The organism is Pannonibacter anstelovis (genome assembly GCF_036881715.1).
In the GTDB taxonomy this organism is placed as follows: domain Bacteria; phylum Pseudomonadota; class Alphaproteobacteria; order Rhizobiales; family Stappiaceae; genus Pannonibacter; species Pannonibacter anstelovis.
This window is the reverse complement of the sequence record NZ_JBAKBF010000012.1, coordinates 1-57,671: the sequence shown is the minus strand read 5'-3', so window position 1 is coordinate 57,671 and position 57,671 is coordinate 1. Positions and strand designations below refer to the sequence as shown.

The window sequence follows — 57,671 nt, the reverse complement described above, 5'->3', positions numbered from 1 at the left end:
CGCGGCGCTTCAGGCCTGCGCCGGACAGAAATGATCTTCAGGTCCGCGTGGCGGACCTTTTGTGTGACAGGAACCGGATCACATCCATGCTGAAGAAGTCTGACGTTTTCGACCGCCTCCACGCTGCCGCTGCCAAGCGCATTCTTGTGCTGGATGGCGCCATGGGTACGGAGATCCAGACGCTGAAGCTGGATGAGGCGGCTTTCCGGGGCAGCCGATTTGCCGACTGGCCGCAGGACCTCAAGGGCAACAATGATCTTCTGAGCCTGACGCGCCCGGACGATATCCGCGCCATTCATGTGGCCTATCTGGAGGCCGGGGCGGACATCGTCGAAACCAACACCTTCTCCTCCACCACCATTGCCCAGGCCGATTACGGCATGGAGGCGCTGGCCTATGAGCTGAATTTCGAAAGCGCCCGCCTTGCCCGCGAGGCCTGCGCGCTGGTGACTGCGAAAGACCCGTCGCGCCCGCGCTTCGTCGCTGGCGCCATCGGCCCGACCAACCGCACCGCTTCCATTTCGCCGGATGTGAACAATCCCGGCTACCGTGCCGTTAGCTTCGATGACCTGCGCAAGGCCTATGCGGAGGCCGCACGCGGCCTGATCGAGGGCGGCGCCGACATCATGCTGGTCGAGACCATCTTCGACACTCTTAATGCCAAGGCCGCGCTCTTTGCCATCGACGAGGTGTTCGAGGAAAAGGGCGTCCGCCTGCCGGTGATGATTTCCGGCACGATCACTGACCTTTCCGGCCGTACCCTGTCGGGCCAGACGGCGGAAGCCTTCTGGTATTCCGTCCGGCATTCACAGCCCTTCTCCATCGGCCTCAACTGCGCGCTGGGAGCCAAGGAGATGCGCGCCCATGTGGCTGATCTTGCGCGTATTTCCGATACGCTGGTCTGCGCCTATCCGAACGCGGGCCTGCCCAATGAATTTGGCGAGTATGACGAGAGCCCGGAGCATATGGCGGGGCTGGTGGGCGAATTTGCCGCTTCCGGCCTCGTCAATATCGTCGGCGGCTGTTGCGGCACCACGCCGGCCCATATCCGCGCCATTGCAGAGGCCGTGGCTGACAAGGCGCCGCGTGTGCTGCCCGATGTGCCGCGCCTGATGCGCCTGTCCGGCCTTGAGCCCTTCGTGCTGACGCCGGAGATCAACTTCGTCAACGTCGGCGAGCGCACCAACGTCACCGGTTCTGCCCGCTTCCGCAAGCTGGTGAAGGAAGGCAACTATTCGGCTGCGCTGGATGTGGCACGCCAGCAGGTGGAAAGCGGTGCGCAGATCATCGACGTGAACATGGACGAGGGGCTTCTGGACTCGGAAGCCGCCATGGTCACCTTCCTGAACCTCATCGCCGCCGAGCCGGATATCGCCCGTGTTCCTGTCATGATCGACAGCTCCAAGTGGACGGTCATCGAGGCGGGCCTCAAGTGCGTGCAGGGCAAGCCCATCGTCAACTCCATCTCGCTGAAGGAAGGCGAGGAGGCGTTTCTGGCGCAGGCCAAGCTCGTCCGCCGCTATGGCGCGGCCGTCGTGGTGATGGCCTTTGACGAGAAGGGGCAGGCTGACACCTTCGAGCGCAAGACGGAAATCTGCGCCCGCTCCTACAAGGTGCTGACGGAGAAGGCGGGATTTGCGCCGGAAGATATCATCTTCGATCCGAACATCTTTGCGGTGGCCACCGGCATCGAGGAGCATAATAACTACGGCGTCGATTTCATCGAGGCGACCGGCTGGATCCGCGAGAACCTGCCCCATGCCCATGTGTCGGGCGGCGTGTCGAACCTCTCCTTCTCCTTCCGCGGCAACGAGGGCGTGCGTGAGGCGATGCACTCGGTGTTCCTCTACCACGCCATCAAGCGCGGCATGGACATGGGCATCGTCAACGCCGGTCAGCTCGCCATCTATGACGACCTCGACAAGGAACTGCGCGACCTGTGCGAGGACGTGGTGCTCAACCGCTCGCCGGACGCGACCGACCGGATGCTGGAGGCGGCCGAGCGCTGGAAAGGCGAGGGCGGCAAGAAGAAGGAAGCCGACCTCAGCTGGCGCGAATGGCCCGTCGCCAAGCGGTTGGAGCATGCGCTCGTCAACGGCATCGACGATTACGTGGTTGAGGATACGGAAGCCGCCCGCCAGACCGTGGAGCGTCCGCTGCACGTGATCGAGGGGCCGCTGATGGACGGCATGAACGTGGTTGGCGACCTCTTCGGTGCGGGCAAGATGTTCCTGCCGCAGGTCGTGAAGTCTGCCCGCGTGATGAAGAAGGCCGTGGCCTATCTGATGCCCTTCATGGAAGAGGAAAAGCGCCTCTCCGGCCTTGAGGGCTCGTCCTCTGCGGGCAAGATCCTGATGGCGACGGTGAAGGGCGATGTGCATGACATCGGCAAGAACATCGTCGGCGTTGTGCTCCAGTGCAACAATTTCGAGGTGATTGACCTCGGCGTCATGGTGCCTGCGGCGAAGATCCTGGAGACGGCCAAGGCGGAGAAGGTGGATATCATCGGCCTGTCCGGCCTCATCACCCCGTCTCTGGACGAAATGTGCCACGTTGCCGCCGAGCTGGAGCGCGAGGGGCTGGATGTGCCGCTGCTGATCGGCGGAGCAACCACCAGCCGCATCCATACGGCGGTGAAGATCCACCCGAACTATGCCCGTGGCCAGGCCATCTACGTGACCGATGCGGGCCGCGCCGTGGGCGTTGCCTCGCGCCTCATGAGCGAAGGCCAGCGCGATCCCTATTACGCCGAGATCCGAACCGAGTATGCGGAGATTGCGGAAGCGCATGCCAATGCCCGCGGATCTGGTGCGCGCGTGTCCATTGTTGATGCCCGTGCCAATGCCTTCACCTGCGATTTCACCCGCAAGCCGCAGGCACCGCGCAAGCCCGGTATCACCCGCTTCGACAACTTCCCGCTGGAAGAACTGGTGCCGGTGATCGACTGGACGCCCTTCTTCTCCACCTGGGAGATCAAGGGCCGCTATCCGGCCGTGCTGACGGACAACCGCTATGGCCCGGCGGCCAAGGCGCTTTATGACGATGCCCGGCGTATGCTGGACGAGATCGTCGAAAAGAAGCTGCTGACGGCAAGGGGCGTTGCCGGCCTGTGGCCTGCACAGGCGCGGGGCGACGACATCCTGCTCTTTGGAGGCGAGGACCGCAGCAGCCCGATTGCCACCTTCTACACCCTGCGCCAGCAGATGGCCCGCACCGCAGGCGGACGGTCGAATGTGGCCCTGTCCGACTTCGTGGCGCCGGAAGGCTCCGGCATTGCCGACTGGGTGGGCGGCTTTGCCGTCACCACCGGTCACGGCGAGGATGATCTTGCCGCCCGCTATGCCAAGGCGGGGGATGACTACAACAAGATCCTCAGCCAAGCCCTGGCCGACCGGCTTGCGGAAGCCTTTGCCGAAAAGCTGCACCAGATCGTCCGCAAGGATCTGTGGGGCTATGCGGCGGATGAGACCCTCAGCAATGAAGAGCTGATCGAGGAGAAGTATCAGGGCATCCGCCCGGCGCCGGGCTATCCGGCCCAGCCGGACCACACCGAAAAGCGCACCCTGTTCGATCTGCTCGGCGCGGAAGAGGCGACCGGTATCAGCCTGACGGAAAGCTACGCCATGTGGCCGGGCTCGTCGGTTTCCGGCCTCTACTTCAGCCACCCGGACAGCCATTATTTCGGCGTCGGCAAGATCGAGCATGATCAGGTGGAAGACTACGCGCAGCGCAAGGGCTGGGACCTAGCCTATGCCGAGCGCTGGCTCGCTCCGATCCTCAACTATGATCCGCGCCGCCGCGCAGCGGCGGAGTGAGGCGTTGGATTTGAGGAGCAGGCTGCACCGCTCAGCTGCCTGCTCCTCGTGCGGTCTCAGCGGCCGCTGGACGACTCGCCCACAGCGATGAACGAAAAGCTGCGATTGCCGGCAGCGCCGTTGGAGGCGCCGGTGATGGCAGTTGCACTGGCTGCCGACAGGAACGGGAAGACCACGTTGTCGAGCGAGCTCTCGCTCATGCTGCCATACATGACCTGTGAGCCTGTGATGGCCGGCACGCCTGCGAAGTTGCCGTTGAACGAGATCTGGTAGACCCCCGGTCCTTCATTGATGACTGCGAATTCGTAATCCCCGGCGCCGCCGCTGCCGGATGCGATGGTGCCGTCGGCGTTCACGACGCCCCAGATGATGTTCATGACATGACTCCTTGTCAGAGGGTGACTGGCAAAGACTGGGACGCAACGGGGCAGCTTGTGTGAATACACGTGCTCAACGGGCAGGGGCGAAGCTGTCCCGGCAGGCCGAAGGTATCCGGCCCCTTTGATCCACGCGTGCGAGCGGTAAAGCACCTTCAGGCAACGTGTTTTCCCGAAGGCACGAACACACTGTTCACTTGCGGTGGCCTAGTTCTCCAGGAGATGCAGGTTTATCTCTAGCGCCACGAACAACCGGCACTTCACCTCCAAGGAGAGCTCTCATGTCCAAGACAATTCTCAAGATTGATGCCTCTGCCCGCAAGGCAGGATCCGCGACCCGTGATCTCACTGAAAAGCTGGTCAACGGCCTTGCTGCCAAGATCGCTGGCGCCAAGACCGTGACCCGCGACGTTGCCGCCGGCTTCCCGCTGGTTGATGAAGAGTGGATCGGCGCCAACTTCACTGACCCGGCAGCCCGCACCGATGCGCAGAAGGCGAAGCTTGCCCTCTCCGACAGCCTCGTTGCCGAGCTGAAGGCTGCTGACGTTATCGTCATCGCCGCTCCGGTTTACAACTTCGGCATTCCGGCTGCGCTCAAGTCCTGGATCGATCTGGTGGCCCGCGCCCGCGAAACCTTCCAGTACACCGAAGCCGGCCCGGAAGGCCTGCTGAAGGGCAAGAAGGCTTACATCGTTGCAGCTTCCGGCGGCACCCCGGTCGGCTCGTCCTATGACTATGCCACCACCTACCTGCGTCACGTCTTCGGCTTCCTCGGCATCTCCGATGTGGAAGTCGTGGCTGCCGACAAGCTGGCCATGGACGCAGAGGGCAGCATCAAGGCCGCGAACGAGGCCATCGACGCTCTCGTCGCCAAGGCTGCCTGAGTTCAGCGACAACTCCGCCTCAGGCAAGATTTCACAGCCGCCCGAACGGGCGGCTGTGTTGTTTCAGGGCTACGCTTGGGATCCGCACGACCGGTCTGCCGTCCGGCCGGTGGCCCGGATATAAAACGCCCGCCGGATCATCATCCTGCGGGCGCTCCAACTGGATCCCTGATAATTTCTGATCACGCTTTTACCGCGCGGCTGCCGGCTGTTCCGGCCTGCCAGATTTCCATCTGATGCCTGTTTTCCACCCAGCCAGCATCAGATCCGCAGTCCTCCAGGTCTCCTACAGCGCACCAATCACAATGGCGCCCAGAAAGACGAAAGCTGCACAGACTGCGATCACGTCAAGATTGCGGACAATCGACATTGTTTTGCCTCCCGATGTCCTTTCCTGCACGTTCATCAATGTAGGCAAGGCTGCGGTCCGCGCAAAGCAGAAAATGTGCTGCACTGCGAAGGCCATTGCGTAAGCTTCCCGTTGCAAAGGAGTAAGGTGTTGATTATGCGCGTGAATGCCAGTCCTTGTCAGACAACTGCGGCCTGCTGCCGCCGTATTTCTGCATATAGGTTGCATCGGCCGCCTGCAGCGCTTGCGCTGTGTTTGGAAATGATGCCGGACGGATTTATCGAAACGCAGGCGCGGCAAGATAAATATTTGAGGTTGAGAATCTATTTGTAAGATTTATCATCGCCTTAATAGAAAAATAATACATTCTGCAAAATGTAGCTTCTTGATCTGACGTGTGCTTCGGGCGGGCAAAAATGCAAAATCTCGGCAGGCTGGCGGAACTTGCGAGGGATAACACCCCGGCAGGCCGGCGTGCGCTCGTCGATGCGGTGACAGACATGTTCATGACCGCTGCACCCGATCAGGTTGATCACATAAGCCTGCTGTTCGGCGATATCGTCCTCAAGGTGATTGGCAAGCTCGAGGAAGAAGCCCGCATGGCGCTCGCTGTCCGCATCAGCGCCGCGGATGCCGCCCCGCATGATCTGATCATGTCGCTTGCTGCGGATCGAATCAATGTGGCAGCTCCCGTTCTTGCCGGATCTCCCGTTTTGACGACCGATGATCTCGTGTCCCTTGCCGAGGCCGGCAGTATGGATCATCTGAGTGTCATCGCAGACCGCCGGCCGCTGAATGAGGCTGTGACGAGTGTCATCGTCAACCGGGGAAACACCGAGGTGCTGGCGACTGTTGCCAGCAACGAACAGGCCCGGTTCACGGACAATGCCTTTGACATGCTTCTTGAAAAGGCCCGTCATCATCCGATGATCCAGGAGGCGCTGATCGGCCGCGAGGATCTTCCCGCCGAGGGGGCCCGCAATCTCGTGCCGTACCTCTCCGAGGAGCTGAAGAAGCGTATCCTTGATCTGGGTGGCGATGGAACGCTGGTGCAGATCCTGGCGGAGCGCGCTGCGCAAGAGGTGCAGGCTCAGGTGCGTGATCTGGGAAGTGCGCAGTCCCGTGCGAAAATGCTGATCGATGACGTCAAAGCCCGCCGCCGTCCGATCGACGATGCTGTGAACCAGTTCTCCAAGACGGACCGCCCGGTCGACCTCGCCCATCTGCTGGCAGAGGTAAGCGAACTGCCCACCGCAATGGTGGCCCGGGTTTTCTTCAACGCTGATGATGCGCCGCTGATCATTCTGTGCCGCGCCAATGGTGTGACGGACAACGCCTACAAGAACATCGTCAAGCTGCGGGCACAGCGGCTGAAAATGAATGGCCAGGACATCAACGAGGCATTTTTGCGCTATGGCCGTATGCAGAGGGCTGAGGCTATGCGCGCGCTCGCCGTCATTCGCGAGCGCGCAAAGAAGGCGTCCTGAAGAAGGCTTGGCCGCAGATCAGGCTGCAGCCCGGCGCAGCGCAGCCGTCATGGCCGCAGCGCCAATCAGCAAAGACCCGCCAAGCCGGTTGAGAGCCTTCATCAGCGAGGGCTTGCGGATCTGCCGCCGCAGAGCGGATGCAGCCAGCGCGTAGACGCCAGCGTTCAATGCTCCCAGCACCACGAAGGTCACGCCCATCAGCACCAGTTGCGGTGCCACAGGGGCGGCAGGTGCAATGAAATGGGGCAGGAAGGCAATGAAGAAAGCGATGCCCTTCGGGTTGAGGCTTGTCACCACATAGGTGTTCCAGAAGATCTTGCGCGCCTCCATCGCAGGGGCTGCCGCGTCGAGCTGGTCAGGCGCAGGAACGAACGGCGGCTGCCGCCACATCTTGATGCCAAGCCACAGCAGATAGAGCGCACCAGCCCACTTCAGTGCCGTGAATGCGGTGGCGGAGGCGGCCAGCACAGCGCCGAGACCCAGCAGAGAGGCGGTGGCTGCCGTTGCATCCCCCAGGGCCACGCCCAGGACACAGGCACCAGCCGATTTGCGGCCGTGCGACAGTGCGTAGCTGATCACCAGCAGGATGGTTGGCCCGGGAATGGCGAGCACAACGAGAGTGGCCGCCACATAGGCGATGTAGAGTTCCAGTGTCATTCCCTATCCCCTTGAAACGTGCCCGGCGTCGGCCAGAGCGAGAAGCCAGCCATGGCGCAGGATGCTTTGCAAGCGGGATTGTGGGGTTGACGGCGTCTGACAGAAAGAAAAAGGGAGCCCGCAATGCGGGCTCCCTCTGGTGATTGGACTGGCAGTCCATGTTACTGGCAGAAGCGCTGTTCGCCGCCATAAGTGGTGAATGTGCCCGTGCGGGAATTGAAGCTGCGGTAGCGCGAGCTGCAGTACTCGTACCAGGCCGGGCTCCATGGCAGATAGCCGGGTGACACATCTGGTGCGCCATAGACCGGGCCGGGAGCCGGAATGGGGGCCGGAGCCGGCGGGTAATAGGCCGGGGGAGGCGTGGAGGCGCTGGCGCCACCGCTCATGGTGCCCAGAAGGATGGCACCGGCAGCAAGGCCGATCACACCGGCTGCGAGGGCGGCATCCGAGTTGTTGCGCTTGCGGTTACGCTCATGGTGCCTGTCCCGGCGCCGTTCGATCCGGCTGCGGTCTTCCCAGCCGCTGTCGTAGCCCCGGTCATAGCCGCGCTCGAAGCCGCGGCCATGACCCCAGCCGCCATGCCGGTCACCCCAGCCGCCCGCTTGCGCGCCGGTTGCCAGCGGCGCCAGCAGACTTGCCGAAAGGGCGGCAGTCAGAATGCGCTTGGTCAGGGTGTTCATCTTCCGTCTCCTTTGAGTGAGAGGGCCCGATCCGTGCGGCCCGTTCCTCTGTGTTCCGATGGTGCCAATTTGCCATGGGGGGACTGAATGCACTCTGAGATGCCCGTTCATCTGCCGTTCATGTTGGCAACTGCCGCAGCTGGGCCTTCGCGGACCGGCCGGGGCTGTCTTTTAGCGACGGCACGGATAGAATGGCGGCGAGGGAGATTGCTGTTCGGAGAACTCTGGTGACTGAAGCCGGAAAGGAAAAAGCTCTTCTTCAAGAGGTGGATGGTGAGGTACGCCGTCAGGCCCGGTCGCTGCTGCGCCTCGCGCGTCACGCCGCACTCGGTGTCCTGGAGGTGGAGACCGGCCATCCGCTGGTCTCGCGGGTGACCCCCGTTTCAGCCATGGACGGAACGCCCGTCGTGCTGGCTTCAAGTCTTGCGGCGCACAAGCCGGCCATGCTGGCAGACGGCCGCTGCTCGCTGCTTGTGGGAGAGCCTGGCAAGGGCGACCCGCTGGCCCATCCGCGCATGACTGTGATGGCCGTGGCACGGGAGATTGAAGGCGGCTCGCCGGATCATGAAGAGGCCCGCCGCCGCCATCTGGCCCGCCATCCCAAGGCCGAGCTTTATGTAGACTTTCCGGACATGAGCTTCTTCCGGCTTGAGGTGGTGCGTGCCAGCCTCAATGGCGGTTTCGGCAAGGCCTATGCACTAAGTGCTGCAGATCTCGTGCTGCCGGTTGATCTCTGCGCGCCGCTGTCCGGCTGGGAGGCTGGCGCTGTTGCCCACATGAATGAAGACCACGCGGACGCGCTCGCCCTTTATGCGCAGGTCCTGTGCGGCCAGCCCAAGGCGAAATGGCGTCTGACAGGTCTTGATCCCGAGGGGCTGGATCTTGCCGCCGGCGATCTTGCCTGCCGGTTGTGGTTCGACACTCCGCTGACGGAGCCAAAGGCCCTGCGCGAGAAACTGGTGGAGCTTGCCAAGGCGGCAAGAGCGAGAGAGCAGGCCTGACAGACTGCCGGGGCACTGCGGTGTTCTGAAGCCTGAGACTTTTGTTGCGTGAGTGTTGCAATTCCCGTCTAAATTGCTTTCCGTAAGGGCAAGGGAGGGGGTTATGACAGACACCATGATCCAGAGTTTCAAGGTGACGTGCTGGAATATCGAGCATGCAGACAAGCTGCTTGATGATCTGGACACGGCCGCCAACGATGTCCGGGAAAAGGCGGAGGCCCGTCTTGCCGCAATCCGCGACGAGATTTCCGCCCTTGGGGCAGATGTGCTGATGATCAGCGAGGGTCCGAATGGAGAGGGCCGGGCGAAACGCTTTTTCGAGAGCGCGGCGCCCGGTTACAGGCTTGTGACGCGTGGCTCGGATGACCGCAGGGCCTATGGCATGCAGGGTACGGATGCGGTGACTGGCCGTCAGTGGATCTGGTTCCTGTTACGGGACATTCCTGCCCTCTCCGGCTCGCTGCTGCATCTGGACCAGTGGAAGCGTCTGACGGAGGCCAGTTCCGGAGGCGAACACAAGGCTGGCACCTGGGATGTGGCCTTCCCGGAATTCCGGGACGGCCAGCTCCTGTTCCGCATCACCCGCAACCACAGCCATTGGCGCCACCCGCAGGTGTTGCTGGCCAATGTGGATGGGGTGAGCATCGAGTTCATCGGCTGTCATCTCAAGAGCAAGATCACCCGCACCTCCGGCAAGGGGGACGTGTCGGATGCCGCCTTCTTCGACAACAATCCGGGGCTTGTGGCTGACCTGATCAACTCCCGCGTCAAGATCACGACCGAGTGCAATGATATCCGGCACTATATCGACGCACGCTTTGCTGCCGATGCAAGTGCGCCGCTGATCGTGCTGGGGGATCTGAATGATGGGCCGGGAAAGGAACGGATCGAGCGGCGGTTCCTCTATCACGACCTGATCAGTACGCTGCAGGGCGAAATCTTCTTTGCCCGGCGCTTCCTCAACCACGCCCTGTTTGATGCGCCGGAGGAGGAACGCTGGTCGGTCTTTTTCCGCGATAAGCTTGATCCTGGCCGCAGCCCCCGGATCTTGCTGGATCACATCCTGTTCAGCCAAACCTTTACCGGCAACCGGCAGGTGACGGGGAACAGCTTCCGTGCGCGGCAAGGGGGAGGTCTGGTGGAACACGAGGTCCATCACGCCATTACTGGAACGCGGCCGGCCTTCGCCATGACGAGCGACCACAAGCCTGTCTCGATGCATTTTGACAGGCGCGTGCAGGCCTGAAAACTGCCGGGGCAGCTATCAGACTGCCCCGATGTCAAATAGGCTCCGCAGCGGTTCGTCAGGCCGCCCGGATGTTGCGCAGGAACGTGTTGAGCTCGTTCTGCAGGGCACTCGACTGTTCGGACAGAATGCCGACGGTGGAGAGCACCTGACGGGCACCGGAGCTTGAATCCATGGCGCTTTCCCGGACGGTGGAAATGCTGCGGGTGATTTCGTCGCTGCCCTGTGCCACTTCGTGGACATTGCGGGCAATTTCGGACGTCACTGCATTCTGTTCCTCGATGGCCGATGCGATGGCCGAAATCTGGCCGTTGATCTGGCTGATAGCGGCCACCACAGCCTCGATGGCTGAGGAGGTGAGGGAGGCGCCGGATTGCATTTCGCCAATCTGACGGCTGATGTCTTCAGTTGCCTTTCCGGTCTGGTTGGCGAGTGCCTTCACTTCACCGGCAACCACGGCAAAGCCCTTTCCTGCCTCTCCGGCCCGGGCAGCCTCGATGGTGGCGTTGAGAGCGAGCAGGTTGGTCTGTGCTGCGATATCGTTGATCAGCTTCACCACGTCATCGATCTTGCGGGCTGAGGCAGCCAGCACGCCAACCGTTTCGCTTGAGCTGCGCGCGTTCTCGGTGGTGGTGCCGGCAGCGCCCAGAGCGGCGGTGACCTGGCGGCTGATCTCTCCGATCGAGGCTGAAAGCTCTTCGGCTGCGGAAGCGACCGTCTGAACGCCACGGCTCGATTCTTCTGCTGCCGCTGCCACCGTGTTGGCCGTAGAGGATGTGTCGTTGGCGTTCCTGGCCATCATCTGTGCAGTCGCTTCCAGCTCCTTTACGGCAGTGGCGATGCTGTCCGAGACGCCCTTGACCGTGGATTCGAGGCTGTCTGCGAGGCGAAGTGTTGCGTCTCGCTTTTCCTTCTCGATGCGCTCTTCCTCCTCCTTTGCCTGAGCCTGGAGGCGTTTGATCTCGATGGTCTTTTCGCGGAAAGCTTCGAAGGCAACGGCCAGCGCGCCGATTTCGTCGCGGCTGCGCACGTTGAGTTGCACGCTTGTATCATCCTGCGCCAGACGGTTGAGGGCATGGACGACAGTGCGCAGCGGGCGGCTGATACCGAAAATGGAGAGCAAAAGCGCGATAGCGACGCCCGCTCCTATGGCGAGGAAGGAGACAATTGCCATAACTGTCTGTCCGTGTTCCTCATGTTCTTTCGCCTGAATGGCCGCCTCCTCTGTGAATCTGTTCAGATCTGCTGTCAGAGAGGCCAATTCGGCATTCAGTGCTTCCTGTTCTTTTTCCAGTTTTGATGCGGCATCGGTCGCTTTTGCGGTTTCTCCCGCGTCAATCAGTGAGATAACCTCCTGGATGTGTTCGTCATAGGTCTGGTGCTCGGCTTCAATTCGTTTCAGCTGGGCCAGCACGGTTTCGTACTTGAGACGGCTTTCAGGTGTGGTTGCGAGCCTGATGCCGTGCGCGGCCAGATCTTCGGCCTGAAGAATTTCCTTCTGAACGGTTCCGGCGAGTTTCAACAAAGCGGCCGAGAGGCCTCCAACGGTGCCGGTCGCCTCGGTGGCTTTCAATTCACCGGCCCGCAGAAGCCGTTCCAGCAGCAGGGCTTGCTCAAGCTGGTGCAGTGTCACATTCGTAATATTGGCAGTGAGTGGAATGGTTTCATCGGCAATCTCCGTCAGCTCTCCTCCGATTTTCTGCATTTGAAGAAGGCCTGCAACAGCAATGACCAGCATCATCGCGCTGAGAAAGCCGACGAGTCCCAGAATCTTGGCGGCAATCGAGCGGAGACGGCTTACATTTGAGCGCGAAGTGTACATCTTGCATAATCCTGCACTGAAAAATGTTGCGGTACATCAATCGGCCCGGTTGTGCTTCGGACGCTGGGGTAGTTTCTAGTGCAGTGTGATAATTTGTTCCTCGAATTAATAAACATATAAAGTGAACGCAGAGGAATGGGGTGAATGTGCGAAATAAATCAGCCTTGATTGGAATCGCATTGTGAAAAATAACGTGGAATAATTACTTGTGCGGAGGCCTTGAGCCGCCTGCCGTATCTACTCTCATGCGATTTTGGCCGTAGCAGCGGCAGTGACCGGCTTGCTGCAGGACACAAAAGAAAACCGCCCCACAAGGGGCGGCTCCGTCTGTCTGTTCTGTTCGTCGAAGGTTACTCGGTGCCCTGGATGCCTGCCAGCACCCATTCCCCGCCTTTCTGGCGGCGGAAGGTCCACAGTTCGGTGCTCTCCTGTGGCTCCTCCAGGCTGCCCGACAGAACCCGGCCTGAATTGCGGTCAAGGATCGCGTCGAGGGCGGAGAAGCGCATGGCGACCGTTGCATAGTCATCGTTGCCTTCGCTCCAGGCTTCCGAGAGATCGCCCTGCAGCAGCTTCACATCCGACACGGCATTGCGCTTGCCCGAGGAGGCAAGTTCACCCAGTTCCTCGGCGAGGAAGGACATGGCTTCCGGGGTCGCCAGACGGCGCAGGGTGGCATAGTCCTCGCGGCCATAGGCTTCCTGCACTTCGGCCAGCATCTGTTCGAAGCGGTCGAAATCGGCGGCTTCCAGCTCAAGCGGCGTGTCCACGACAGGGGCCTGCACCGGTGCGGAGGCTGCCGGGCTGGCGTTGCCGCCGCCATTGCCGCCGAAGCTGAAGGGGTTGCCTGCATTCCCGCCGGTGGCGGTGCGCAAGTCAGGGCGTGCCCCACCAGCTGCTGCGGGCTGCTGTCGGCGTGCAGCCAGGAAGCGCATTACCAGCATTGCAATGCCGGCGATCAGGGCCACCTGCAGGATCAGGCCGAGGAAGCCGGCAAAGCCGCCCAGGCCACCGCCCATCAGCATGCCGAACAGGCCACCCATGAGCAGGCCGCCCAACAGGGCGCCGCCCATGCCGCCGAAGAGCCCGCGCGAGGGCTGGGCCGCCTGCTGTGCGGCTGCACCCGGTGCTGCCTGCTGGCCCTGTGCGGGCTGAGGCGTCATGGTGCGCTGCATCGGTGCGGCGGTGCCGGGGGCTGTGTTGGTCGGGGCAGGGGCAGAATAGGTGCGGTTGCCCCGGCTGCCGAAGCCGCTGCTGCCGGCCCGGCGGGCTTCGGCAAATTCAACGGCGGCAAAAAGCGTCGCGATTCCAAGGGCAAGGGCGGCTGTCGTCTTGCGCATCCGGCGGGCGGCAGCAGGCATCAAAGGGTCCTCCAATAGAGCCCGTTTCGGGCATAACGGAGCTCATATGGGATGGCGCCTTCTCCGTTACCAGAGTAAAGCAGGTATCGCTTACGTGTTTTTCCGCATGAAGAAGGGGCGGAACCGTAGCTCCACCCCCTGTCTGTCCAGATGCCGTGCTTCAGTCCGGGCGGCCCCAGCCGCCAGCAGTCGGCGTGATCATGGTGACGGCTTCTCCCGGCTCCAGAACAGTCTGGTCGCAGCCCTTCAGGACTTCGATCCGGCCATCCAGACGGCGCACTTCCGTGCGGCCAAGCTGTCCATCTTCGCCGCCTTCCATGCCCTTGGGGGCGATGGTGCGGTGGGAGCCGAGGATGGCGAGATCCATCTTCTCCAGGAAACGCAGGGTGCGGCGGGTGCCGCCGCCGGCGGACCATTTGCCCTTGCCGCCCGAGCCCTTGCGGATGTGGAAGTCTTCCAGCAGCACGGGGAAGCGGAATTCCAGCACTTCCGGATCGGTGAGGCGCGAGTTGGTCATGTGCACATGCACCCCGTCCGTACCATTGAAACCGGGACCGGCAGGCGAGCCGGAGCAGATGGTCTCGTAGTACTGGTAGGTGTTGTTGCCGAAGGTCAGGTTGTTCATGGAACCCTGACTGTTGGCCATCGCCCCCAGCGCCGCGAAGAGCGCGTTGGTAACGTGCTGCGAGGTCTCCACGTTGCCTGCCACCACAGCCGCCGGATATTCCGGCTTCAGCATGCAGCCATCCGGCAGGATGATGCGGATCGGACGCAGGCACCCCGCATTCATCGGGATGTGCCCATCCACCATGACGCGGAAGCAGTAGAGCACGGCTGCGCGGGTCACCGGCTCCGGCGCGTTGAAGTTGTTGGCCGCCACCGGGCTGGTGCCGGTGAAGTCAACGGTTGCCTCGCGCCTGTCCTTGTCGACGGTGATCTTCACGCGGATCACCGAGCCCTGATCTGTCGGGTAGTCGCAGGCGCTGTCCTTCAGCGCAGAGATTACCCGGCGCACGCTCTCCTCGGCATTGTCCTGCACGTGGCCCATGTAGGCCTGCACCACGTCGAGGCCGAAGTGGGCGACCATCTTGCGCAGTTCCTGAATGCCCTTCTCGTTGGCTGCGATCTGCGCCTTCAGGTCGGCGACGTTCTGGTGGACGTTGCGTACCGGATAGGGATGGGAAGTGAGCAGCTCGATCAGCTCCGCCTCGCGGAACCGGCCCTGATCAACAAGCTTGAAGTTGTCGATGAGCACGCCTTCCTCGTCCACAGTGGTGGCAAGCGGGGTCATTGAGCCGGGGGCAGAGCCTCCCACATCTGCATGGTGGCCGCGGCTGGCGGACCAGAACAGGATCTCCTTGCCTGCATCGTCAAACACCGGCGAGACGACGGTGATGTCCGGCAGGTGGGTGCCGCCGTTGTAGGGGGCGTTGAGGGCGAAGACGTCGCCGGGGCGGATATTGCCTTCGTTGAGCTTGATCACCGTTTCTACGGACCGGTCCATGGAGCCCAGATGCACCGGCATGTGCGGCGCATTGGCGACCAGCGCGCCGTTCCGGTCGAAGACGGCGCAGGAGAAGTCCAGCCGCTCCTTGATGTTTACCGAATAGGCGGTGTTCTGCAGGGTCAGGCCCATCTGCTCGGCGATGGACATGAACAGGTTGTTGAACACCTCCAGCATCACCGGGTCTGCATGGGTGCCAATTGCGGCAGAGCGTTCCAGCGGCACGACACGGCGCAGGATCACGTGATCCTTGACGTTGATTTCCGCCTGCCAGCCCGGCTCCACGACGATTGTGGCATGCGGCTCGATGACGAGGGCAGGGCCGGGCACCTTCATGCCGGGCTTGAGGCCAGCGCGCAGGTAGACGCCCGCGTCATGCCACTGGCCGGACGCGTAGAAGCGGGTGGTGCGGGCGGGCTCCGGTGTGCCTTCGGTCAGCGGATGATCCGGCTCGGTGATGCCGGCGCCGCCGCCCGAGCTTTCGACCTCAAGGGCCTCCACCACGACGGGCTTGTTTTCATAAGCAAAGCCGAACTGCTTGCGGTGAGCCTCCTCGAAGGCGGCCATCATTTCAGCGGGGCTTGCCAGCAGCACAGGCAGTGGCGTGTCGGTTCCCTCATAGCGCAGATGGGCGCGAGCGAGCGTCTCGCAGTCATCGCCCGTGACGCCCTGTGTCCTCAGTTCGGCCTCGGTCTGGGCGGCAAGCTCGGCGCGCAGGGTGCCGAGCGCGGGCATGAGCGCGTCTTCCAGCCGCTTGATCACCGCCTGCTGGCGGCTGGCGCGGATGTCGGCAAGGCCCATGCCATAGGCCGAGAGAATGCCGGAGAAGGGATGCAGGATCACCGTCTCCATGCCAAGGCTGTCAGCCACCATGCAGCCGGACTGGCCGCCCGCGCCGCCAAAGCAGGTGAGGGCGTAGCCCGTCACGTCATAGCCGCGCTGCACGGAGATCTTCTTGATGGCATTGGCCATGTTCTCGACGGCAATGCGCAGGAAACCGTCGGCCACTTCTTCCGGCTTGCGCCCGCCGCCGATCTTGTCCGCGAGCTCCGCGAAGGCTGCCTTCACGGCGTCCGCGTCCAGCGCCTCGTCCCGGTTGGGGCCAAAGATCTTCGGGAAGAAGTCCGGGATCAGCTTGCCGGTCATGACGTTGGCATCGGTCACGGCCAGCGGGCCGCCGCGCCGGTAGCACTTCGGGCCGGGATTGGCGCCAGCCGAGTCCGGACCAACCTGGAAGCGCCCGTCCTTGTAATGCAGGATCGAGCCGCCGCCAGCGGCCACCGTGTGGATCATCATCATCGGGGCGCGCATGCGCACACCGGCCACTTCCGTTTCGAAGGCGCGCTCATAGGTGCCGTCGAAGTGGCAGACATCCGTGGAGGTGCCGCCCATGTCGAAGCCGATGACCTTGTCAAAGCCTGCAAGGCGCGAGGTTTCGACCGCGCCGACAACGCCGCCTGCCGGACCGGAGAGGATTGCGTCCTTGCCCTGGAAGAGGTCTGCGGCGGTCAGGCCGCCGGAGGACTGCATGAACATCAGGCGCGGGCCTTCGCCCAGCTCTTCCTGCACCTGCCGCACATAGCGGCGCAGGATCGGGGAGAGATAGGCGTCCACCACCGTGGTGTCGCCGCGCCCCACCAGCTTCATCAGCGGCGAGACTTCATGGCTGACCGAGATCTGCGGAAAACCAACTTCGCGGGCGATTGCGGCGACGCGCTTCTCGTGATCCGGATAGGCATAGGCGTGCATGAAGACGATGGCGACGGAGCGGATGCCATCTTTCCACGCAGCTTCCAGCGCTGCACGGGCCTCGGCTTCGTCCAGCGGCGTTTCCAGCGTGCCATCGGCGCGCAGGCGCTCGCTCACTTCGTGGACGCTCTCGTAGAGCAGTTCCGGCTTGATGATCTCCTTGGCGAAAATGTCCGGCCTGGCCTGATAGCCAATGGCCAGCGCATCGCGGAAGCCCTTGGTGGTGATCAGTGCGGTACGCTCGCCCTTGCGCTCCAACAGGGCATTGGTGGCGACCGTCGTGCCCATCTTCACCGTGGCGATGGCGCCGGAGGGGATCGGGTCACCTGTGGCAAGGCCCATCAACTCGCGGATGCCCTGCACGGCAGCGTCCCGGTAGGCTTCCGGGTTTTCCGAAAGCACCTTGTGCGCGCGGATTGTCCCATCGGGCGAGCGGCCGACGATGTCGGTGAAGGTGCCGCCGCGATCAATCCAGAAATCCCACTGACCGTTCATTTTCGTCCCTCTGGGTACGGTTCTTCTTCCATTGCTGGATTTCAAGTTATGTTTTTATCGACATTTTGTCGATAAATTATTTTTGAGATCGGTCCGCCGCTTGTCTTCTCGCCCTGCCCCCTTTGACGCTGACGCATCGCGGCCCGCAGCGCTCCCCTTTAGTCCGCCATGTTCATGGGCAGCCAGGTGGCCAGGTCCGGGAAGGCGATCAGCAGCATCACCATCGCCACCATGATGCAGAACATCGGCAGTGCAGCACGGGCGATGTAGGACATCGGGTGGTTGGTCATGCCCTGTAAGACGAACAGGTTGAAGCCAATAGGCGGCGTGATCTGTGCCATTTCGACTACCACGACGATGAAGATGCCGAACCAGAGCACGTCGATGCCTGCCTGGCGGATCATCGGTTCCACCACGGCCATGGTCAGCACCACGGAGGAAATGCCATCCAGGAAGCAGCCGATGACGATGTAGAACACCAGCAGCGCCAGCAGCAGCTGGAACTTGGAAAGCTCCATGCCTCCGATCCATCCTGCCAGCGCGCGGGGAAGGCCGGTGAAACCCATGGAGAGCGACAGGAACGCAGCCCCGGCCAGAATGAGGGCCACCATGGCGGAGGTGCGGGTGGCGCCCATCAGGCTTTCGCCGAAGGACTTCCAGGTGAGAGATCTTTGCGCCAGCGCCAGAAGCAGCGATCCGATGACGCCGAGGGCTGCCGCTTCCGTTGCCGTGGCAAGGCCTGCATACATGGAGCCAATGACAACCACGATCAGCGCCATCACGGGCAGCAGAAACCGGGAGTTCTTCAGCTTCTCAGCCAGAGACATGACCGGTTCCGGCTTTGGATTATAGTCCTTCGAAACCTTGGAATAGACGGCGATATAACCCATGAACAGGGCGGCCAGAACGAGACCGGGAATGACACCGGCCATGAACAGGCGGGTGATGGATTCATTCGTCGTCACGCCATAGACGATCAGCGTCAGCGATGGCGGGATCATCAGGCCGAGCGTGGCCGAGCCTGCCAGTGTGCCGATGATGGTCTTTTCCGGATAACCGCGCTTGCGCAGTTCCGGAATGGTCATCTTGCCGACGGTCGTCAGCGTTGCGGCAGAGGAACCGGAGACGGCGGCAAAGACGGTGCAGCCCGCAACATTGGTATGCATCAGCCCGCCGGGCAGTCCGCCCATCCAGGGGGCAAGGCCGCGGAACATGTCCTGTGACAGGCGGGTGCGGTAGAGGATCTCGCCCATCCAGATGAACAGCGGCAGGGCCGTCAGCGTCCAGGAAGAGGAAGCGGCCCAGATCACGGTGATCATCGCGTCACCGGCCGGGCGCGAGGTGAAGAGTTCCATGCCGACATAGGCAACGCCAAGCAGGGCAAGGCCTACCCATACGCCGGTGCCCAGCAGCAGGAACAGAACGAAAAGAAAAATGACGATCGGAGCAATGGCTTCCATGGGGCTTACTCCGCGTGGGACTGTTCGCCGGTCCCGGCAGAAATGCCGGTGCGGCCGGTGACGATCACCCGGAAGAAGCTTTCAGTGAGGGCGATCGCGAGCAAGGCTGCGCCTGCGGCCATGGCCGACTGAGGGATCCAGAGCGGCGTCTGGTCCTGCCCCTGACTGATGTCATGCAGCTTGCGGGACCAGTAGACGGCTTTCACCGCATACCAGGTCAGATACCAGCCAAGCGCCGAGCCGATGGCGAGGCACCAGGCTTCAACCCAGCGCACATGCCGCCCGGCAAGGTTCAGCAGCAGTCCGACACGGATATGCGTGCCGCTTTTCAGCGCATGGGCAAAGGCAAGGAAAGATGCGGATGCCATGGCGTAGCCGGCATAATTGGCAGCGCCCGGAAAGGTGATGCCGAGCCAGCGGGCGCCCATCTGTGCAACGATGATCACAAGGATCATCACCAGGCTGACTGCCGCAAGCACTGCTCCGGCCCGGTACAGGCCATCAAGGACGCGCAGCAGCGCGTGTCCGGATCTTTCAAGCATCAGGTTCCCCTCTTCGCCATGGCGCCTGCCCCTCCTTTTTGGAAAGGTCCAGCGTTCCGGTGTCTGGCAGCACCGGCTTTTTTGCCCCTACAGACACCATGCCGGAAACCTTGCGCGCGGGAACCTGCCCTCCGCAAGACTTCGGGAATGGGCCTGTCCGGATTTGTCCGGACAGGCTGTATTCAGGGATTACTTGGCCTTGTAGGCGTCGATGACGGCCTTGCCCTTGTCACCGGCGGCGGCCAGCCAGTCGTTGGTCATGGCCTCGCCCACGGCCTGCAGGCCGGACTTGAGCTGATCGGAAGGCGGCGCCACCTTCACGCCGTTGGCGGCAAGACCCTCCAGCGTCTTGGTGGTGTAGGCAATGGCCTTTTCGAGGCCCGCTGCTTCTGCCTTCTTGCCGCAATCGGTGAAGGCGGCCTTCTGGGCATCGCTCAGGGCGGCGTAGCTGTCCTTGTTGACGAGAACTGCGTTGCGCGGCAGCCAGGCGTTCACTTCGTAGAAGTTGGTGACGCCGCTTTCCCAGAGCTTGCTGTCAAAGCCGGTGGCACCGGAGGACATCATGGACTCGGTCACGCCCGTGGCAAAGGCCTGCGGCACTTCGGCCGCCTCGATCTGCACGGCTGCCATGCCGGTCAGCTCGGCGATTTTGGACGTGGCTGCGTTATAGGCACGGAACTTCGTGCCCTTCATGTCGTCGACCGAGTTCACTTCCTTCTTGAAATAGAGGCCCTGCGGCGGCCACGGCACGGTGTAGATGAGGACGAGATTCTGCTCGTCCATCGCCTCGGCGACAGCCGGGCCTGCCGCATCCCATAGTTTGCCGCTCTCTTCAAAGGAAGTCGCCAGGAAGGGAATGCTGTCCACACCGAACAGCGGATTCTCGTTGGCATGGGCAGAAAGCAGGCGCTCGCCGATCGGCACCTGACCAGTCTGAACAGCGCGCTTGATGTCAGCGCCTCCGAAGAGCGAGCCGTTAGGATGGGCGACGATGTCGATCTCACCGCCAGTGGCTTCCTTCACGCAGGCGGCGAATTCGACTACGTTTTCCGTGTGATAATTGCTCGCCGGATAAGCCAGCGGCATGTCCCACTTTTCAGCCATAGCGGCCTGAGCCAGCGCTGCGCTGCAGACGCTGGCCAGAATGGCGGTCTTCATCATATGTCTCATCGTCAATTCCCCTCAGGTTCTGGCTCCGGGTTTATTCTTCCGTGCCGGTTGGTTTTCTTCTGTCTTGCGCCCCGGTTCTTCAGGCAAAGCGTGAAGGATCGAAGGCGGAAAGATCGGAGTTGGTTTTCTGGCCCGTCAGCATGCCAGAGACATAGCGCCCCGTCTTGGGCCCCGCCGTCAGACCGATGTGATGATGGCCGAAGGCGGCGATCACATCGCGGCAGCCGGGGACTGCGCCGATCAGCGGCAGGCTGTCGGCCGGGGCAGGGCGGTGGCCCATCCAGCGGCTGGTTTCGCGCCAGGTGAGGCCTGGCATGGCGGCACGCGCCTGCCGCTCGAGCAGCGCGAAAGGCGCCTCGCTGGGGCCTGCGTCCAGCCCGCCGAACTCGACGATGCCCGCCAGCCGGATGCGGCCTTCCATCGGCGTGACCACAAATTTCCCCGCCGTCATCATGGTCGGAGCGGCCGGCATGGCACTGGGCTCGATGAGCTCAAGGTGATAGCCCCGCTCGCTTTCCAGCGGCACGGACAGGCCCAGCTTTGCCATCAGCGGCTTTGACCAGACGCCTGTTGCCAGCACCGCCTTGCCGCAGGCGATGAAGCCATCGCTTGTCTCAAGGCCTTCCAACCCGTCCGGACCGATACGGAAATCGAAAATCTCCGCGCGCCGGAACGTTCCGCCAAGCGAGAGAAAATGCCCTGCAAGAGCCTTTACATAGCGGCCGGGATCGCTGATCCGGCCATGGTTCTTCAGCCGCACGGCAAAGCTGTTCTTCGGACTGAACAGAGGGTCGTAATCTGCAAGAGCTGTGCCTTCGATCTCGTCCCACTCGAAACCGGCCTGCCGGCGCAGGTTCCAGCCGAAACTATCGCCCTCGAAGGCGGACCTGTCCGGATAGCGGAAGACATAATCGGACGGCACCAGCCAGCGCTCGGCTTCCGTGCCGCCCGCCAGCGCCTGATGCTGGGCGAGGCTGTCGGCATTGAGCAGCGCCAGCCCCCTCGAAATCGCTTCCACCCTGTTGGCACGGCAATTGGCAAGATAACGGGTGAGGAAAGGGAGCAGTTTCGGCAGATAGGGCCAGCGCAGGAACAGCGGGCTGTCCGGATCCATCAGCATGCCGGGAGCCTTGCGCATGAGGCCCGGCACTGTCACTGGCACGATGGCGCAGGCAGCAAGCACGCCGCCATTGCCGAAGGAGGTCGCTTCGCCCGGCTCCTGCCGGTCGATCAGGATCACATCCGCACCTGAGCGGGCCAGCCAGACGGCAGTTGATACTCCGGCAATACCGGCGCCAATAACGGCAATGGGGCCGGAAGCACTCATGCCGCACCGGCCTCAAACGGCCTGCTTGTTCTTCCTGTCATGCTGCGCAGCCTCCCAACTCACAGTCCCTGCCGGGACGTTAATTGACGCCTATAAAATGTCAATAAATCATCGCTGTTTCCGCTTGTGCTGTCCTGACGAATTTGCGTGCATGGTATCAGCAGCTAATTCGCCGAAATGCGTGGGCTTTTCATGCTGGTGCATCATTGGAACGGCAAAGTGCCCGGTAAAACAGCAGAAGCATGTCGTTTCTGCCATAGCGGCCGGCCTTGGCTCTGTTGCTGAGGCATATATCTGTCAGGTAGTTTGCAGCTATGTTTGATTTTGGGATTTCGCACCGGGGAGATGTGCTGGACCAATGACAGAAAAAGAAGAAACGCAGGAACTGGCCCCGATTGGCCCGGTCGTTTCCGCCGCACATCTTGCGTCGGGCGCCATGCCGTCGCTGTCCGAGGTTGAGTTCGGCGTGACGATGATGATCAACGCCTATTACCGCTGGATGGTCCGCTGCATGGCCGCAGCCGGTGTGCCGGGAATGAGCCCGCTGGACGTCCAGGTGCTGCACTCGATCAATCACCGGGGCAGGGCAAAGACGCTGGCGGATCTCTGCCTCGTGCTGAATATCGAGGATACCTACACCGTGTCCTATGCGCTGAAGAAGCTTGAGGCAGCGAAGCTGATCGTTTCGGGGCGCCGGGGCAAGGAGAAGACGGTGGCTATCACGCCTGAAGGTGAAAAGGCCTGCCTTGAATACCGCCGCCTGCGTGAGGCGCTGCTGGTGCAGCCGGTCAAGGCCATTGGCTTTGACGAGAAGGAGCTGTCGCGTCTTGCCGCCATCCTGCGCTCTGTCTCCGGCTCCTACGATCAGGCTGCACGGGCAGCTGCGGCCATGTAATGAATGAAAGAGGCGGCCGGCCGGGAGTTTTGACCTCCGGCCGGCCGCCTGTTCTTCTGCCTATCCGGTTACAGCGAAGCGATGATCTGCTTCACCTGGCCGCAATACTGGCGGCTGCGGGCGTTCATCCGGGTGGCGAAATGACCGGCGTTGTAGCGCAGGATCGTGCCGCAGGTGTCGCCGCCGGCGCGGGCCTGAGCACCGGCCAGATAGCGCATGCCCCATTCCAGATTGGTTGCCGGATCATAGAGTGCCGACGCCTTGCCGCGGAAGCCGAGACCGCGTGCAGTGGCGGGCTTGATCTGCATGAGGCCGATTTCCCCATGGCGGCCCTTGGCACGGGCGTTGTAGTTGCTCTCCACGCGGATGACGGCGTGCGCGAGCTCAACGGAAATACCGTGGCGCTTGGCGGCAGCGGCGATCAGGTGATCATAGGCACTGTGGCCGGCGGCGCTGCGGTCATCATCGGCAGTGTTTGCGGCAGCTGCCTTGCCGCTTTCGCTGGTGCCCTGTGCCCGGGCACCAGCGGTCTTGTTCCGCTTTACGACCAAGCCATCGGGCATTTCATCCGTGACGGGGCGGAGGGCTGGCATCAGACGCCCTCCCACCATGACCAGAACCTCACGCATTTCAGGCTTTGCGTTTTCGCTGTCTGCTGCATTCGCTTCGGGAGATGGAGCCGCTGCACGGCTCTTGGCATGGCTCTCGCCGGACATCATGGTCAGGGTGAGCGCGACGGAAAAAAGGCAATAGAAAGCCCGGCGCAGGGAGTTGCGCGTCTGGGTCATGTGATGTGGCTCCGTGAATGTCTTCCGGGTGCTGCCCGCGGCTGAGGTCAATGCGGCTTGCCGCGGTTCGATAGGGGAGAAATGACCGCCAGCTTGGGCCAAAATCGGCCCGCTATCATCACGAAATGTTACGGAAATTAAGGGTAGCCCGTTAAATATTTAAGCGTTTTGTAGGTAAATTATGCAGATCTGGGCGAAAACGGGGCGCTTGTTTGGTGAGAAGCGTTCAGCCATCAAAGCGCCCGTCTTTGTCTCAGGATTTGCCCGGTATGTTGCTGTGCACAATGGCGTGCCTCCGCCGGTTGAGGTGGGCTGTTTGTGGCCGTTGCCGTGCCCCCGGATCTGCGCGTCAGAGTTCGGGCAGGGCCGTCAGCAGTTTGTGCAGCGTTGCAATGGTCGACGCGTCCGCAATGCCGTCCACCCGTTCGGGGCGGAAATGACGCTGGAAGGCGGTGACGGCTGCCTTGGTGCGGGCATCGAACTCACCCTGCACCGGCACGTCATAGCCATAGATGGCCAGCATAGACTGCAGCGCCTCGATAGGCTGCCCGCTCTCCCCCTCCTGGAAGAAACGGCCGCTGGTCACGGGAACCGGGTCCACGTGATGAGCAACGCCGCCGGCGGCCAGAACGTTCCAGGGAAAAAGTTCGCCCGGGTCTTCCTTGCGGCCGGGGGCGACGTCGGAATGAGCCAGCACCCGCCAGGGCTTCATCTGGTAGCGCAGCATGATGTCCTGGCACAGGTGCAGAACCGCTTCGACCTGTGCCTCGGGGAAGGGCCGGTAGCCCCACTCATGGCCGGGATTGACGATCTCGATGCCGATGGAGCGGGAGTTGATGTCTGTTTCGCCCTTCCAGAACGACTTGCCCGCATGCCAGGCGCGGCGCGCCTCCGGCACGCATTGCAGGACTCGGCCATCCTCATGGATGAAGTAATGGGCGGAGACTTCCGCACGCGTGTCGCACAGGCGCTGCAGCGCTTCGTCCGCCGTCTTCATGCCCGTGTAATGCAGGATGATCATGTCGATGGGCGCACCCTCGCGCCGCTCGTTATGATTGGGGGAGGGATGTACTCTGGCGGGCACGCCGCAATCAGGCTTCACACTCACAGGCCACGCTCCGAACTGATTTTGGCATAGGCCGCATTGAGGGCGGCCATACGGTCATTGGCGATGCGGACGAATTCCTGCGGTACACCGCGGGCAATCAGCACGTCCGGGTGGGTCTCGCGTACCTCGCGGCGGTAATGCGCCTTCACGTCCTCGTTGGATGCATCCGGTTGAATGCCCAGAACCGCATAGGGGTCGTTGCGGTCACGCACATGGCGGGCAACCACCTTGTTGAACTCGCGCTCATCGAGACCGAAGATCCGTGCTACCTCACGCAGAAACTCAAGCTCCTGAGTGTGGATCAGCCCGTCGGCCTTGGCGATGAAGAACAGGCCGTCAAGAATGTCGAAGAGGGTCTTGCGGTCATAGGGAAAGAGATCCGCCAGCTTTTTCGCATAGATATCGAAGCCGGCAATGTCCTGTTTGGCGAGATCAAACAGGCGCGCGACATTGCGCTCCTCACCCTCCGGGACCTCGAAAAGATTGCGGAAGGCGAGAACTTCGTCGGTAGTCACAACGCCATCTGCCTTGGCCATTTTCGCAGACAGGGCAATCATGGCGACAGTGAAACCGACCGTGGATGTCCCTTCCGGGCGGGCCAGGACGAGCTGCACCAGCCGGTCGATCAGCTGTGCGCCGCCAGACCCAATGGCCGAGCCGATGGCTGTGACGATGGCGCCAATGCTGGACCAGATGTTCACCGCGTCAGGCTCCGGGGTCGTGGTGTCGGTCTGGCCAAAGGCGGACACCGCTGCTTCTTCCCCACCCGAGTACAGGCACCTGCACCGGGCGCGCAAGCCCCTAGCGGCGCTCCTTCCGCAAAATAACGTAAGGGCATATTTTCATTCACCTGGGCTAAACCTTCATACGCGTATGCTGAAGCCGGGACATTGGTAAACAGGGTAGTCCGGACAGCTATGAAACGCACGATCAGCCGCCAGGAACTGATGGCCGCAGCAACCATGCTTGCTGTCGTGTTGACGCTGTCTCTGGGCATTTTCGTCAGCAACCGTCTTCTGTCCAGCTGGCTGGTGGGCGATGCGCTGGAATCCTCCCTGCGCAACTGGACCGAATCGGACCTGCGTCTTGATGCGCGGCAGGGGCGTGAACCGGAAGATCTGTCGAGTGCGCTGCTGCGGTTGCGCAGCTTCAGCCAGAGTTTCGTGCCGCATATTGCCGGGGTCGATGACGGCACCCTGCATATTTTCGAATTGACGCGCTTCGCAGATACCGTCACGGGGGATCTGGGCTCGTCCGCGATGCGTGCCCATGCAAGGGTTCCGCTTGTGGACGGTACTCCGGCGGACGAGAGCGGCAGCATCGTGGCCCAGGAGATACCTGCCGCGATTGTTGACGCAGGTATCAGCAGCGGGGCGGTCCGCCATGCGCTGGAACAGGCCCGGGACGGCGGTCTGCCGCGCGTTACCGTGTTCTACAGCTGGTGGGGCGCTGCGAAAGATGTGGCGCTGGTGACTGTCCCGGTTTCCGATGGCAGCACCGTGTCCTCCGTCGATCTGCTGGCGCTCGACATTGCCCCTGTTCTGGCCGGGGCGAACCGGACGGTTCTTCTGACAACGGGCCTTCTTGCCGTTCTTACCGTCAGTTCCGCTCTTGCGGTGGGCCTGCTGCTCTGGTTCCGCTACCGGGATGTGGTGCGCATCAGCCGTAATATGGAGTTTCTCGCTCACCACGATCCGCTCACCTCGCTGCCAAACCGTGCGCTGTTCAGCGCCAAGCTGACGGAAGCCCTGCGCGTGACGCACGCCAAGGCCAGCAATATGGCGGTGATCCTGATCGACGTGGACAAGTTCAAGTCGGTCAACGACACCTATGGCCACGGCACCGGCGACATTTTCCTGCAGGTGATTGCTGACCGGTTGCGCGCTGTCTTTGGCGAGCACCTTGTGGCGCGCCTTTCCGGCGATGAGTTTGCGGTGATGGTGACATCAATCTCGGACGTGGCACGGATTACCAAGCTCGCCAGCGACATGATCGCGGCAACCAAGCCTCCCTGTGTCATTGACGGTATCGAATTGCAGATTTCGCTGTCGATGGGCATCGCCCGGGCTAATGATGGCAACTGGCGCTCCTCGCGCATGCTGCATTGCGCGGATCTGGCACTCTACCGGGCCAAGCACTCCGGCCGGTCCACCTTCTTCTGGTACCAGCCGGAGATGGACGCGGAAGCGCAGCGCCGCAAGGAAGTGGAGGCCGGGCTGATCAAGGCGCTGAAATATGATCAGTTCGACCTGCTCTATCAGCCGCAGTTCTCGCTGCATGACAACACGCTGAAAGGCTATGAGGCGCTGATCCGCTGGGAGCATCCGACAAAGGGCACGATCTCTCCGGACGTGTTCATCTCGGTGGCAGAGGACACTGGCCTCATCGAAGACATCGGCGACTGGGTGCTGCGCCGTGCCTGCCGTGAGGCGGCCGAGTGGCATGACAAGACACTGCGCGTGGCCGTCAACTTCTCTCCGGCCCAGTTCAAGGCAGGCGAAACCCAGCGCAAGGTGGCCAGAGCGCTGGAGGAATCCGGCCTTGATCCGAAGCGGCTCGAGATCGAGATCACGGAAAGTCTGCTGATCGCAGACACGGATGCGGTGGTCGAGACGCTGGAGGCCATCAGCAGCATGGGCGTGACCATCGCCATGGATGACTTCGGCACGGGCTATTCCTCGCTGAGCTACCTGAACCGCTTCCCCTTCAACAAGATCAAGATCGACCGCAGCTTCATCAAGAACCTCGGCAAGGATGCGGGCACCGATGCCGTCGTCACATCGATCATCGGCCTTGGCCGGTCGCTCGACGTGCTGATCACGGCGGAGGGCGTCGAGAACCAGGACCAGGTGGTGCTGCTGCGCGCCGCCGGCTGCGATCTCGTCCAGGGCTATCTCTTTGGCCGCCCCGGTGCAGTCAAAGGCCCGGAGGTCATCGACGAACGCGCACTTCCGGCGGGCCTCGAGGAAGAGGACGGTGTCCGGGAACCTGCAGAGCAGATGGCCTGAGGGTTGCAGCGTCCTGCCAAAAGCTTCAGGCTGTGGCGCAAGTCACAGGCCAGCCTTGCACATGAGACTAGGTAATCTGATCAGTCTGCGTAAAGATGCGGGCTGATCTGCTGCATTTGCGGGCTTGCGGAGACGAATGTTGGATATGGAATTCACCCTCCTGATCGGCTTTGCGCTGGTCTTCCTGTTCGTCAGCTTCATTCTGCCACTCATCCTTTACGGCACGACCGGAGGCCTCCAGCGGCAGATCGACCTTCAGAAGCGCGAAATTTCCGCCCTGCAGCAGATTGTTACCGGCCTTCAGCGGCGGCTGGAGCTGAATGAGGCTGCCGGAAGGGCTGCGTCAGAGACAGATACCAGATCTGCGGCGCCCGATGAGCCGGAAATAGCCCCGCAACGGCCTTCTGAAGATGATGTCCCTGCAGAAACGCAGGAGCCGGAAACCTCAAGCCCGGCAGAGGGCGGCGCATCTGCAGAGGAGCCCGCGAGCGGGGAGCCTGCCCAGCCCGCACGCCCCGCAGGGCCCTTCGACGTTGCCGCGCGCACCTCTTCCGCCCGCCGAAGTGCAGCTTCCCGCCCGGCAGACGAACAGGTGGCGCAGGACGTCCGCGATGCAGCTGCAGCCCGTGAACAGCAGATCGGCGGCAAATGGACCATCTGGGTGGGCGGAATCGCGCTGGCCGCCGGTGCTGTCTTCCTCGTGCGCTTTGCGGTCGAGAACGATCTCCTCGGCCCGCTCGCCCGTATTCTGGCTGGTGCTGCGCTGGGCCTGATCCTGCTGGGGCTTGGCGAGTGGACCCGCCGCCGGCCCGGCACATTCTCCTTACCAGGCTTCTCGACGGCTAACATTCCCGCCGTTCTGACAGCAGCGGGCACGCTGGCGCTCTTCGCTGATGTCTATGCCGCCTATGCGCTGTACGATCTGATCGGCCCGGCCGGCGCCTTTGTGCTGCTGGGGGCCGTCTCGCTGCTCACCATGTTTGCCTCGCTGCTGCATGGGCCTGCACTTGCAGCGCTTGGACTTGCGGGCAGCTATGCGGTGCCCGTGCTGGTGTCTTCCGGCAGCTCACAGATCCTTCCGGCGGTCATCTATGTGCTGGCCGTCTCGGCTGCTGCGGTTGCGGTGGGGCGCATCCGGCTGTGGCTGTGGCTTGCAGGCCTTGCTGTCGCAGGTCTCTTCGGCTGGGCGCTGCTTTTCGAAATGGCGGCAGACGCCGGAGACAGGCTGCTGCTCGATCTTTATCTGGCGGGCGGCTATGCCATCACGGCCGCGGGCTTCGTCTGGCGCTTGCATGACTTTGCACCGGACAGATCCGAAAAGCCGGACTGGTATGCGACGGCCGCGCTCAGCGTTCTGGCGCTGCCTTTCCTTGGCCATGTCAGCCTGTCGGAAAGTGCTTCGCTCTTCGTTCTGGAGACGCTGCTACTAGCCGCCGTGCCGCTGGCGCTCGCCTATGGCTGCAGCGCCCTGCGCTATGCCGCCGTGGTGCCGCTGCTGGTGCAGGTGATTTCCTATGCCAGCCTTGATCTGCCACTCAGGGATCTTGGCACCTATCCGGGTGCTGTCGGCCCATTCGGTCCTGTGGTCTCGCCAGTACCTGCCGAAACGCAGGCCATGCTGTCCCGCTTCGGCATGCTGGGGCTGGTGACCGGTGCCATTCTGCTGGCTGCTGGTATTGCAGGCAGTCTGAAATCCGCCTCCCGTGCCGTCCTCGCCTCGCTGGCTGCTGCCGGAAGCCTTGCCTTGCTTGCCGCTGCCTGGTGGCGGGTGGAAGGCCTTGCAGCGTCACCGCTGTTCGCCGTGACCGGACTTGCCCTGTCCGCTGCCTTCCTGCTCCTCGGCGACCGGCTGGCCCTGCTCTTTGCCGTGCGCGGGCCGAAGGCTGGCGGTGAGGTTGCGGACACGCATCCGGGCAGTGCCGGAGCGGTGGCTGCCTGGTTCACCGGAACACTCTGCGGCCTGGCCCTGTCGATCGCCATCGTTCTGGAGGGGGGCTTCCTGACCACGGCGCTGGGCCTTCTGACGCCGGCCTTCGTGTTCGTCTATCTGCGCTACCCGGTGCTGGGCCTGCGTGTTCTGGCGCCCGTTGCGATCCTGCCTTATGTCTGCCGCCTGCTGTGGGATCCGTTCATCGCGGGCGGACAGCTCAGCATCACGCCGGTGTTCAACCAGCTTCTCTATGGCTACGGCATTCCGGCGCTGGGCCTGGTCTTTGCTGCCTGGGCGCTGACCCGCACCCGTGACGACCTGTGGGCCCGGATCCTGCAGGCGATGGCCATCGCCGGTGTCAGCATCGCGCTGGCCATGCTGGCGCTGCATGCCATTGATCCCACATTCACCTTCTACTCCGATGCCAGCCGGTTCAAGGCGGCTGCGATGATGCTCATCACTGGCGGCTCCGTGTCTCTGGGCCTGACCCGCATTCTTCCGGGCACGGATGGGGCAAGGGGCAACCTGGTGTTCTCGGGCGGAGCCATGGCCATCAGTGTGCTCGGCATTTTTGCGGGCGGGCTGGTGCTCCTAAGCGAAAACCCGCTCTGGACCGGCGCTCCGGTCGGCTACACGCCGGTGCTGAACTGGGTCACGCTCGGTTACGGCGCTCCCTTCCTGATCTACGCCTTGCTGGCCTATGCAGCGCGCCCCGTGCGCCCGGCTGGATATGTCGTGCTGGTGGGCGCGTTTGCAGGCCTTCTGGGCTTCTGCTTCGTCAATCTCACGATCCGCCATGCCTTCAGCCCGCTGATCCTCACAACCGAACCCGTGAGCGAGCTGGAAAACTACGTCTACTCCATCGTCTGGCTGGTGCTAGGCGTGGCGGGCGTGGTCATGGGGCTCTGGCGCGACAGCTTGCGCCTGCGGCAGGTGGCGGGCGCCATTGTTGCGCTGGTGGTGGTCAAGGTCTTCCTGTTCGACATGTCCTCGCTGCAGGGCGTGCTGAGGGCCTTGTCCTTCCTGGGGCTGGGCGCGGTTCTGATTGCCATCGGCTACCTCTACCAGCGCATGATTGCCCGCAAGCCACCCTCTGTATAAGGGGGCGATGGCGAGAAGCATCCTTGACCGGCTGCCTTTTCCTCCGTAAGGGGAGCCGGTCAGCTGGCCGGACGGTCGCTGCCGCAAGTGCCGAAAGGCCGCGGGGGAGGAAAGTCCGGGCTCCATGGAAACACGGTGCCGGGTAACGCCCGGCGAGGGCGACCTCAGGGAAAGTGCCACAGAAAGCAAACCGCCCCGGCCTTCGGGCAAGGGGTAAGGGTGAAAGGGTGGGGTAAGAGCCCACCGCGCGGACGGTAACGGACGCGGCACGGTAAACCCCACCGGGAGCAAAACCGAATAGGGATGGCACAGGGCCTTCGGGTCCGGGTTGGTTTCCTGGCCAGCCATCCGGGTAGGTTGCGTGAGGCGTCTGGCAACAGGCGTCCCAGATGAATGACCGTCACGTATGGAAGCTTGCTTCCATGCCTTACAGAACCCGGCTTACAGGCCGGCTGACACCTTTCCCAATCCATTGAAAAAACGCACAGCCTGCGTGCAAACCGGGGCATTTCTGCCGCCGGAAGCTTTTTATTAACCATGTTGATGTTTGTGGAAGAGTGGGCAGTTGCACAGGGGTTCAAGCCGTGGAATCCGCCTGATTCCATTGACGCCCATGCTATCCCATGTTATCCCATATTAACCCATGAAGTTGCCTCGGGTTCCATTCGAGGCAGCTGTTTTCTGGGGCTGTCCCGTGAGTGCCGGGACGCTCGGTTTCGTTTTGCAAGTTCCAGACTTTGCCAGTGCAGCAGGCGCCAGGATGGCGCGTTGAAAGGGGATCATGGCCGGCTTTGTGTCGCATTTTACCAACCGGCTTGACGCGAAGGGGCGTGTTTCGATCCCTGCGCCGTTCCGGGCCGTGCTGGCGCGCGACGGATTTGAAGGCCTTTACTGCATTGCCTCTCCCCATGCGCCTGCGGTTGATGCGGGTGGCAATGAACTGGTGAGTGAGATCGAGGGGCGCCTTTCCGCCTTTGCCAAGCTGTCGCCGGATCACGATGCACTGGCCATTGCACTCTTCGGTGCCAGCGAAACGCCGAAGATTGACTCCGATGGCCGCATCGTTCTGAGCGACATGATCCGCGAGCAGACGGGTGTAACCGATCAGATCACCTTCGCGGGTCTGGGGTACAAGTTTCAGCTCTGGGAGCCAGAGCGTTTTCGTGAGCATCGCGCAGAGGCCCAGAAGCGCGCGCTTGCGATGCTGTCGGGCATGAGCCCGGCTGCTGCGTCAGGAGGACCGGCATGACGGCGGGTCGCGCAGAAGGTCATGAGACTGAAGGCGCTGGCGGACTGGTCCGCCACGTGCCCGTCCTCCTTGACGGAGTTCTTTCGGCGCTGTCCGTAAGGCCCGGCGAGGTTGTCGTGGATGGCACCTTCGGCGCAGGCGGCTATTCCCGTGCCTTCCTTGAGGCGGGCGCAAGGGTCATTGGTGTTGACCGGGACCCGGATGCCATCGCAGGCGGTCAGGCGCTGGTGGAAGCCTCGAATGGCGCGCTGACGCTGGTGCCGGGGCGCTTTGCCGATATCGAGACGCATCTGGCGTCGCTTGGTGTCGAGGCCGTGGATGGCGTCGTGCTGGATCTGGGCGTGTCCTCCATGCAGCTGGATGAGGCTGACCGGGGCTTCTCCTTCATGCGCGACGGTCCGCTCGATATGCGCATGGAGCAGGCCGGGCCGTCGGCTGCCGATGTGGTCAACACGCTTCCGGCGCGGGATCTGACCCGGATCATCGGTCTTCTGGGCGAAGAAAAGCGGGCAGGGCAGGTTGCACGCGCCATCGAGCAGCGGAGCAAGGAACAGCCCTTCACCCGCACCGGTGATCTTGCCGCGCTGATCGAGAAGGTCGTCGGGCGCTCGCCGAAGAAGATGCACATCCATCCTGCGACGCGCACGTTTCAGGCGCTGCGCATCTATGTGAATGGCGAGCTGCATCAGGCCGCATCCGTTCTGGGGGCGGCGGAAAAGGTTCTGCGCCCCGGCGGGCGGCTGGTGGTTGTCAGCTTCCACAGCCTGGAAGACCGGATTGTGAAGAAGTTCTTTGCCGACCGCACACGCACGCGCGGTGGCGGCTCCCGGCACATGCCGGAAGAAGACGTGCCGCCGGCAACTTTCGAGCTGGTGGTCAAGGGTGGCCAGGAGCCGGACGAGAGCGAGACGCAGGCCAACCCCCGCGCCCGCTCGGCCCGCCTCAGGGCTGGGCGCCGGACCGGCGCGCCGGCACGTGATCTGGATATTCACGCCATTGGCGTTCCGCACCTGGCGGAATTCAAGGGACTTGGAGGCTGAGTGATGGTGAGCCGTTATCTCAATATCATCTGCGTCCTTGCTGTGCTGACGAGCGCAGGTGTCGTTTACGACATGAAGATGAAGGCCGAGCACACGTCCGAATATGTGGCGTCGCTCAAGGTCAAGATCGACGAGGAGCACGAAGCCATTCGCGTGCTGCGCGCCGAGTGGAGCGTTCTCAATCAGCCAGCCCGTATGCAGGGGCTGACCGAGCGCTATGATGAGGTTTTGAAGCTTCAGGAGATGGATCCGGGAAAGCAGATCGTGCAATTGCAGGATCTGCCGATGCGGCCCGTCATGCTGCCACCCGTTGGCGGAGAGGCTCCGCTTGATGGCTTCGCGGCCTTGCGGGAACCTGCCACCACCTCATCCATCCGATAGGAGTGCTGCAATGACAATGGCAAGCGAGCCCGCTTCCTTCCTGCAGTTCCAGCGCAGCCAGCCGCGTGCGGCGGTGCGTCCTGCCTATGGCTCGGTGTCCACCAGCACCGTCAAGACCCGCATCTATTTTGCTATGGCGGCATTCGCCATGCTCTATGCCGTGATTGGCGCCCGGCTCGTGCATCTGGCGCAGATGGAAGAGGCGCCTAACGCAGCTTTCATCTCTGCGCAGGATTCAATTGCAGCCTCCCGGCCGGATCTTGTCGACCGCAATGGAGAAATTTTGGCGACCGATATCAAGACGGCCTCTATCTATGCCGAGCCGCGCAAGATCATTGACGTGGATGAAGCTCTGGAAGGCATCGGCAGCGTTTTTCCGGAGTTGAACAACGAGAGCATGCGCAAGCGGCTTGCAAGCCGCGCAGGCTTTATCTGGCTGAAGCGTGAGGTTTCCCCCGCCCAGCAGCAGGCTATTCACCGGCTTGGCATTCCGGGCATTGGCTTTCTTTGGGAAAAGCAGCGCTTCTATCCGGGCGGGCCGCTGGCGTCACACATTGTCGGCTCCGTGAACATCGACAATCAGGGCATTGCGGGCCTTGAGAAGCACCTCGACGACTCCTGGCTGTCCGAACTGCAGAAGCTTGGCTTTGCGACGGACCGTTCGCTGGAGCCCGTGAAGCTGGCGCTTGATTCCCGTGTCCAGTTTGTCGTGCGCGATGAACTGGTCAAAGGTGTCGAACGCTATCACGCGATTGCGGGTGTTGGCATCGTTCTTGACGTGCACACGGGCGAAGTTGTCGCCATGTCGTCCTATCCGGACTACGATCCGAACGACCGTGCTCAGGCCCTGGACAAGGACCGCCTGAACCGCGCCACAGGTGGCGTCTTCGAGATGGGGTCCGTCTTCAAGACCTTCACTTTCGCCAGCGCGTTCGATTCGGGCAAGGTCGGCATGAACGACAGCTTCGATGCGAGCCGCCCAATCCGGGCTGGTGGGCGTACGATCAACGATTTCCACGGAAAAAACCGGATCCTTTCGGTGCCGGAAGTCTTCATTTACTCGTCCAATATCGGCACTGCCAAGATGATGCTGACGACGGGTGTCGACTATCAGCGTGAATTCTACACACGCCTTGGCCTGACGGACCGCCAGTCCAACGAGCTGCCGGAAAATGCAGCTCCGCTGCTGCCCCGCCGCTGGGGTGAACTGGCCGCCATCACCGCATCCTTCGGTCACGGTATTTCGGTGACGCCGATGCAGACGGCAACGGCTGCGGCCGCGCTGGTCAATGGCGGCTACCTGATCCCGCCGACCTTCCTGCCGCGGGATGAGATCGCAGCCAAGTCACTGGGCAAGCAGGTGATTTCCGAAGAGACCAGCCGCAAGATGCGCTATCTTTTCCGCCTCAACGTTGTACAGCCCGGGGGATCGGGCAAGCGTGCGGAGGTGCCTGGCTACATCGTTGGCGGCAAGACGGGAACGGCTGAAAAAGTCGAGAATGGCCGCTATGTTTCCAACAAGCGCCGAAACTCTTTCCTGTCTGCTTTCCCTATGGATGATCCGCAGTATGTGGTGCTGGTGGTGCTCGATGAGCCGAAGCCGGAGAAGCCGGGCCTGCCTGCAACCGCTGGCATGAACACGGCGCCGATGGTGGGCAGCATCATCCGCCGCGCAGCGCCGATGCTTGGCATCATGCCGAAACAGACTGATGGGACAAAGGCACTCGAAGTATCTTATTGAGACGTGATCAAAGCGCCGGAGCGGAACGTCAGGGTCGCAGCTGAAAAAGGGTTCCGCACCGGCTTGTGACGGCGCACTACCGGATTTGGCAGACAATGCAGCTAGGAACACTTGCGGCGGGCACAGGCATCGCCGTTCCTGATGATACCCTCGTGATCGGGGGATTGACCTCGGACAGCCGGGCGGCTGGGCCGGGCTTTTTGTTTTTTGCCCTTGGCGGCGTACAGGCTCACGGCGCACGTTTTGCCGCAAAGGCGGTGGAGCAGGGCGCGGCCGCTGTTCTGACCGATGCAGAGGGCGCGGCGCTGATCGAGGCTGATGGCGGTTTGGCGGCACCTGTGATCGTTGCACCAAATCCGCGTCTGGCCCTTGCGAAGATGGCGGCCCGCTTCCATGGCCGTCAGCCGGAAACCATGGTCGCTGTCACAGGCACCAGCGGCAAGACTTCGGTTGCCTATTTCGTCCGTCAGATCTTCCAGCGCTGCGGCCACAATGCTGCGAGCCTGGGCACGCTTGGCACGGTGACGGCCTCCGGCACCAGCTACGGCGGCTTGACGACGCCGGATCCGGTTTCGCTGCATGCGGAACTCGCAAAGCTGGCCGATGCCGGTGTCACTCATGCCGCAATGGAAGCGTCCAGCCATGGGCTTGACCAGTACCGGCTCGATGGGGTGGAACTGGTGGCCGCCGGGTTTACCAACCTTGGCCGTGATCACATGGATTATCACGCCACCGAGGAAGAGTATCTGCAGGCCAAGTTGCGGTTGTTCCGCGAGTTGCTGCCTTCGGGGGGGACCGTGGTCGTGGATCCGGCGCAAAACAAGGCGAACCGGGTGCTGGCGCTGGCCGCCGAACGGGGCCTGCGCGTGCTGACTGTTGGCGATCGTGGCAAGGACTTGCATCTGCGCAACGTGCAATACAGCGGGTTCAGCCAGGTTCTGACGATCGACACGCCTCGCGGCGAGTACAAAGTGTCGCTGCCGCTTGCCGGTCATTTCCAGGTGTCCAACGCGCTCGTTGCTGCCGGTCTTGCGATTGCCGCGGGTGAGGCGCCGGGAGCTGTCATGCGTGCGCTTGAGGCGCTGGAAGGCGCTCCGGGCCGTCTGGAACTGGTGGGCCGCAAGGACAATGGCGCCCTCTGCTTTGTTGATTATGCCCACAAGCCGGATGCCGTGGATAACGCTCTTGCGGCGCTGCGCCCCTTCACCAAGGGGAAGCTGGTCGTGGTCATTGGCGCAGGTGGTGACAGGGATGCTGGCAAGCGCCCGCTGATGGGCGAAGCTGCCAGCCGCCGCGCGGATGTGGTGATCGTCACAGACGACAATCCGCGTACGGAAGATCCTGCGCTCATTCGCAAGGCCGTAAAGGCAGGCGCACCGGGCGCACTTGAGATCGGTGACCGTGCGGAAGCCATCGCAACGGCTGTTTCCATGCTGGAAAGCGGGGATGTGCTGTGCGTGGCCGGCAAGGGACATGAAACGGGCCAAATCATCGGCAAGACGGTGCACCCCTTCTCGGATCATGATGCGGTTCGCACCGCGCTTGCACAAGGAGCCCGGCCATGAGCGCACCGCTCTGGACCCTAGATGCCTTTCTGGCCGCAACGCGCGGCGAGGCCCGCGGTGCGCCGCAGGCCGAAATTACCGGCATTTCCATCGATAGCCGGACCATCATGCCCGGCGAGGCATTTGTCGCCATCGTTGGTGACAGGCTCGATGGGCACGACTATGTGGCCAGGGCGCTGGAAGCGGGCGCCTCACTGGCGCTTGTGGCGCGTCACAAGCTGATAGACCTGCCGGAGGATGGCCGTTACGTGGTGGTGGATGACCCGCTTGAGGCCTTGCGCGATCTTGGCCGCGCGGCCCGGGCCCGCACCAGCGCCCGGATCGTTGCGGTTACCGGTTCTGTGGGCAAGACCGGAACCAAGGAAGCGCTGCGCCTCGCGCTTGGCCGTTCCGGCAAGGTCCATGCCTCGGCTGCGTCCTTTAACAACCATTGGGGCGTGCCATTGACTCTGGCGCGCATGCCGGAAGACACCGAGTTCGGTGTTTTTGAAATCGGCATGAACCACGCGGGCGAGATCACGCCGCTGGTTCAGATGGTGCGCCCGCATGCGGCGATCATCACCACGGTGCAGGCCGTGCATCTGGAGTTTTTCGGCTCGGTTGAGAAGATCGCCCAGGCCAAGGCCGAGATCTTTCTCGGGCTGGAGCCGGGTGGCCTTGCCATTCTCAACCGCGACAATGATCAGTTCGATCTGCTGACGTTCCTGGCCAAGACGGCTGGTGTCGAGCGTATTCAGACCTTTGGTGAGGCCGAGGGGTGCGACGCGTTTCTGGAAGATTACGCGGTGCAGACCGGTTCTTCCTCCATTCAGGCGCAGGTGCTCGGGCACGAGATCACGTACAAGATCGGCGCGCCGGGCAAGCATCTTGTCCGCAACAGCCTCGCCGTGCTGCTGGCTGTCTGTGAGCTGGGGGCGGATCTGGCGCTTGCAGGCCTTGCGCTGGCGGACCTCTCTGCGCCCAAGGGGCGAGGCGCTCAGACACGGTTGAAGCTGCCTGGTGGCGGCGAGGCCGTACTCGTGGACGAGAGCTACAACGCCAATCCTGCTTCTATGCGGGCAGCCCTCAGCGTGCTGGCCGGCATGCAGCCGGCAGCTCCCGGACGCAAGATTGTGGTGCTGGGCGACATGCTTGAACTGGGCACCGCGAGCGAGCAGCTTCATGCGGACCTGCTTGGGCCGGTAGAGGAAAGCGGCGCGGATCTGGTCTATTGTGCCGGTCCGTTGATGCATGCCCTCTGGAACCGGTTGCCAAGGGAGAAGCGCGCCGTCTATGCGGAACAATCGTCGGCACTGACCGAGCGCCTCAAGGATGAGCTGCGCGCTGGCGACATCATCATGATCAAGGGGTCTCTCGGGAGCCGTATGGGCCCCCTTGTGGAGGCGCTCAAGCAGGAATATCCCGCAGCGGATGAAATGGCTTCGGCCTGAGGAATCCAAATGTTCTATCTTCTCGGTGAGCTGTCCGGCCAGATTTCTGCGCTGAACGTCTTCAAGTACATCACGTTCCGCACGGGCGGTGCCATCATGACGGCGCTGTTCTTCGTGTTTCTGTTCGGGCCGCGCATCATTGCCGGTCTGCGCCTGCGCCAGGGCAAGGGCCAGCCCATCCGTGAAGACGGGCCGCAGAGCCACCTTCTGACCAAGAAGGGTACCCCCACCATGGGCGGGTTGATGATCCTGTCCGGCCTCATCGTGTCCACCCTGTTGTGGGCAGACCTGCGCAATCCCTATGTCTGGATCGTGCTGTGGGTCACTGTCGGCTTCGGTGCCATCGGCTTTTATGATGACTATCTGAAGGTGACGAAGGCCACCCACAAGGGCTTCAGCGGCAAAGCGCGCCTCGGCATCGAGTTCCTCATTGCCGGTGGCGCAGCTCTCGCCGTGACGATGCTGGACACAGGCACCTTCGCCACGTCCATCTCCTTTCCTTTCGTGAAGGACCTGCTGCTCAACCTGGGCATTTTCTTCATTCCCTTTGCCGCCTTCGTCATTGTCGGTGCGGGCAATGCGGTGAACCTTACGGACGGCCTGGACGGGCTGGCCATCGTGCCGGTGATGATCGCTTCGGCCACATTTGCGCTCATAGCCTATCTGTCGGGCAACGCGGTCTTTGCCGAGTATCTGCAGATCCACCACGTGCCCGGAACGGGCGAGCTTGCCGTCATCTGCGGCGCCGTGATTGGTGCAGGGCTTGGCTTCCTCTGGTTCAATGCTCCCCCAGCCGCCATCTTCATGGGCGATACGGGCTCACTCTCCCTTGGCGGCATGATCGGCGCGATTGCAGTCGTCACCAAGCACGAAATCGTGCTGGCCATCGTTGGCGGGCTGTTCGTGCTGGAGGCTGTCTCCGTCATCGTGCAGGTTGCCTCCTTCAAGCTGACCGGCAAGCGTGTGTTCCGCATGGCGCCGATCCATCATCATTTCGAGCAGCTGGGCTGGACCGAGTCCCAAGTGGTGATCCGTTTCTGGATCATCGCCGTGGTTCTCGCGCTCGTCGGCCTTGCCACTCTGAAGCTGCGGTGAGGCGGTCATGATCCCGGTCACCTGCTTCAAGGGAAAAAAGGTAGCGCTCTTCGGGCTTGGCGGTTCGGGCCTTTCCAGTGCGCTTGCGCTGAAGGAAGGCGGGGCGCATGTCATCGTCTGGGACGATGCGCCTGCGCGCAATGATCTTGCCCGCTCCAAAGGCCTTGAAGCCCGCGATCTCGCCGAGCTCGACTGGAAGGGCATCTCTGCCCTGGTGCTGTCTCCCGGTGTGCCGCTGACCCATCCCGAGCCGCACTGGACGGTGGGTCTGGCACGCGAAGCGGGTGTCGAGGTCATCGGCGACATTGAGCTGTTCTCGCGTGAGCGTGCGCTAGTCTGCCCGGATGCCCCGGTCATCTGCATCACCGGCACCAATGGCAAGTCCACCACAACGGCACTGACGGCGCATCTGCTGAAGTCGATCGGCCGGGATGTGCAGATGGGCGGCAACATCGGCACGCCGGTGTTCGACCTCGCCCCTCTTGCGGCCCACAGGCATTATGTCATCGAGTGCTCGTCCTATCAGATCGATCTTGCCCCGGGTCTCGCGCCGACGGCCGGCATTCACATGAACCTGTCGCCGGATCATCTCGACCGGCACGGGACCATGGAGAATTATGCCGCGATCAAGGAGAAGCTGGTTGCTGCCAGCCGAACGGCCATCGTCGGCGTGGACGACGACATGAGTGCTGCCATCGCTGACCGGCTGGACGCTGCCGGGCACGACGTGCGGCGCATCTCGGGGTACCAGACTCAGACCCATGGCGTCTTTGCCCGTGAGGGCCTGCTGGTCTGTGCGGACAAGGGCGTGGAAACCGTCATTGCCGATCTGTCGCGCGCGCCGTCGCTTCGCGGCCAGCATAATGCCCAGAACGCTGCGGCAGCCTGTGCCGCGCTGCTGGCACTTGGCGTGATGCCGCAAGAACTGGCGGCGGGTCTGGAGAGCTTCCCCGGCCTCAAGCACCGGATGCAGATCATCGCCCGGCATGAGGGCACGCTGTTCGTCAATGACAGCAAGGCAACCAATGCGGATGCTACGGCCTGGGCGCTGGCGAGCTATCCGCGGCTTTACTGGATCGCGGGCGGCAAGCCGAAGGCAGGCGGCATCGAACCGCTCGGTGAATTCTTCCCGCGCATTGTGCGGGCCTATCTGATCGGTGAGGCGGCCGAGGAGTTTGCCCGCACGCTGGACGGCAAGGTGCCCTACGAGATCAGCGGTACGCTGGACGTTGCCGTGCAGCGGGCGGCGGCGGATGCCGCGCTCGACCCGCAGGCCGAGAAGGTGATCATGCTGTCTCCGGCCTGCGCCTCATTCGACCAGTATCCGAATTTCGAAGTGCGTGGTGATGCGTTTGCCGAAAGCGTCCGGGCCCTGCTGGCGGTGCCGGAAAAGACGGAGGATGCCTGATGGTTTCTCGCGCTGATCGTGGTGTGCTGGCCGAGTGGCTGTGGACGGTAGACCACATCCTTCTCGCGCTGTTCGTCCTGCTCATGATCGGCGGCGTCGTGCTGTCCTTTGCGGCCAGTCCCCCCGTGGCCGAGCGCATCGGTGTGGAAAGCTATTACTTCGTCAAGCGGCAGGCCATGTTCCTGCCGCTGGCGGTCGTCGTGCTGTTCGGTGTCTCGCTGATGTCGCCGCGGATGGTGCGCCGGGGGGCCTTGCTGCTCTTTTGCGTGTCGCTTGCGCTTCTGGTTGCGACGCTCTTCGTCGGCGCCGAAGTGAAGGGCGCCCGCCGCTGGATCAACATTGCCGGTTTCTCGGTGCAGCCCTCCGAATTCCTCAAGCCTGCCTTTGTCGTGCTGGTCGCCTTCCTGCTGTCGGAAAGCGGCCGCCGCCGCGAAGTGCCGGGCATGGTTCTGTCCGCCCTGCTTTTCGCCATGTGCGCGGCGCTGCTGGTGGCGCAGCCCGACTTCGGCCAGACCATGCTGATCGGCCTGGTCTGGGGCGGTTTGTTCTTCATGAACGGACTGCCGTGGATCGCCATCATCGGACTGGGCGGAGTGGGCGTTGCCGGTCTCGCCTCGGCCTATTTCCTGCTGCCGCACGTGACAACGCGTGTAAACAGGTTCCTCGATCCGGAGTCCGGCGACACCTACCAGATCGACCGCGCCCGCGAGGCCTTTCTCTCGGGCGGCTGGTTCGGCAAGGGGCCGGGAGAGGGCATCGTCAAGCGTGGCCTGCCGGATAGCCACACCGATTTCATTTTCGCGGTGGTGGCGGAGGAATTCGGCATCATCGTGTGTATGCTGCTCGTTTCCATCTTTGCTTTCATCATCTTGCGGGGGCTGCGCAACGCCGGCCGGGATCAGGATGCCTTCTCACGCCTGGCGACTGCGGGCCTGACGATCATGTTCGGCCTGCAGGCAACCATAAATCTGATGGTGAACCTGAACCTCATGCCTGCCAAAGGCATGACGCTGCCTTTCATTTCCTACGGCGGCTCCTCGCTGCTTTCGACGGCGCTGACGGCTGGTTTCATCCTGGCCCTGTCGCGCCGCAAGCCGCGGCCGCTGCACAGTGACAGCGTGACGGTGGCCCGTGTGCCGACGTCGCAGCTCATTCAGCCGGGTATCCAATGAGCAAGACCATTCTCCTGACTGCCGGCGGCACCGGTGGTCACCTGTTCCCTGCCGAGGCGCTGGCGCATGAGCTGGTGCGGCGGGGCTGGACCGTGGATTTGGCGACGGACGAGCGGGCCGACCGCTACGGCACCAGCTTTCCGGCGCGGGAGGTGCATATCATTGCCTCGGAAACCCTGCGCTCGAAGTCGCCGGTTGCCGTTCTTAAAACGGTCCTGAGCCTCGCACGCGGCACGCTGCAGGCCCGCCGTGTCATCCGGCAGATCAGGCCTGCCGTTGTCGTCGGCTTTGGCGGCTATCCGACTTTTCCGCCGATGATGGCAGCGCGGCTGACGGGCGTGCCGTCGATCCTGCATGAGGCCAATGCCGTTATGGGCCGGGCCAACCGGATGCTGGCCAAGGGTGTTACCCGTGTGGCTACCAGCCTGACGCTGGTCAATCCGGATGCAGCGCTGGCCCCGAAGATCCGGGAGACCGGCAATCCGGTGCGCCCGCCGGTGGTGGAAGCTGCCAGCGTGCCCTATGCGGTGCCACAGGCAGGCGGCGTGTTTCACCTGCTGGTGTTCGGCGGCTCGCAAGGTGCACGTTTCTTCTCCGACGTGATGCCGGAGGCGATGAAGCTCCTGTCCCCGGAGCATCGCGCCCGCCTTAAGCTGGTGCAGCAGTGCCGTCCGGAGGATCTGGACCGGGTGAAGGGTGCATTCGAAGCGCTTGGCCTGTCTGCCGAGCTTGCGCCATTCTTCCGCGACATGCCGGCGAGGATTGCTGCGTCCCAACTTGTTATCTGCCGCTCCGGTGCTTCGTCCGTTAGCGAATTGTCCGTCATTGGCCGCCCGTCGATCCTCGTGCCGCTGCCCAATGCGCTGGATCAGGACCAGAGCAACAATGCCCGCGTGCTGGAAGCGGCAGGCGGGGCCTGGCCGGTGGCGCAGAAGGACCTGACGCCGCAGCGCCTTGCCGCAGAACTCACCCGGCTCATGGATGAGCCATCCACCCTTCAAGCCGCCGCCGCCGCCGCGCGCGGGCAGGGCAAGCCCGATGCGGTTGCCCGCCTTGCCGATCTGGTGGAAGAGACCGCAGGCTTCAACACGATAGACAAAGGAGACCGCGCATGAAGATGCCGCGTGAATTGGGCCCGGTGCATTTCGTAGGCATCGGGGGCATCGGGATGAGCGGCATTGCCGAAGTGCTGCACACGCTCGGCTACACGGTTCAGGGCTCGGACATGTCCGAGAGCGCCAATGTGCTGCGCCTGCGCGAGAAGGGCATTCCGGTCTTCATCGGCCACAAGGCGGAAAACCTGGGCGGGGCTGAAGTTCTGGTCGTCTCCTCCGCGATCAAGCGTGACAATCCGGAATTGATCGCCGCCCGCGAGAAGCTGATCCCGGTGGTCCGCCGCGCCGAGATGCTGGCCGAGCTGATGCGCTTCAAGCAGGCGATCGCCATCGGTGGTACCCACGGCAAGACGACGACCACCTCGCTGGTGGCGGCGCTGCTGGAAGCGGGCGGCATGGACCCGACCGTGATCAACGGCGGCATCATCAACGCCTATGGCACCAACGCCCGCATGGGTGATGGCGAATGGATGGTGGTGGAAGCGGACGAAAGCGACGGCACTTTCGTCAAACTGCCCGCCGATATCGCCATCGTCACCAACATCGATCCGGAGCATCTGGATCACTATGGCGACTTTGCCGGGGTGCGCGCGGCCTTCCGGCACTTCGTCGAGAACGTGCCCTTCTATGGCTTTGCCGTGATGTGCCTCGACCACCCGGAAGTGCAGACGCTCGTCGGTCAGATCGAGGACAAGCGCATCGTCACCTATGGCGCCAACCCGCAGGCGGATGTGCGCTTTGCCGATGTTTCTATCGCGGGTGGCAAGTCCCGCTTCCGTGTCATCCTGCAAAACCGCCGTTCAGGCGAGAGTGAAGTGATCGATGATCTGGTGCTGCCCATGCCGGGCCTGCACAACATCTCCAACGCGACCGCTGCTATTGCGGTTGCGAACCGGCTGGGTATCTCAGCCGATGCCATCCGCAAGGGGCTGGCCGGGTTCGGCGGCGTCAAGCGCCGCTTCACCCACACGGGAACCTGGAATGGTGCTGAGTTCTTCGATGACTATGGCCACCACCCGGTGGAAATCCGCGCCGTGCTGAAGGCAGCGCGTGAATCGGCGAAGGGCAGGGTGATCGCCGTGGTGCAGCCGCACCGCTACTCCCGCCTTGCAAGCCTGTTCGAGGACTTCTCGACCTGCTTCAACGACGCGGACACGGTGATCGTGGCCCCGGTCTATGCCGCAGGCGAGCAGCCCATCGCGGGTATTGACCGGGACAGCCTCGTCTCCAACCTCAAGACCCACGGCCACCGTTCGGCCATTGCGCTGGAGGGGCCGGAGGCGCTCGCCGGTGTCATCGCTGACCTTGCCAAGCCGGGCGACTATGTGGTTTGCCTCGGGGCAGGCAACATCACCCAGTGGGCGCATGCGCTGCCGGGCCAGCTTGCAGCCCTTGGCAAGGGAGAGGGGGCGTGAGTTTCCCCGATCTTCTGGCAAGCCTCGGCTCACGGTTCGAGGGGCTGCGCGGCAAGCTGACGGCCAATCAGCCGCTGTCCGCCGTCACCTGGCTGCGGGCAGGTGGACCTGCACAGCTTCTGTTCCAGCCTGCGGACGAAGAGGATCTGGCGCAGTTCCTGTCCGTGTTGCCGGAAGAAATCCCGGTTCTGACCATCGGCCTTGGCTCCAACCTGCTGGTGCGGGACGGGGGCATTGAAGGCGTGGTGATCCGTCTTGGCGCACGCGGCTTCGGCGCTGTCGAGGTGCTGGACGGCGGGCGCATCCGTGCGGGTGCTGCCGTGCCGGACAAGCGGCTGGCGGAAGCGGCAGCAGATGCCGGTATCGGTGGCTTTGCCTTCTACACCGGCATTCCCGGCGGCATCGGCGGCGCGCTGCGCATGAATGCCGGCGCCCATGGGACCGAGACATGCAACCGTCTGGTGGAAGCCACCGCCATTGACCGCCGGGGCGCGCGCCAGGTGCTGACCAATGCGGACATGGGTTACAGCTACCGTCACAGTTCAGCTGATCCCGGCTTGATCTTCACCAGTGCGGTCTTTGAAGGCCCGGTCGAGGAGGAGGCGAAGATCCGTACCGAGATGGCCGAGGTCGTGGCTCACCGCGAGCAGGCACAGCCGATCCGCGAGAAGACCGGCGGCTCCACCTTCAAGAATCCTCCGGGCCATTCCGCCTGGAAGGTGATCGACGCTGCCGGATGCCGCGGGCTGACCGTGGGCGGGGCGCAGATGTCGGAGATGCACTGCAACTTCATGATCAACACCGGCACAGCGACCGGCCACGATCTTGAGCTTCTGGGCGAAACCGTCCGCCGCCGTGTGCGAGAGCATTCGGGCGTCGAGCTCGAATGGGAAATCAAGCGCCTCGGCCAGTTCATCCCGGGTGAGGAAATCACTCCGTTCCTGGATTGAGGGGCGGATAGAGGCGAAGCCCAAAGCATATTCCGGGAACCGCCTCTTGACCGTGAATGACTGGCTCAAGAACAGAGAATCCATGACGGGTCCCGGCTGAAGGCCGGGACTGTGCGGAGATTGTGTTTCTTTTGGGAGGCAGTTCAATCGGGGCTGACTGAGCCACCGAACACTGCCAAAGCATTTCCACCGTGCTGTCCCGGCCTTGTGCCGGGACCTGTCAGGGGGGGCGGTGCGTGCCCGCTTTCTGCAGCCGGATGTTGCTGCGCCTGCCGGACATATGGGGGCTTTTGGTTGTATTTTTCTGATTTGCCGCCAGAAAAATTGCAGTTTCTGACGGCCTCCCGCGCGCAGCTCATGCCCCGGCCAGGATTTCCACAGCCTCAGCCCTGTGCATGTTGCTTTTGAATCACACTGTGCAGGCCACAAGACGTTAATGCATTCCTTAACGGCTTGGTTAACGTTTCCTTACCAATTTGGGCAGCATCTTATGGGCTCACATTTGTCTGAGTGAGTCGGTGGAAATGACGGGTAAGCATGTCGCGGTACTGATGGGCGGGTGGGCGAATGAGAGGCCGGTGAGCCTTTCATCCGGTAACGCCTGCGCCGATGCGCTGGAAGCGCGCGGTTTCAAGGTGTCGCGCGTGGATGTTGACCGTTCCATCGCCGCCCGTCTGGCCGAGCTGAAGCCGGATGTGGCCTTCAATGCCCTGCATGGCCCCTTCGGCGAGGATGGCTGCATTCAGGGTCTGCTTGAGATCATGAACATCCCCTACACGCATTCCGGCGTGATGGCCTCCGCCCTTGCCATGAATAAGGTGAAGGCCAAGGCGGTGCTGGCAGCGCATGAGGTGCCGGTGACAGAGCATCTGATCATCAACCGGCGGGAAGTGGGTAATGAGCACCCGATGCGCCCGCCCTATGTGATCAAGCCCATTAACGAAGGTTCCAGTTTCGGCGTGCTGATCGTTAAGGAAGATCAGGCGTATCCGCCGCAGGAGCTGACGCGTGACGATTGGCCATATCCGGACACAATGATGTGCGAGACCTACATTCCTGGCCGCGAGCTGACCTGCGCGGTGATGGGAGATGAGGTGCTCGGGGTTATCGACATTGTGCCAAAAGGGCACGGTTTCTACGATTTTGAAGCGAAATATGCGGAAGGTGGCTCTGTGCACATCCTTCCTGCAAAACTTTCACCCTTTATTTACCAAGAAGTACAGAAACTTACCTTAACAGCGCATCGTGCGCTCGGCTGCCGGGGTGTTTCGAGGGCGGATTTCCGCTTCGATGAGCGTCCTGACGGGTCGGGAAGGCTGATTTGCCTGGAAGTTAACACTCAACCCGGAATGACCCCAACCTCGCTGGTTCCCGAGCTTGCCGCCTATGCCGGGCGTGATTTCGGGGATCTCGTCACCTGGATGGTGGAGGACGCAAGTTGCTGTCGCTGAGGCGCAAAGCCGAGATGGTAAGTGCTTATCCGCTTGAAGCGGAGCTGGCGCCGCGCGGGCGTGGTGTTCCGCGGCTGCGGCGCCGTCCTGTCTGGCGTCAGGCCGGCTGGATCGCCGATTTGCCCCGTTGGACTGGCACTGTTTCTGCTGTGGCCTTCCTGGCTGTCACCATCACGTATGGTGTCATTCTGGGAGGTCACGGGCGCATGGTGGCGCAGTCCCTGATCAGTGCTGCCGGGTTTGGCGTTGAGACGGTGAAGCTGTCTGGTCAGCGTGAAGTTGCCGAGTACCAGATCCTGGATGCTCTCGCGCTGGAGGAAGGTGATTCGCTGGTGCTGTTCGATGCGGATGCTGCGCGCGAGCGCTTGAAGCAGAACCCTTGGGTCAAGTCCGCGTCGGTGATGAAGCTCTACCCGAATACGGTAAAGGTCACGATCGACGAGTGGGTGCCCTACGCTCTCTGGCAGCGGGGCAATGCGGTCTCAATCGTGACCGAGCAGGGCGAAGTGATCACTGATGACGTGGATGGCCGCTATGCCAATCTGCTGCTCGTGGTGAATTACGGCGCCCAGACCCGTGCGGGGGAAATCCTCAAGGCCCTCGAGAACGAGCCGGAACTGCGCCCGCGTGTGCGCGCCGCTTATCTCATCGGCCAGCGCCGGTGGGATCTCATGCTCGAGAACGGCATCACAATCCGCCTTCCGGAAGAAGATCCGGCGAAGGCTCTGGCTGCTTTGGTGAAGATGGACAAGGAAAGTGCCATTCTGGCCCGTGACATTGCGGCCATCGATCTGCGCCTGCCGGACCGGGTGGTGGTGCGGTTGACGGATGAGGCCGCGCAGCGCCGCCGCGATGCGCTAGATGGCAACAAGAAAGTTGCAAGAGGGGGTGCCAACACATGAGCCGCACCGGTTCCACCCTCTACCTGCCGCGCATGCGCCCCCTTCCGGGGCGCCGCGCCGTTGTCATGTCCGTGCTGGACGTTGGCTCCACCAAGATCTGCTGCCTCATCGCCAAGCTGACCCCGCGCGGCGAAGGTTCTGTGCTGGCTGGGAGATCCCATGCCATCGAGGTTCTGGGCTACGGCTACCAGCGCTCGCGCGGGATCAAGTCCGGCGTGGTGGTGGACATGGATGCCGCAGAACAGGCGATCCGGCTCGCCGTGGATGCGGCCGAGCGCATGGCCGGCGTGACGGTTGAATCCGTCATCGCCAATGTCAGCTGCGGCCGCCTGCAGAGTGAGATCTTCAGCGCCACCGTGCCGCTGGCTGGCGATGCGGTGAGCGAAGCTGATATCCAGCGTGTTCTGGTTGCCGGCTCCTCGCACACAGTCATGGAAGGGCGCGCAGTCAATCATGCGCTGCCGATCTCCTATTCGCTGGACGGCAACCGTGGCATCCGCGATCCGCGCGGCATGCTGGGCATGAAACTGGGCGTCGACATGCAGGTCGTCACCACGGAGGTGCCGCCGGTCCGCAATCTCGAGCTTTGCATCAACCGTGGCCATCTGCATGTGGAAACGCTGGTGGCAACGCCTTATGCCAGCGGCCTGTCGACCATTGTGGATGACGAAGCCGAGCTGGGCGTTGCCTGCGTCGATATGGGCGGTGGAACCACAACGCTGTCCGTCTTCGTCGAGGGGCAGATGGTACATCTGGACGCGATCGCTGTCGGCGGCCAGCATGTGACGACAGACATTGCGCGTGCCTTTGCCATGCGCCTTTCGGACGCAGAGCGTCTGAAGACCCTTCATGGCTCGGCCCTGCCGACCAGCGTGGATGACCGTGAGATGCTCACGATCCCGCCGGTGGAAGGTGACCTGCCGCATCAGATCCCGCGTTCGTCCCTTATCCGGGTCGTGCGTCCGCGGGTTGAGGAAATCCTGGAGCTGGTCCGTGACCGGCTGACAGCTTCCGGCTTTGCCGGACGCGTCGGCAAGCAGATCGTCCTCACGGGCGGGGCGAGCCAGCTGACGGGATTGAGTGAAGTTGCGCGCCGGGTGATCGGCCGCAATGTCCGGCTCGGACGGCCGCTCGGGGTGGCCGGACTGCCGGATGCAGCCAAGGGGCCGGCATTCGCCGCCTCGGTCGGGTTGCTGATTTATCCGCAGGTCTCCCAGATCGAGCAGTTTCAGCCGAAACACAGGCGGTCTGGATGGGGCGGCAGCACGGGGTACCTGGCCCGTGTCGGCCAGTGGATCAGGGACAGCTTCTGACGCGGCATCCGCGTCAGGGGAAACTGCCGGAAACGGCGAACTTCAAAGGGAAGAATGCGGAGCCCCCGAGAACCGGGTGCTCCTTTAGGGTCGCGAGGATAGAATGACCATCAACCTGAAGATGCCCGACATTCAGGAGCTGAAGCCGCGGATCACGGTTTTCGGCGTCGGCGGCGCGGGCGGAAACGCCGTCAACAACATGATCACGGCCGGCCTGCAGGGCTGCGACTTCGTCGTAGCCAACACGGATGCGCAGGCCCTTGCCATGAACCACGCAGAACGCCTGATCCAGATGGGCGTGGCTGTGACCGAAGGCCTCGGCGCCGGCTCCCAGCCGGAAGTCGGCAGCGCTGCTGCCGAAGAGGTCATCGACGAAATCAATGACCACCTGTCCGGCTCGCACATGGTGTTCATCACCGCCGGCATGGGCGGTGGCACCGGTACGGGCGCTGCCCCCGTCATTGCCCGGGCGGCTCGCGCCCAGGGTATACTGACGGTAGGTGTGGTGACCAAACCGTTCCAGTTCGAAGGTGCGCGCCGCATGCGCATCGCCGAAGCAGGCATCCAGGAACTGCAGCGCAATGTCGATACTCTGATCGTCATTCCGAACCAGAACCTGTTCCGCATCGCCAATGCCCAGACCACCTTCGCCGACGCCTTTGCGATGGCTGACCAGGTGCTCTATTCGGGCGTGGCCTGCATCACCGACCTTATGGTCAAGGAAGGTCTCATCAACCTCGACTTTGCCGACGTGCGCTCGATCATGCGCGGCATGGGCAAGGCGATGATGGGCACCGGCGAGGCATCGGGCGAGAACCGCGCCCAGCAGGCTGCGGAAGCTGCCATCGCCAACCCGCTGCTCGACGAGACCTCGATGAAGGGCGCCAAGGGCCTGCTCATCTCGATCACGGGCGGCAACGATCTGACCCTGTTCGAAGTCGATGAAGCCGCGACCCGCATCCGCGAGGAAGTGGACGCCGACGCCAACATCATCCTGGGTGCAACCTTCGATGAAAGCATGGACGGCATCATTCGCGTTTCCGTCGTTGCCACCGGCATCGACAAGGAACTGCTGATGGGAAACGGTGAATTCGATGCCATTCCGGCACCGAAGGCCGAGCCCGTCGCCCGTCCGGTCATCAACACCGCTCCGCGTCAGCCCGAGCGCCCCGTTGAGCGCCCGGCCGTGACCAGCTTCCAGCAGGATGCAGCTTCCCGCGCTCTGGCCAGCCTCGAGCGTGAACTCGCGATCAACGAGCCGGCTCCGGCCGCTCAGGTGAGCGAGGCTGTGGAAGCCAAATCCTTTCGTCCCGCAACCGAAGCCGTAAGCCCTGCTCCGGTTCAGGCCGAAATCCCGGCAGCTCCGATGCAGCCGGTGGTTCAGCAGCCGGTTCAGGCCGCCGTACCGTTCGAGACCCCGGCTGCCGAACAGCCGATGGCTGCACCGCGCATGCCGCGCGTGGAAGACTTCCCGCCGATCGCCCAGCGTGAGCTGATGGCCCGCCAGCCGCAGCGCCCCGAAGCTGTTGCCCCGGCGGCTCCTGCTCCCGCTCCGCAGCCGATGGCTGCGCCTGCGCTCGACATGGAAGAGCATGGCGATGACCGCCGCCCGATGGGTCTGCTGCGCCGTCTGGCCAGCGGTCTGTCCCGCCGCGAAGATCATGAAGAGCATGCCGCGCATGAGGCTGCTCCCGTCATGACCCCGCGTGCTCCGGCAGCTGCGCCCCAGCCGCAGATGCGTCCGGCTCCGCGCATGCCGCAGATGGCCCCTGCTCAGCAGGGCCGTCCGGCCGGTGCTGCCGGTCAGCTCGACATGCAGGGCCGCGCTCCGGCGCGTCCGCAGGTGCACAGCGAGGAAGACCAGCTCGAGATCCCGGCGTTCCTGCGCCGGCAGTCGAACTGAGTCGCTTCTGACCCTTCTTCCCTTGGACGGCCTGACACGGAATGTGTCAGGCCGTTTCCGTGTGTCTGGAGGGTTCCTTAGGGAATTCAAAGGGTTGGGGCCGGGATTTGCGTTACAAACCGTAATAAAGCTTTATTTCTGACATGACGCCTGCGGGGCTATTGTGCTGCCAGTTCCAGAAGCGTTAATGCGCGGTAGCTAAAGTCATTTCAGTTTTCGGAATGACACTTTGACCGCGAAACCGGCATAGGCAGACCCGAATGACAAACCGTCTCGACTTCCAGACCACTGTGGCGGATCAGGTGACACTGACAGGCATTGGCGTCCATTCGGGTGCGCCGGCCTCGGTGACCCTTCTGCCCGCGGACGCTGGGACGGGGATTGTCTTCCACCGCACGGATGTGAGCGATGATCTGCAGACCGACATTCCGGGCCGCTGGGATCATGTGACGGCAACGGCGCTCTGCACCGTGATGGCCGATCCGGCCCGCAACGGTGTGTCCACGGTCGAGCATCTGATGGCTGCCCTGCGTGGCCTCGGCGTTGACAATGTCATCGTCGAAATGGACGGTCCGGAAATGCCGATCATGGACGGCAGCGCGGCTGCCTTCGTGGAGGCTATCGACCAGGTGGGCCTCAAGCGGCTCGACCGCGGCCGCCGTTATCTGCGAATCAAGAAGCCGGTCCGCTTCGAGCAGAATGGCGCCTGGTGCGAACTTCTGCCCTATTCCGGAACCCGCTTCGAGGTGACGATCGAGTTCGAGACGCCGCTGATCGGCCGCCAGACCTTTGCCAGCGACATGACCCCGGATGTGTTCCGCAAGGAAGTGTCGCGTGCCCGCACCTTCGGGCAGGTCAAGGAAGTCGAGAAGCTCTGGGCGATGGGCTTTGCCCGTGGCTCGTCACTGGAAAATTCCGTCGCCGTCGCCGATGACCGTGTGCTCAACCCCGAAGGCACCCGCTGGGCTGATGAGTTCGTCCGTCACAAGACCCTGGATGCGGTTGGGGATCTGGCTCTGGCCGGGCTGCCGATTCTCGGCCTCTACCGCTCCTACAAGGCCGGTCATCGCATGAATGTGGCCATTCTGGCTGAGCTGTTCAGCAAGGCTGGGCAGGATGCCTTCGAAATTGTCGAGGCTCCGTCATGGCGCGAACATGGCAATGTCGAGCGCTCCGGCCTTGCTGCTGCAGCCTTCGGCCCTGAGGTTTCCTGAGTTTTTTGAACAAGTCATTCGAGTGAGGGCGCCCAAGAGGCGCCCGCTCTTTGTCTGCGGTCACAAAAAAGCTCAAAAAAGACGACACACGGCGTGACGAATGCCGTCCGGTTCCGCTAAAAGCCTTAGCGAGGAACGTGTTTGGTAACCGGACTGTGGCCCCTGGGCAGGGGGCTCATGCATAACTCGGGCAAGGAGTGGTGAGGCGTGCTTCGAAACATGGCAACAGAGGCTGGCAAGCGTTCCGGCAGAAAGACTGCCCTTCTTGGCTCGATCATGCTGGTATGTGCACTGACCCTGTCAGCTTGCGCGTCCAAGGACGATGACGACCTGGCGCTGGACGATACCCCGGCCGAAGTGCTGTTCAACGAGGGCCTGGCGCTGCGCAATGCGGGCCGCCTGAGCGATGCCGGCAAGAAATTCACCGAGGTGGACAAGGTCTACCCCTATTCCGAGTATGCCCGGAAGTCGCTGATCAATCTGGCCTACATCAATTTCTCGCTGGGCCGCTACGCCGAGACGATCAATGCGGCAGACCGCTTCATCACGCTTTATCCGGGCAGTGAAGATGCGGCCTATGCGCTGTATCTGAAAGGCCAGTCCTATCAGCGCCAGATCCCGGACATCACCCGCGACCAGAAGATCACCGAGCAGGCGGCGCAGACCTTCAGCGAGCTGATCCAGCGCTATCCGGACAGCGAGTACACGCCGGACGCCAAGGCCAAGCTGCTGATGGCCGAGGACCAGCTGGCGGGCAAGGAAATGCAGGTTGGCCGCTACTATCTGGAGCGGCGCAACTACATTGCCGCGATCAACCGGTTCAAGACGGTGGTGATCAACTATCAGACCACCCGCCACGTCGAGGAAGCTTTGTTCCGTCTGACGGAAGGCTATTACGCGCTGGGTGTCGTGAACGAGGCGCAGACCGCTGCGGCCATCCTTGGTCACAATTATCCCGACAGCCAGTGGTACAAGGACGCTTTCTCGCTGTTGCAGAAGGGCGGCTATGAGCCCTCAGAGAACAAGTCGAGCTGGATCAGCCGCGCCTTCCAGGGGGTGAATGTGTTCTGATCCGGATACCGGGTCATCAGGGCGGGGCAATTTCAAATGCTGGCGACGCTGTCCATTCGCGATATCGTCCTCATCGACCGGCTCGACATCGAGTTTTCCGGCGGCATGACTGTGCTGACTGGCGAAACCGGCGCGGGCAAGTCCATTCTTCTTGACGCGCTCACCCTCGCCCTCGGCGGGCGGGGGGATGCCGGGCTTGTGCGTCACGGTGAGACGCAGGGGCAGGTGGTTGCCGTCTTCGATGTTGCGGGCGCCCATCCCGTGCGCGCCTTGCTGCGTGAGAATGATGTGCCTGATGACGGCGATGTCATTCTGCGCCGTATCCAGACCGCCGATGGCCGTAGCCGCGCCTTTATCAACGATCAGCCCGTCAGCGTCGGCTTGCTTCGGCAGGCGGGGCAGATGCTGGTCGAGGTGCATGGCCAGCATGACGAGCGCGCGCTCGTAGATCCCGAAAGCCACCGCCTTCTGCTGGACGCCTTTGGCGTGCTGCAGGGCGAGCTGACGGCGGTTGAAGCCGCTTACTCTGCCTATCGCAAGGCGGAGAAGGCGCTGCGCGACCACAAGGCCCGTATTGAGGCTGCCCGCCGCGAAGCCGATTTCCTGCGTTCCGCCGTTGATGAGTTGAAGACCCTCGACCCGAAACAGGGTGAGGAAGAGGCGCTGGCGCTGCGCCGGGCCGAGATGATGCAGGTGGAGAAGATCGCCACCGACCTCAACGAGGCCTATGAAACGCTGAACGGCGGTGCGTCGCCAATCCCGGAATTATCAAGTCTGCTGCGCCGTCTGGAGCGCAAGGCCGATCAGGCACCGAAGCTTCTCTCAAGCCCGGTAGCTGCGCTGGCAACGGCTCTCGACAACCTCGAGGAGGCCCGTTCCGGTCTCGAAGCTGCCATCCGCGAGACGGATTTCGATCCGCGCGAGCTGGAGGCTGCCGAAGAGCGGCTGTTTGCCCTGCGCGCTGCGGCCCGCAAGTTCTCCGTTCAGGTGGATGAGCTGCCGGCGCTGCGCCAGAAGATGGCAGCAGACCTCAATGACCTGGATGCGGGCGAGGAAAAGCTGGATGCTCTTGCGGCGGCTGCGGATGCGGCGCGCAAGGCTTTTGACGGTCTGGCTGCTGATCTCTCGGCACGCCGTGCCACAACGGCCCGTGCGCTCGAAGCTGCCGTTGCCGCCGAGCTTCCGGCGCTGAAGCTGGAGCGGGCGCGGTTTATCGTCGAGATGACCAGTGATCCGGAGAACCGCTCGGCCAGCGGCGTCGATACTGTCGAGTTTTGGGTGCAGACCAACCCTGGCACGCGCCCGGGTCCGATGATGAAGGTCGCCTCGGGTGGCGAGCTTTCGCGTTTCCTGCTGGCGCTCAAGGTGTCGCTGGCGGACAGCGGTTCGGTTCCGTCGCTGGTCTTCGACGAGATTGATACGGGCGTCGGCGGCGCTGTGGCAGAGGCCATCGGTATGCGTCTGGCGCGGCTTGCCCGCTCCGTGCAGGTGCTGACGGTGACACATGCGCCGCAGGTTGCTGCCCGCGCCAATGGTCATTTCCTGATTTCGAAGGAAGCTGTTGCCGAAGACCGGGTGGCCACCCGCATCACTCCGATTGATGATGCGCACCGGCGCGAGGAAATCGCCCGGATGCTGGCTGGAAGTGTCATCACCGACGAAGCCCGTGCGGCGGCTGAGAAACTCATGGCCCACGCTCCGGGCTGAGTTGGGGGCATGCGTGGAGCGTGGGCCATGAAGGTCAGGTGCGGGGGGATTTCACCTGACTTGGAGTGTCTTTTCTGTGCCTTGTGCGGGGCTTAGTCCCGCGTCGTCGGCGTTGTCATCGGGCCTTCCTGCGGCTTCGGTAATTCGATCTTGCTTTCACCCACATTCGGGATGTTCAGCTCGATCACGGCCTTGTCCTGCTTGGCGAAACCGCCTTGTGCCACATAGAGCGCAACACCGGCCAGAGCCACGGCGAGGGCGCCTGCCACAAACCAACCTGCATTGCTACCGGGACGAAGCTTTGCTGAATTGTTTCCTGCGGGCATCTTGGCCTCTCCTTCTTCTGGCTTTAATACCAAGGCGCTGCGATGCTGACGCATCCGGCCTCGAGACCACTTACGTCCCCGTGAGGCTTGGTGGTCTGTTCGGGAGAAGAACTCGGCAGCCCTGCTTCCGGTTCCGTCCCTGCTCTGATTTTTTGTGGTCCTGCGGCTGAGGCAGGGCTTCTGCATTGCGGATGACAACCATGACCGGGACTGACAGCTCCAACGCCAACACCGCCGTCGAGACCCTGACGCTTGAGCAGGCCGCAGCCGAGTTGCAGCGGCTCGCCAGCGAGATCGCCTTCCACGATGCGCGCTATCACGGTGAGGATGCGCCGGTCATTTCCGATGCGGACTATGACGCCCTGCGCCAGCGCAACGCCGCCATCGAGGCGCGCTTTCCGGAGCTGATGCGGGCCGACAGCCCGTCAGAACGGGTGGGGGCCGCGCCTGCCGATGGCTTCGGCAAGGTCACCCATGCGGTGCCGATGCTCTCTCTCGACAATGCCTTTGCCGATGAGGATGTGCGCGATTTCGTGGGCCGCGTCCGCCGCTTTCTGAAGTTTGATCCGCTGATGGGTGAGCTTGCGGTGACGGCTGAGCCGAAGATTGACGGGCTGTCCCTGTCGCTGCGCTATGAGAAGGGCGTCCTCGTCAGTGCGGCCACCCGTGGGGACGGTGCGGTGGGCGAGAACGTCACCGCCAATGCCCGCACCATCGCCGATATCCCGCATGAACTGCCTGCCGGTGTGCCGGAAGTGGTGGAGGTGCGCGGCGAAGTCTACATGTCTCATGCCGACTTTGCCGCCCTCAATGCGCGCATGGCCGGCAACGGCGGCAAAGTCTTCGCCAATCCGCGCAATGCGGCGGCGGGTTCACTGCGCCAGCTCAACCCGGAGATCACCGCCTCGCGCCCCTTGCGCTTCTTTGCCTATGCTTGGGGGCAGATGAGCGAGGTGCCCTGTGACACACAGTTCGATATGGTGCGCCGCTTCGGCGACTGGGGCTTTACCATCAACCCGCGCATGGTCCGCTGCACCAGCGTCGAGGAGCTTCTGACCGTCTATCACGGCATCGAGGAAGACCGCGCCAGCCTTGGCTATGACATTGACGGCGTCGTCTACAAGGTGGACCGTCTGGACCTGCAGCAGCGTCTCGGCTTCGTCTCCCGCTCGCCCCGCTGGGCGATTGCACATAAGTTCCCGGCCGAGAAGGCCTATACGATCCTGCGCGACATCGAGATCCAGGTTGGCCGCACCGGTGCCCTGACGCCTGTCGCCAAGCTTGAGCCGGTGACGGTGGGCGGTGTGGTCGTCTCCAACGCGACGCTGCACAACGAGGATTACATCAAGGGCATCGGCACCGATGGTGAGCCTATCCGCGGCGGTGTGGACCTGCGCATCGGCGACACGGTGCAGATCCAGCGCGCAGGTGACGTGATTCCGCAGGTGATTGCGGTGGACCTGGAACGCCGCCCGGCGGATGCCGTGCCCTTTGTCTTCCCGGACGTATGCCCTGCCTGCGGCAGCCATGCGGTGCGGGAGATCAATGCGAAGACAGGCCGCCCGGATGCCGTGCGCCGCTGTACCGGCGGCCTCGTCTGCCCGGCGCAGGCTTCCGAAAAGCTGAAGCACTTTGTCTCCCGCAATGCCTTTGATATCGAGGGGCTTGGCGACAAGCAGATTGACGCCTTCTTTGCCGAAGGGCTGGTGCGCAGCCCGGCGGAGATCTTCACGCTGGAGGCCCGTGACAAGCTGGCGCTGACCAAGCTGCGCAACCGGGAAGGCTGGGGTGCCGTTTCGGCAAAGAACCTGTTCGAGGCGATCAATGCCCGCCGCCGTATCGATCTGAACCGCTTCATCTTCGCACTCGGCATCCGCCATGTGGGGGAGGGCAACGCCAAGCTTCTCGCCCGCGCCTATGGCTCCTTCTCCGCCTTCTCCGCAGCCATGGAAGCCGCGCAGGACCGCAGCAGCGAGGCCTGGGCGGAGCTCAACGCCATCGACGGTATCGGCGAAACTGTGGCCGAGGCAGTGGTGCAGTTCTTTGCCGAGGACCACAACCGCGAGGCCCTGACTGCGCTCCTGGCCGAAGTGACGCCGCAGGACGCGGAGAAGATCAGCGCCGAAGGTTCGCCGGTTGCCGGCAAGACAGTCGTCTTCACCGGCTCCCTGGAGCGCATGACCCGCGACGAGGCAAAGGCCATGGCCGAACGGCTTGGCGCCAAGGTCGCCGGCTCGGTCTCCAAGAAAACGGACCTCGTGGTCGCAGGCCCCGGCGCCGGCTCCAAACTCAAGACCGCGCAGGATCTTGGTATCGAAGTGATCACGGAAGATGGCTGGTTCGATCTGGTTGGCGGGTGAGGGCGCTGGTACTGGGCACGCCGGGCGGAGCGAAGCGCGAGCCGGCAACTGTTTCATTGATGTCTGAATGTGGCGTTCTCCCGGAGCATGGCATTGAGGATTGTGAGGAG

43 protein-coding genes and 1 other RNA gene are annotated in these 57,671 nt (G+C 62.8%); 29 read left to right on the top strand and 15 right to left on the bottom strand.

Annotated elements, in window-relative coordinates; translation table 11 throughout:
* Positions 1–86: 86 nt before the first annotated feature.
* On the top strand, positions 87–3,815 hold the full coding sequence (metH, locus tag V6L75_RS17120; protein WP_334252696.1) for a methionine synthase: 3,729 nt from the start codon (positions 87–89) through the stop codon (positions 3,813–3,815).
* 56 nt (positions 3,816–3,871) lie between these two features.
* On the opposite strand, the gene V6L75_RS17115 is transcribed toward metH, so the two are convergent.
* Positions 3,872–4,192, bottom strand: a complete 321-nt coding sequence (locus V6L75_RS17115; protein ID WP_334252695.1) for a hypothetical protein — start codon at positions 4,190–4,192, stop codon at positions 3,872–3,874.
* Positions 4,193–4,473: 281 nt separating this feature from the next.
* Between V6L75_RS17115 and V6L75_RS17110 the strand changes: the two genes are divergently transcribed.
* On the top strand, positions 4,474–5,076 hold the full coding sequence (locus V6L75_RS17110) for an FMN-dependent NADH-azoreductase (RefSeq protein WP_334252694.1): 603 nt from the start codon (positions 4,474–4,476) through the stop codon (positions 5,074–5,076).
* A 286-nt stretch (positions 5,077–5,362) separates the two neighbouring features.
* On the opposite strand, the gene V6L75_RS17105 is transcribed toward V6L75_RS17110, so the two are convergent.
* Complete coding sequence (locus V6L75_RS17105; RefSeq protein ID WP_334252693.1) at positions 5,363–5,542, bottom strand: hypothetical protein; 180 nt, start codon at positions 5,540–5,542, stop codon at positions 5,363–5,365.
* Between the two features lie 299 nt (positions 5,543–5,841).
* Here V6L75_RS17105 and V6L75_RS17100 point away from each other — a divergent pair, with 299 nt between their 5' ends.
* Entirely contained in the window at positions 5,842–6,912 is a 1,071-nt protein-coding gene (locus V6L75_RS17100) for a DUF2336 domain-containing protein (RefSeq protein ID WP_334252692.1), read from the top strand.
* Between the two features lie 18 nt (positions 6,913–6,930).
* Here the strand turns inward: V6L75_RS17100 and V6L75_RS17095 are convergent, their stop codons facing one another.
* Complete coding sequence (locus V6L75_RS17095) at positions 6,931–7,569, bottom strand: LysE family translocator (protein ID WP_334252691.1); 639 nt, start codon at positions 7,567–7,569, stop codon at positions 6,931–6,933.
* Positions 7,570–7,730: 161 nt separating this feature from the next.
* Positions 7,731–8,249, bottom strand: coding sequence for a BA14K family protein (locus V6L75_RS17090; protein ID WP_334252690.1), 519 nt, complete (start codon positions 8,247–8,249; stop codon positions 7,731–7,733).
* Between the two features lie 227 nt (positions 8,250–8,476).
* On the opposite strand from V6L75_RS17090, the gene V6L75_RS17085 reads away from it, so the two are divergent.
* Together V6L75_RS17085 and V6L75_RS17080 are read left to right on the top strand one after the other, a co-directional pair.
* Positions 8,477–9,250: a HugZ family pyridoxamine 5'-phosphate oxidase gene (locus V6L75_RS17085; RefSeq protein WP_334252689.1), complete on the top strand. Its 774-nt coding sequence runs from the start codon at positions 8,477–8,479 to the stop codon at positions 9,248–9,250.
* 103 nt (positions 9,251–9,353) lie between these two features.
* Positions 9,354–10,496: an endonuclease/exonuclease/phosphatase gene (locus V6L75_RS17080; protein ID WP_334252688.1), complete on the top strand. Its 1,143-nt coding sequence runs from the start codon at positions 9,354–9,356 to the stop codon at positions 10,494–10,496.
* Between the two features lie 58 nt (positions 10,497–10,554).
* Here the strand turns inward: V6L75_RS17080 and V6L75_RS17075 are convergent, their stop codons facing one another.
* The 7 genes from V6L75_RS17075 to V6L75_RS17045 all read right to left on the bottom strand — a co-directional run bounded on the left by V6L75_RS17075 (position 10,555) and on the right by V6L75_RS17045 (position 21,923).
* Positions 10,555–12,318: a methyl-accepting chemotaxis protein gene (locus V6L75_RS17075; protein WP_334252687.1), complete on the bottom strand. Its 1,764-nt coding sequence runs from the start codon at positions 12,316–12,318 to the stop codon at positions 10,555–10,557.
* A 350-nt stretch (positions 12,319–12,668) separates the two neighbouring features.
* Positions 12,669–13,676 carry a TIM44-like domain-containing protein gene (locus V6L75_RS17070; RefSeq protein ID WP_334252686.1) on the bottom strand — a complete coding sequence of 336 codons (1,008 nt, stop codon included), beginning with the start codon at positions 13,674–13,676 and terminating at the stop codon, positions 12,669–12,671.
* 160 nt (positions 13,677–13,836) lie between these two features.
* Complete coding sequence (locus V6L75_RS17065; RefSeq protein ID WP_334252685.1) at positions 13,837–17,424, bottom strand: hydantoinase B/oxoprolinase family protein; 3,588 nt, start codon at positions 17,422–17,424, stop codon at positions 13,837–13,839.
* A gap of 158 nt (positions 17,425–17,582) precedes the next feature.
* Positions 17,583–18,884 (bottom strand): TRAP transporter large permease, encoded by a 1,302-nt coding sequence (locus tag V6L75_RS17060; RefSeq protein WP_334252684.1) that lies wholly within the window; start codon positions 18,882–18,884, stop codon positions 17,583–17,585.
* 5 nt (positions 18,885–18,889) lie between these two features.
* A complete protein-coding gene (locus tag V6L75_RS17055) occupies positions 18,890–19,426 on the bottom strand; it encodes a TRAP transporter small permease (RefSeq protein ID WP_334252683.1) in 537 nt (178 codons plus the stop codon).
* Positions 19,427–19,615: 189 nt separating this feature from the next.
* Positions 19,616–20,596, bottom strand: a complete 981-nt coding sequence (locus V6L75_RS17050; RefSeq protein WP_334252682.1) for a TRAP transporter substrate-binding protein — start codon at positions 20,594–20,596, stop codon at positions 19,616–19,618.
* Positions 20,597–20,675: 79 nt separating this feature from the next.
* Positions 20,676–21,923: an NAD(P)/FAD-dependent oxidoreductase gene (locus V6L75_RS17045; protein WP_334252681.1), complete on the bottom strand. Its 1,248-nt coding sequence runs from the start codon at positions 21,921–21,923 to the stop codon at positions 20,676–20,678.
* Positions 21,924–22,281: 358 nt separating this feature from the next.
* Between V6L75_RS17045 and V6L75_RS17040 the strand changes: the two genes are divergently transcribed.
* A complete protein-coding gene (locus V6L75_RS17040) occupies positions 22,282–22,818 on the top strand; it encodes a winged helix DNA-binding protein (RefSeq protein WP_334252680.1) in 537 nt (178 codons plus the stop codon).
* Between the two features lie 68 nt (positions 22,819–22,886).
* On the opposite strand, the gene V6L75_RS17035 is transcribed toward V6L75_RS17040, so the two are convergent.
* The 3 genes from V6L75_RS17035 to V6L75_RS17025 all read right to left on the bottom strand — a co-directional run bounded on the left by V6L75_RS17035 (position 22,887) and on the right by V6L75_RS17025 (position 25,463).
* Positions 22,887–23,411: a lytic transglycosylase domain-containing protein gene (locus V6L75_RS17035; protein ID WP_425498805.1), complete on the bottom strand. Its 525-nt coding sequence runs from the start codon at positions 23,409–23,411 to the stop codon at positions 22,887–22,889.
* Positions 23,412–23,955: 544 nt separating this feature from the next.
* Positions 23,956–24,714, bottom strand: coding sequence for an N-acetylmuramoyl-L-alanine amidase (locus V6L75_RS17030; protein ID WP_334252679.1), 759 nt, complete (start codon positions 24,712–24,714; stop codon positions 23,956–23,958).
* Entirely contained in the window at positions 24,711–25,463 is a 753-nt protein-coding gene (locus tag V6L75_RS17025) for a DnaJ family molecular chaperone (RefSeq protein WP_334252678.1), read from the bottom strand. The genes V6L75_RS17030 and V6L75_RS17025 overlap by 4 nt, the downstream gene beginning before the upstream one ends.
* Before the next feature lie 168 nt (positions 25,464–25,631).
* On the opposite strand from V6L75_RS17025, the gene V6L75_RS17020 reads away from it, so the two are divergent.
* The 22 genes from V6L75_RS17020 (at position 25,632) to recN (ending at position 54,875) form a co-directional block, all read left to right on the top strand.
* Entirely contained in the window at positions 25,632–27,722 is a 2,091-nt protein-coding gene (locus V6L75_RS17020) for a putative bifunctional diguanylate cyclase/phosphodiesterase (RefSeq protein WP_334252677.1), read from the top strand.
* A gap of 145 nt (positions 27,723–27,867) precedes the next feature.
* The gene (locus V6L75_RS17015) at positions 27,868–30,753 is read left to right on the top strand and encodes a DUF2339 domain-containing protein (protein ID WP_334252676.1); all 2,886 of its coding nucleotides are present in this window, start codon (positions 27,868–27,870) and stop codon (positions 30,751–30,753) included.
* Between the two features lie 59 nt (positions 30,754–30,812).
* Positions 30,813–31,213: RNase P RNA component class A (gene rnpB / locus V6L75_RS17010), an RNA gene on the top strand.
* 321 nt (positions 31,214–31,534) lie between these two features.
* Positions 31,535–32,002 (top strand): division/cell wall cluster transcriptional repressor MraZ, encoded by a 468-nt coding sequence (locus V6L75_RS17005; RefSeq protein WP_334252675.1) that lies wholly within the window; start codon positions 31,535–31,537, stop codon positions 32,000–32,002.
* A complete protein-coding gene (gene rsmH / locus V6L75_RS17000) occupies positions 31,999–33,042 on the top strand; it encodes a 16S rRNA (cytosine(1402)-N(4))-methyltransferase RsmH (RefSeq protein WP_334252674.1) in 1,044 nt (347 codons plus the stop codon). The genes V6L75_RS17005 and rsmH overlap by 4 nt, the downstream gene beginning before the upstream one ends.
* A gap of 3 nt (positions 33,043–33,045) precedes the next feature.
* A complete protein-coding gene (gene ftsL, locus V6L75_RS16995; RefSeq protein WP_334252673.1) occupies positions 33,046–33,423 on the top strand; it encodes a cell division protein FtsL in 378 nt (125 codons plus the stop codon).
* A gap of 10 nt (positions 33,424–33,433) precedes the next feature.
* Positions 33,434–35,164 carry a peptidoglycan D,D-transpeptidase FtsI family protein gene (locus V6L75_RS16990; RefSeq protein WP_334252672.1) on the top strand — a complete coding sequence of 577 codons (1,731 nt, stop codon included), beginning with the start codon at positions 33,434–33,436 and terminating at the stop codon, positions 35,162–35,164.
* A 95-nt stretch (positions 35,165–35,259) separates the two neighbouring features.
* Positions 35,260–36,729 carry a UDP-N-acetylmuramoyl-L-alanyl-D-glutamate--2,6-diaminopimelate ligase gene (locus V6L75_RS16985; RefSeq protein ID WP_334252671.1) on the top strand — a complete coding sequence of 490 codons (1,470 nt, stop codon included), beginning with the start codon at positions 35,260–35,262 and terminating at the stop codon, positions 36,727–36,729.
* Positions 36,726–38,159, top strand: a complete 1,434-nt coding sequence (locus tag V6L75_RS16980) for a UDP-N-acetylmuramoylalanyl-D-glutamyl-2,6-diaminopimelate--D-alanyl-D-alanine ligase (protein WP_334252670.1) — start codon at positions 36,726–36,728, stop codon at positions 38,157–38,159. Before V6L75_RS16985 ends, V6L75_RS16980 begins: the two co-directional genes overlap by 4 nt.
* Positions 38,160–38,168: 9 nt before the next feature.
* Entirely contained in the window at positions 38,169–39,254 is a 1,086-nt protein-coding gene (mraY, locus tag V6L75_RS16975; protein ID WP_334252669.1) for a phospho-N-acetylmuramoyl-pentapeptide-transferase, read from the top strand.
* Between the two features lie 7 nt (positions 39,255–39,261).
* Positions 39,262–40,662 carry a UDP-N-acetylmuramoyl-L-alanine--D-glutamate ligase gene (gene murD / locus V6L75_RS16970; RefSeq protein ID WP_334252668.1) on the top strand — a complete coding sequence of 467 codons (1,401 nt, stop codon included), beginning with the start codon at positions 39,262–39,264 and terminating at the stop codon, positions 40,660–40,662.
* Positions 40,662–41,834 (top strand): putative lipid II flippase FtsW, encoded by a 1,173-nt coding sequence (gene ftsW, locus V6L75_RS16965; RefSeq protein ID WP_334252667.1) that lies wholly within the window; start codon positions 40,662–40,664, stop codon positions 41,832–41,834. The genes murD and ftsW overlap by 1 nt, the downstream gene beginning before the upstream one ends.
* Entirely contained in the window at positions 41,831–42,949 is a 1,119-nt protein-coding gene (gene murG / locus V6L75_RS16960; RefSeq protein ID WP_334252666.1) for an undecaprenyldiphospho-muramoylpentapeptide beta-N-acetylglucosaminyltransferase, read from the top strand. The genes ftsW and murG overlap by 4 nt, the downstream gene beginning before the upstream one ends.
* Positions 42,946–44,364 carry a UDP-N-acetylmuramate--L-alanine ligase gene (gene murC / locus V6L75_RS16955; RefSeq protein ID WP_334252665.1) on the top strand — a complete coding sequence of 473 codons (1,419 nt, stop codon included), beginning with the start codon at positions 42,946–42,948 and terminating at the stop codon, positions 44,362–44,364. The genes murG and murC overlap by 4 nt, the downstream gene beginning before the upstream one ends.
* A complete protein-coding gene (gene murB, locus V6L75_RS16950) occupies positions 44,361–45,314 on the top strand; it encodes a UDP-N-acetylmuramate dehydrogenase (RefSeq protein WP_334252664.1) in 954 nt (317 codons plus the stop codon). Before murC ends, murB begins: the two co-directional genes overlap by 4 nt.
* Positions 45,315–45,838: 524 nt before the next feature.
* Entirely contained in the window at positions 45,839–46,765 is a 927-nt protein-coding gene (locus V6L75_RS16945) for a D-alanine--D-alanine ligase (RefSeq protein WP_334252663.1), read from the top strand.
* A gap of 14 nt (positions 46,766–46,779) precedes the next feature.
* On the top strand, positions 46,780–47,667 hold the full coding sequence (locus V6L75_RS16940; RefSeq protein ID WP_334252662.1) for a cell division protein FtsQ/DivIB: 888 nt from the start codon (positions 46,780–46,782) through the stop codon (positions 47,665–47,667).
* Positions 47,664–48,980: a cell division protein FtsA gene (gene ftsA, locus V6L75_RS16935; protein WP_334252661.1), complete on the top strand. Its 1,317-nt coding sequence runs from the start codon at positions 47,664–47,666 to the stop codon at positions 48,978–48,980. Before V6L75_RS16940 ends, ftsA begins: the two co-directional genes overlap by 4 nt.
* Positions 48,981–49,083: 103 nt before the next feature.
* Positions 49,084–50,883 (top strand): cell division protein FtsZ, encoded by a 1,800-nt coding sequence (gene ftsZ / locus V6L75_RS16930; RefSeq protein ID WP_334252660.1) that lies wholly within the window; start codon positions 49,084–49,086, stop codon positions 50,881–50,883.
* Positions 50,884–51,143: 260 nt separating this feature from the next.
* Positions 51,144–52,097 (top strand): UDP-3-O-acyl-N-acetylglucosamine deacetylase, encoded by a 954-nt coding sequence (gene lpxC / locus V6L75_RS16925; RefSeq protein ID WP_334252659.1) that lies wholly within the window; start codon positions 51,144–51,146, stop codon positions 52,095–52,097.
* 219 nt (positions 52,098–52,316) lie between these two features.
* A complete protein-coding gene (locus V6L75_RS16920; protein WP_334252658.1) occupies positions 52,317–53,168 on the top strand; it encodes an outer membrane protein assembly factor BamD in 852 nt (283 codons plus the stop codon).
* 36 nt (positions 53,169–53,204) lie between these two features.
* Positions 53,205–54,875 carry a DNA repair protein RecN gene (recN, locus tag V6L75_RS16915; protein WP_334252657.1) on the top strand — a complete coding sequence of 557 codons (1,671 nt, stop codon included), beginning with the start codon at positions 53,205–53,207 and terminating at the stop codon, positions 54,873–54,875.
* A gap of 92 nt (positions 54,876–54,967) precedes the next feature.
* On the opposite strand, the gene V6L75_RS16910 is transcribed toward recN, so the two are convergent.
* Positions 54,968–55,144, bottom strand: coding sequence for a hypothetical protein (locus V6L75_RS16910; protein WP_334252656.1), 177 nt, complete (start codon positions 55,142–55,144; stop codon positions 54,968–54,970).
* A 257-nt stretch (positions 55,145–55,401) separates the two neighbouring features.
* On the opposite strand from V6L75_RS16910, the gene ligA reads away from it, so the two are divergent.
* A complete protein-coding gene (gene ligA / locus V6L75_RS16905; RefSeq protein ID WP_334252655.1) occupies positions 55,402–57,561 on the top strand; it encodes an NAD-dependent DNA ligase LigA in 2,160 nt (719 codons plus the stop codon).
* Positions 57,562–57,671 lie beyond the last annotated feature (110 nt).

What these genes read in the sequence shown, in the direction of transcription:
- murG (WP_334252666.1), top strand. Translation starts at nt 41,831, where the DNA reads ATGAGCAAGACCATTCTCCTGACTGCCGGCGGCACCGGTGGTCACCTG.
- V6L75_RS16980 (WP_334252670.1), top strand. Translation starts at nt 36,726, where the DNA reads ATGAGCGCACCGCTCTGGACCCTAGATGCCTTTCTGGCCGCAACGCGC.
- V6L75_RS17080 (WP_334252688.1), top strand. Translation starts at nt 9,354, where the DNA reads ATGACAGACACCATGATCCAGAGTTTCAAGGTGACGTGCTGGAATATC.
- recN (WP_334252657.1), top strand. Translation starts at nt 53,205, where the DNA reads ATGCTGGCGACGCTGTCCATTCGCGATATCGTCCTCATCGACCGGCTC.
- V6L75_RS17020 (WP_334252677.1), top strand. Translation starts at nt 25,632, where the DNA reads ATGAAACGCACGATCAGCCGCCAGGAACTGATGGCCGCAGCAACCATG.
- V6L75_RS16990 (WP_334252672.1), top strand. Translation starts at nt 33,434, where the DNA reads ATGACAATGGCAAGCGAGCCCGCTTCCTTCCTGCAGTTCCAGCGCAGC.
- V6L75_RS17060 (WP_334252684.1), bottom strand. Translation starts at nt 18,884, where the DNA reads ATGGAAGCCATTGCTCCGATCGTCATTTTTCTTTTCGTTCTGTTCCTG.
- murC (WP_334252665.1), top strand. Translation starts at nt 42,946, where the DNA reads ATGAAGATGCCGCGTGAATTGGGCCCGGTGCATTTCGTAGGCATCGGG.
- ftsZ (WP_334252660.1), top strand. Translation starts at nt 49,084, where the DNA reads ATGACCATCAACCTGAAGATGCCCGACATTCAGGAGCTGAAGCCGCGG.
- V6L75_RS17005 (WP_334252675.1), top strand. Translation starts at nt 31,535, where the DNA reads ATGGCCGGCTTTGTGTCGCATTTTACCAACCGGCTTGACGCGAAGGGG.
- V6L75_RS16985 (WP_334252671.1), top strand. Translation starts at nt 35,260, where the DNA reads ATGCAGCTAGGAACACTTGCGGCGGGCACAGGCATCGCCGTTCCTGAT.
- murD (WP_334252668.1), top strand. Translation starts at nt 39,262, where the DNA reads ATGATCCCGGTCACCTGCTTCAAGGGAAAAAAGGTAGCGCTCTTCGGG.
- V6L75_RS17110 (WP_334252694.1), top strand. Translation starts at nt 4,474, where the DNA reads ATGTCCAAGACAATTCTCAAGATTGATGCCTCTGCCCGCAAGGCAGGA.
- V6L75_RS17095 (WP_334252691.1), bottom strand. Translation starts at nt 7,569, where the DNA reads ATGACACTGGAACTCTACATCGCCTATGTGGCGGCCACTCTCGTTGTG.
- rsmH (WP_334252674.1), top strand. Translation starts at nt 31,999, where the DNA reads ATGACGGCGGGTCGCGCAGAAGGTCATGAGACTGAAGGCGCTGGCGGA.
- V6L75_RS16940 (WP_334252662.1), top strand. Translation starts at nt 46,780, where the DNA reads ATGGTAAGTGCTTATCCGCTTGAAGCGGAGCTGGCGCCGCGCGGGCGT.
- V6L75_RS17100 (WP_334252692.1), top strand. Translation starts at nt 5,842, where the DNA reads ATGCAAAATCTCGGCAGGCTGGCGGAACTTGCGAGGGATAACACCCCG.
- lpxC (WP_334252659.1), top strand. Translation starts at nt 51,144, where the DNA reads ATGACAAACCGTCTCGACTTCCAGACCACTGTGGCGGATCAGGTGACA.
- ftsL (WP_334252673.1), top strand. Translation starts at nt 33,046, where the DNA reads ATGGTGAGCCGTTATCTCAATATCATCTGCGTCCTTGCTGTGCTGACG.
- V6L75_RS17040 (WP_334252680.1), top strand. Translation starts at nt 22,282, where the DNA reads ATGACAGAAAAAGAAGAAACGCAGGAACTGGCCCCGATTGGCCCGGTC.
- ftsW (WP_334252667.1), top strand. Translation starts at nt 40,662, where the DNA reads ATGGTTTCTCGCGCTGATCGTGGTGTGCTGGCCGAGTGGCTGTGGACG.
- ligA (WP_334252655.1), top strand. Translation starts at nt 55,402, where the DNA reads ATGACCGGGACTGACAGCTCCAACGCCAACACCGCCGTCGAGACCCTG.
- V6L75_RS17070 (WP_334252686.1), bottom strand. Translation starts at nt 13,676, where the DNA reads ATGCCTGCTGCCGCCCGCCGGATGCGCAAGACGACAGCCGCCCTTGCC.
- V6L75_RS17115 (WP_334252695.1), bottom strand. Translation starts at nt 4,192, where the DNA reads ATGAACATCATCTGGGGCGTCGTGAACGCCGACGGCACCATCGCATCC.
- mraY (WP_334252669.1), top strand. Translation starts at nt 38,169, where the DNA reads ATGTTCTATCTTCTCGGTGAGCTGTCCGGCCAGATTTCTGCGCTGAAC.
- V6L75_RS17055 (WP_334252683.1), bottom strand. Translation starts at nt 19,426, where the DNA reads ATGCTTGAAAGATCCGGACACGCGCTGCTGCGCGTCCTTGATGGCCTG.
- V6L75_RS17015 (WP_334252676.1), top strand. Translation starts at nt 27,868, where the DNA reads ATGGAATTCACCCTCCTGATCGGCTTTGCGCTGGTCTTCCTGTTCGTC.
- V6L75_RS17075 (WP_334252687.1), bottom strand. Translation starts at nt 12,318, where the DNA reads ATGTACACTTCGCGCTCAAATGTAAGCCGTCTCCGCTCGATTGCCGCC.
- V6L75_RS17065 (WP_334252685.1), bottom strand. Translation starts at nt 17,424, where the DNA reads ATGAACGGTCAGTGGGATTTCTGGATTGATCGCGGCGGCACCTTCACC.
- V6L75_RS17045 (WP_334252681.1), bottom strand. Translation starts at nt 21,923, where the DNA reads ATGAGTGCTTCCGGCCCCATTGCCGTTATTGGCGCCGGTATTGCCGGA.
- V6L75_RS17035 (WP_425498805.1), bottom strand. Translation starts at nt 23,411, where the DNA reads ATGCCAGCCCTCCGCCCCGTCACGGATGAAATGCCCGATGGCTTGGTC.
- metH (WP_334252696.1), top strand. Translation starts at nt 87, where the DNA reads ATGCTGAAGAAGTCTGACGTTTTCGACCGCCTCCACGCTGCCGCTGCC.
- V6L75_RS16945 (WP_334252663.1), top strand. Translation starts at nt 45,839, where the DNA reads ATGACGGGTAAGCATGTCGCGGTACTGATGGGCGGGTGGGCGAATGAG.
- V6L75_RS17050 (WP_334252682.1), bottom strand. Translation starts at nt 20,596, where the DNA reads ATGAGACATATGATGAAGACCGCCATTCTGGCCAGCGTCTGCAGCGCA.
- V6L75_RS17090 (WP_334252690.1), bottom strand. Translation starts at nt 8,249, where the DNA reads ATGAACACCCTGACCAAGCGCATTCTGACTGCCGCCCTTTCGGCAAGT.
- V6L75_RS17105 (WP_334252693.1), bottom strand. Translation starts at nt 5,542, where the DNA reads ATGGCCTTCGCAGTGCAGCACATTTTCTGCTTTGCGCGGACCGCAGCC.
- ftsA (WP_334252661.1), top strand. Translation starts at nt 47,664, where the DNA reads ATGAGCCGCACCGGTTCCACCCTCTACCTGCCGCGCATGCGCCCCCTT.
- V6L75_RS16920 (WP_334252658.1), top strand. Translation starts at nt 52,317, where the DNA reads ATGGCAACAGAGGCTGGCAAGCGTTCCGGCAGAAAGACTGCCCTTCTT.